The 56651-nt window shown below is 71.8% G+C and carries 51 protein-coding genes and 1 tRNA gene (1 of these 52 cut by a window edge); 17 read left to right on the forward strand and 35 right to left on the reverse strand.

Translation table 11 applies throughout. The features are described 5' to 3' along the window. Window positions 1-174: the start of an electron transfer flavoprotein subunit beta/FixA family protein gene (locus E9998_RS15595; protein WP_136530623.1), read on the reverse strand. Its footprint begins 597 nt before the window's first position; the window shows 174 of its 771 coding nt (coding positions 1-174); the start codon lies at window positions 172-174; its stop codon lies beyond the left edge, outside the window. Window positions 175-350: 176 nt separating this feature from the next. Here E9998_RS15595 and E9998_RS15600 point away from each other — a divergent pair, with 176 nt between their 5' ends. Further along, entirely contained in the window at window positions 351-671 is a 321-nt protein-coding gene (locus E9998_RS15600) for a PLD nuclease N-terminal domain-containing protein (RefSeq protein ID WP_136530624.1), read from the forward strand. Window positions 672-677: 6 nt separating this feature from the next. On the opposite strand, the gene clpX is transcribed toward E9998_RS15600, so the two are convergent. From clpX to tig, 4 genes are all read right to left on the reverse strand, one after another. Further along, a complete protein-coding gene (gene clpX, locus E9998_RS15605; protein ID WP_136530625.1) occupies window positions 678-1982 on the reverse strand; it encodes an ATP-dependent Clp protease ATP-binding subunit ClpX in 1305 nt (434 codons plus the stop codon). A 335-nt stretch (window positions 1983-2317) separates the two neighbouring features. After that, window positions 2318-2983 (reverse strand): ATP-dependent Clp protease proteolytic subunit, encoded by a 666-nt coding sequence (locus E9998_RS15610; RefSeq protein WP_136530626.1) that lies wholly within the window; start codon window positions 2981-2983, stop codon window positions 2318-2320. A gap of 24 nt (window positions 2984-3007) precedes the next feature. Then, complete coding sequence (locus E9998_RS15615) at window positions 3008-3661, reverse strand: ATP-dependent Clp protease proteolytic subunit (protein WP_136530627.1); 654 nt, start codon at window positions 3659-3661, stop codon at window positions 3008-3010. A 291-nt stretch (window positions 3662-3952) separates the two neighbouring features. After that, window positions 3953-5335: a trigger factor gene (gene tig, locus E9998_RS15620; protein WP_158299828.1), complete on the reverse strand. Its 1383-nt coding sequence runs from the start codon at window positions 5333-5335 to the stop codon at window positions 3953-3955. Window positions 5336-5700: 365 nt separating this feature from the next. On the opposite strand from tig, the gene E9998_RS15625 reads away from it, so the two are divergent. The 3 genes from E9998_RS15625 (at window position 5701) to E9998_RS15635 (ending at window position 7161) form a co-directional block, all read left to right on the forward strand. Then, entirely contained in the window at window positions 5701-6369 is a 669-nt protein-coding gene (locus tag E9998_RS15625; protein WP_136530629.1) for a ThuA domain-containing protein, read from the forward strand. A 61-nt stretch (window positions 6370-6430) separates the two neighbouring features. Beyond that, window positions 6431-7033 carry an HAD family hydrolase gene (locus E9998_RS15630; RefSeq protein WP_136530630.1) on the forward strand — a complete coding sequence of 201 codons (603 nt, stop codon included), beginning with the start codon at window positions 6431-6433 and terminating at the stop codon, window positions 7031-7033. A 57-nt stretch (window positions 7034-7090) separates the two neighbouring features. Continuing rightward, window positions 7091-7161: transfer RNA gene (locus E9998_RS15635), tRNA-Gly, on the forward strand. Between the two features lie 31 nt (window positions 7162-7192). Here the strand turns inward: E9998_RS15635 and E9998_RS15640 are convergent. Beyond that, window positions 7193-8074 carry a hypothetical protein gene (locus E9998_RS15640; protein ID WP_136530631.1) on the reverse strand — a complete coding sequence of 294 codons (882 nt, stop codon included), beginning with the start codon at window positions 8072-8074 and terminating at the stop codon, window positions 7193-7195. Window positions 8075-8161: 87 nt separating this feature from the next. Here E9998_RS15640 and E9998_RS15645 point away from each other — a divergent pair, with 87 nt between their 5' ends. After that, window positions 8162-9289: a hypothetical protein gene (locus E9998_RS15645; protein WP_136530632.1), complete on the forward strand. Its 1128-nt coding sequence runs from the start codon at window positions 8162-8164 to the stop codon at window positions 9287-9289. Window position 9290: 1 nt separating this feature from the next. Here the strand turns inward: E9998_RS15645 and E9998_RS15650 are convergent, their stop codons facing one another. The 16 genes from E9998_RS15650 to E9998_RS15725 form a co-directional block, all read right to left on the reverse strand. Continuing rightward, window positions 9291-10046, reverse strand: coding sequence for a DUF2470 domain-containing protein (locus E9998_RS15650; protein WP_136530633.1), 756 nt, complete (start codon window positions 10044-10046; stop codon window positions 9291-9293). A 173-nt stretch (window positions 10047-10219) separates the two neighbouring features. Beyond that, on the reverse strand, window positions 10220-10999 hold the full coding sequence (locus E9998_RS15655; RefSeq protein WP_136530634.1) for an HpcH/HpaI aldolase/citrate lyase family protein: 780 nt from the start codon (window positions 10997-10999) through the stop codon (window positions 10220-10222). Beyond that, window positions 10996-12183, reverse strand: coding sequence for a CaiB/BaiF CoA transferase family protein (locus E9998_RS15660; protein ID WP_136530635.1), 1188 nt, complete (start codon window positions 12181-12183; stop codon window positions 10996-10998). The genes E9998_RS15655 and E9998_RS15660 overlap by 4 nt, the downstream gene beginning before the upstream one ends. A 182-nt stretch (window positions 12184-12365) precedes the next feature. Then, window positions 12366-14345: an SUMF1/EgtB/PvdO family nonheme iron enzyme gene (locus E9998_RS15665; protein ID WP_136530636.1), complete on the reverse strand. Its 1980-nt coding sequence runs from the start codon at window positions 14343-14345 to the stop codon at window positions 12366-12368. Beyond that, a complete protein-coding gene (locus E9998_RS26365; RefSeq protein ID WP_136530637.1) occupies window positions 14332-15246 on the reverse strand; it encodes a ribokinase in 915 nt (304 codons plus the stop codon). Before E9998_RS26365 ends, E9998_RS15665 begins: the two co-directional genes overlap by 14 nt. Next, window positions 15243-16592 (reverse strand): ADP-ribosylglycohydrolase family protein, encoded by a 1350-nt coding sequence (locus tag E9998_RS26370; protein WP_136530638.1) that lies wholly within the window; start codon window positions 16590-16592, stop codon window positions 15243-15245. Before E9998_RS26370 ends, E9998_RS26365 begins: the two co-directional genes overlap by 4 nt. Then, a complete protein-coding gene (locus E9998_RS15680; RefSeq protein WP_136530639.1) occupies window positions 16589-17746 on the reverse strand; it encodes an ADP-ribosylglycohydrolase family protein in 1158 nt (385 codons plus the stop codon). Before E9998_RS15680 ends, E9998_RS26370 begins: the two co-directional genes overlap by 4 nt. A gap of 77 nt (window positions 17747-17823) precedes the next feature. Next, the gene (locus E9998_RS15685; protein WP_136530640.1) at window positions 17824-19107 is read right to left on the reverse strand and encodes an extracellular solute-binding protein; all 1284 of its coding nucleotides are present in this window, start codon (window positions 19105-19107) and stop codon (window positions 17824-17826) included. 38 nt (window positions 19108-19145) lie between these two features. Further along, window positions 19146-20006 carry a carbohydrate ABC transporter permease gene (locus E9998_RS15690; protein WP_136530641.1) on the reverse strand — a complete coding sequence of 287 codons (861 nt, stop codon included), beginning with the start codon at window positions 20004-20006 and terminating at the stop codon, window positions 19146-19148. After that, window positions 20003-20893, reverse strand: a complete 891-nt coding sequence (locus tag E9998_RS15695; protein ID WP_136530642.1) for a carbohydrate ABC transporter permease — start codon at window positions 20891-20893, stop codon at window positions 20003-20005. Before E9998_RS15695 ends, E9998_RS15690 begins: the two co-directional genes overlap by 4 nt. Continuing rightward, window positions 20890-21912 (reverse strand): LacI family DNA-binding transcriptional regulator, encoded by a 1023-nt coding sequence (locus E9998_RS15700; protein ID WP_136530643.1) that lies wholly within the window; start codon window positions 21910-21912, stop codon window positions 20890-20892. Before E9998_RS15700 ends, E9998_RS15695 begins: the two co-directional genes overlap by 4 nt. Window positions 21913-22115: 203 nt before the next feature. Next, window positions 22116-22907: a thioesterase family protein gene (locus tag E9998_RS15705; protein ID WP_136530644.1), complete on the reverse strand. Its 792-nt coding sequence runs from the start codon at window positions 22905-22907 to the stop codon at window positions 22116-22118. 46 nt (window positions 22908-22953) lie between these two features. Beyond that, entirely contained in the window at window positions 22954-23280 is a 327-nt protein-coding gene (locus E9998_RS15710; protein WP_158299829.1) for a DUF3817 domain-containing protein, read from the reverse strand. Between the two features lie 100 nt (window positions 23281-23380). After that, window positions 23381-24019 (reverse strand): hypothetical protein, encoded by a 639-nt coding sequence (locus E9998_RS15715; protein ID WP_136530646.1) that lies wholly within the window; start codon window positions 24017-24019, stop codon window positions 23381-23383. Window positions 24020-24077: 58 nt separating this feature from the next. Beyond that, window positions 24078-24872 (reverse strand): SDR family NAD(P)-dependent oxidoreductase, encoded by a 795-nt coding sequence (locus tag E9998_RS15720; protein WP_136530692.1) that lies wholly within the window; start codon window positions 24870-24872, stop codon window positions 24078-24080. 12 nt (window positions 24873-24884) lie between these two features. Then, window positions 24885-26330, reverse strand: a complete 1446-nt coding sequence (locus E9998_RS15725; protein WP_136530647.1) for a class II fumarate hydratase — start codon at window positions 26328-26330, stop codon at window positions 24885-24887. A gap of 272 nt (window positions 26331-26602) precedes the next feature. Between E9998_RS15725 and E9998_RS15730 the strand changes: the two genes are divergently transcribed. Together E9998_RS15730 and E9998_RS15735 are read left to right on the forward strand one after the other, a co-directional pair. Then, window positions 26603-28291 (forward strand): cellulose-binding domain-containing protein, encoded by a 1689-nt coding sequence (locus tag E9998_RS15730; RefSeq protein ID WP_136530648.1) that lies wholly within the window; start codon window positions 26603-26605, stop codon window positions 28289-28291. Between the two features lie 131 nt (window positions 28292-28422). Then, the gene (locus E9998_RS15735; protein WP_204745471.1) at window positions 28423-29661 is read left to right on the forward strand and encodes an MFS transporter; all 1239 of its coding nucleotides are present in this window, start codon (window positions 28423-28425) and stop codon (window positions 29659-29661) included. On the opposite strand, the gene E9998_RS15740 is transcribed toward E9998_RS15735, so the two are convergent. Next, a complete protein-coding gene (locus E9998_RS15740; protein ID WP_204745472.1) occupies window positions 29658-30848 on the reverse strand; it encodes an ROK family protein in 1191 nt (396 codons plus the stop codon). The two genes, E9998_RS15735 and E9998_RS15740, sit on opposite strands and share 4 nt — an antisense overlap. 186 nt (window positions 30849-31034) lie before the next feature. Here E9998_RS15740 and E9998_RS15745 point away from each other — a divergent pair, with 186 nt between their 5' ends. Beyond that, window positions 31035-32153, forward strand: a complete 1119-nt coding sequence (locus E9998_RS15745) for an MFS transporter (RefSeq protein WP_136530649.1) — start codon at window positions 31035-31037, stop codon at window positions 32151-32153. Window positions 32154-32197: 44 nt separating this feature from the next. On the opposite strand, the gene E9998_RS15750 is transcribed toward E9998_RS15745, so the two are convergent. The 4 genes from E9998_RS15750 to E9998_RS15765 form a co-directional block, all read right to left on the reverse strand. Next, on the reverse strand, window positions 32198-33202 hold the full coding sequence (locus E9998_RS15750; protein ID WP_136530650.1) for a TerC family protein: 1005 nt from the start codon (window positions 33200-33202) through the stop codon (window positions 32198-32200). Window positions 33203-33386: 184 nt separating this feature from the next. Then, entirely contained in the window at window positions 33387-33917 is a 531-nt protein-coding gene (locus E9998_RS15755) for a hypothetical protein (RefSeq protein ID WP_136530651.1), read from the reverse strand. A gap of 140 nt (window positions 33918-34057) precedes the next feature. Then, window positions 34058-34798, reverse strand: a complete 741-nt coding sequence (locus tag E9998_RS15760; protein WP_136530652.1) for an SDR family NAD(P)-dependent oxidoreductase — start codon at window positions 34796-34798, stop codon at window positions 34058-34060. A gap of 182 nt (window positions 34799-34980) precedes the next feature. Further along, a complete protein-coding gene (locus tag E9998_RS15765; protein ID WP_204745473.1) occupies window positions 34981-35553 on the reverse strand; it encodes a TetR/AcrR family transcriptional regulator in 573 nt (190 codons plus the stop codon). Between the two features lie 355 nt (window positions 35554-35908). On the opposite strand from E9998_RS15765, the gene E9998_RS15770 reads away from it, so the two are divergent. Then, complete coding sequence (locus tag E9998_RS15770; protein WP_136530653.1) at window positions 35909-36694, forward strand: TIGR02569 family protein; 786 nt, start codon at window positions 35909-35911, stop codon at window positions 36692-36694. 614 nt (window positions 36695-37308) lie between these two features. On the opposite strand, the gene E9998_RS15775 is transcribed toward E9998_RS15770, so the two are convergent. Further along, on the reverse strand, window positions 37309-37716 hold the full coding sequence (locus E9998_RS15775; protein WP_136530654.1) for a YchJ family protein: 408 nt from the start codon (window positions 37714-37716) through the stop codon (window positions 37309-37311). Window positions 37717-38502: 786 nt separating this feature from the next. After that, a complete protein-coding gene (locus E9998_RS15780; protein ID WP_158299830.1) occupies window positions 38503-39330 on the reverse strand; it encodes an SGNH/GDSL hydrolase family protein in 828 nt (275 codons plus the stop codon). A 337-nt stretch (window positions 39331-39667) separates the two neighbouring features. Here E9998_RS15780 and E9998_RS15785 point away from each other — a divergent pair, with 337 nt between their 5' ends. Then, window positions 39668-40495, forward strand: coding sequence for an alpha/beta fold hydrolase (locus E9998_RS15785; RefSeq protein WP_136530656.1), 828 nt, complete (start codon window positions 39668-39670; stop codon window positions 40493-40495). Between the two features lie 203 nt (window positions 40496-40698). Here the strand turns inward: E9998_RS15785 and E9998_RS15790 are convergent, their stop codons facing one another. Next, entirely contained in the window at window positions 40699-41517 is an 819-nt protein-coding gene (locus E9998_RS15790; protein WP_136530657.1) for an SGNH/GDSL hydrolase family protein, read from the reverse strand. Between the two features lie 302 nt (window positions 41518-41819). Here E9998_RS15790 and E9998_RS15795 point away from each other — a divergent pair, with 302 nt between their 5' ends. Continuing rightward, window positions 41820-42869 carry a LacI family DNA-binding transcriptional regulator gene (locus E9998_RS15795; RefSeq protein WP_136530658.1) on the forward strand — a complete coding sequence of 350 codons (1050 nt, stop codon included), beginning with the start codon at window positions 41820-41822 and terminating at the stop codon, window positions 42867-42869. Here E9998_RS15795 and E9998_RS15800 read toward each other — a convergent pair. Next, the gene (locus E9998_RS15800) at window positions 42863-43327 is read right to left on the reverse strand and encodes a MarR family winged helix-turn-helix transcriptional regulator (RefSeq protein ID WP_136530659.1); all 465 of its coding nucleotides are present in this window, start codon (window positions 43325-43327) and stop codon (window positions 42863-42865) included. The two genes, E9998_RS15795 and E9998_RS15800, sit on opposite strands and share 7 nt — an antisense overlap. A 128-nt stretch (window positions 43328-43455) precedes the next feature. Here E9998_RS15800 and E9998_RS15805 point away from each other — a divergent pair, with 128 nt between their 5' ends. From E9998_RS15805 to E9998_RS15820, 4 genes are all read left to right on the forward strand, one after another. Continuing rightward, entirely contained in the window at window positions 43456-44289 is an 834-nt protein-coding gene (locus E9998_RS15805) for an NAD(P)H-binding protein (protein WP_136530660.1), read from the forward strand. Between the two features lie 435 nt (window positions 44290-44724). Further along, window positions 44725-47013, forward strand: a complete 2289-nt coding sequence (locus tag E9998_RS15810; protein ID WP_136530661.1) for a rhamnogalacturonan lyase family protein — start codon at window positions 44725-44727, stop codon at window positions 47011-47013. A gap of 130 nt (window positions 47014-47143) precedes the next feature. Next, complete coding sequence (locus E9998_RS15815) at window positions 47144-47902, forward strand: MerR family transcriptional regulator (RefSeq protein WP_136530662.1); 759 nt, start codon at window positions 47144-47146, stop codon at window positions 47900-47902. A gap of 88 nt (window positions 47903-47990) precedes the next feature. Further along, window positions 47991-48578, forward strand: coding sequence for a TIGR03086 family metal-binding protein (locus tag E9998_RS15820; RefSeq protein WP_136530663.1), 588 nt, complete (start codon window positions 47991-47993; stop codon window positions 48576-48578). Between the two features lie 52 nt (window positions 48579-48630). Here the strand turns inward: E9998_RS15820 and E9998_RS15825 are convergent, their stop codons facing one another. Then, window positions 48631-49068, reverse strand: a complete 438-nt coding sequence (locus E9998_RS15825) for a DUF5980 family protein (protein WP_136530664.1) — start codon at window positions 49066-49068, stop codon at window positions 48631-48633. A gap of 224 nt (window positions 49069-49292) precedes the next feature. Between E9998_RS15825 and E9998_RS25405 the strand changes: the two genes are divergently transcribed. Then, a complete protein-coding gene (locus E9998_RS25405; protein WP_158299831.1) occupies window positions 49293-50027 on the forward strand; it encodes a hypothetical protein in 735 nt (244 codons plus the stop codon). A 205-nt stretch (window positions 50028-50232) separates the two neighbouring features. Further along, window positions 50233-52926 (forward strand): S8 family serine peptidase, encoded by a 2694-nt coding sequence (locus E9998_RS15835; RefSeq protein WP_158299832.1) that lies wholly within the window; start codon window positions 50233-50235, stop codon window positions 52924-52926. 151 nt (window positions 52927-53077) lie between these two features. Here the strand turns inward: E9998_RS15835 and E9998_RS15840 are convergent, their stop codons facing one another. The 3 genes from E9998_RS15840 to fdhD form a co-directional block, all read right to left on the reverse strand. Further along, a complete protein-coding gene (locus E9998_RS15840) occupies window positions 53078-54784 on the reverse strand; it encodes a DUF6055 domain-containing protein (RefSeq protein ID WP_158299833.1) in 1707 nt (568 codons plus the stop codon). A gap of 224 nt (window positions 54785-55008) precedes the next feature. Next, a complete protein-coding gene (locus tag E9998_RS15845) occupies window positions 55009-55449 on the reverse strand; it encodes a hypothetical protein (RefSeq protein WP_136530667.1) in 441 nt (146 codons plus the stop codon). A 149-nt stretch (window positions 55450-55598) separates the two neighbouring features. Continuing rightward, window positions 55599-56420: a formate dehydrogenase accessory sulfurtransferase FdhD gene (gene fdhD / locus E9998_RS15850; RefSeq protein ID WP_136530668.1), complete on the reverse strand. Its 822-nt coding sequence runs from the start codon at window positions 56418-56420 to the stop codon at window positions 55599-55601. Window positions 56421-56651 lie beyond the last annotated feature (231 nt).

Below are 56651 nucleotides of genomic sequence, written 5' to 3' on the forward strand. Positions count from 1 at the left end.
GACGGTGACCTCGCCGCCGTGGGCTTCCTTGAGCTGGAGGGCGGCTTCGACGGCGTATTCGTCGAGCTCCCCCATGACGTTGTTGGCGCCGTTGCGGTCCACCCGGTATTGGGCGTCCAGCCGTCTCGCGAGCCCCGAGTCGGGGACCTGCTTGACCAGAACCACGATGTTCATCGACAACCTCCGAGGTCGTATGCGGCGATCCGTGGCCCGCCGGTGTCGCCGAGTCCGCGAGCGGGCCTCGGATCCCTGCGGGCGTCTTGGGCTGAAACTATATCCTACGAAGTTACTTTCGAGTAACACCCCGAGGCGTTGTTGTACACGACGCCCGGGACAGGCATGATTGGACCATGGTCCGCGCGTTCCTGTTCCTGTTCCTCGCCCACTTGGCGTTGGTCATCGCCGCGCTCGCGGACTGCCTCGGCGGTGAACACGCCCCGAGGAAGCTCACGCGAGCCTGGTGGGTCGCGATCATCCTGCTGGTGCCGGTCGCGGGCGGCATCCTCTGGTTCGCCGTCGGCCGCGCCCGTCCGCGCCCGCAGCCGGGCCCGGGCAGCACCGGCAGCTCGGGCGGGCCGCGCAGCCCGCGGGGGCCGGTCGCCCCCGACGACGACCCCGACTTCCTGCGCGACATCGACCGCCGCCTGCGCGACGACAACAAAGAGGACTGAGCGGGTTCAGGCCGACTTCTCGCGGCGCGGGCGCACGGCCCGGCGCGGGGTGGCCTTCGTCCTGGGGATGAGCGTCGGGTTCACGTTGCGGCGCACCACGTCCGCGGTGATCTCCACTTGGGCGACCTCGTCGGCCCGCGAGGGGATCTCGAACATGACCGGCTGGAGGACCTCCTCCATGATGGCCCGCAGGCCGCGGGCGCCGGTGCCGCGCAGCAGCGCGGACTCCACGATCGGCTCCAGTGCGTCCTCGGCGAACACGAGTTCCACGCCGTCGAGTTCGAGCAGGCGCTGGTACTGCTTCACCAGGGCGTTCTTCGGCTCGGTGAGGATGCGCAACAGCGTCGGCTGGTCGAGGTGGTCGACGGTGGTGAGGATCGGCAGCCGCCCGACCATCTCCGGGATGAGCCCGTACTTCAGGAGGTCGTCGGGCATGACCTGGGAGACTATGGCGTCGTCGGCGGCGTCCTCGGCCGAGTGCAGCGGGGCGGTGAACCCGACGGTGCGCTTGCCGATGCGGCCCTTGATGATCTCCTCGATCCCGGCGAACGCGCCGCCGCAGATGAAGAGGATGTCGGTGGTGTCGATCTGGATGTGCTCCTGGTGCGGGTGCTTGCGCCCGCCCTGCGGCGGCACCGAGGCGACGGTGCCCTCCAGGATCTTCAGGAGCGCCTGCTGCACGCCCTCGCCGGAGACGTCGCGGGTGATCGAGGGGTTGTCGGCCTTGCGTCCGGCCTTGTCGATCTCGTCGATGTAGATGATGCCGGTCTCGGCGCGCTTGACGTCGAAGTCGGCGGCCTGGATGAGCTTGAGGAGGATGTTCTCGACGTCGTCGCCGACGTAGCCGGCCTCGGTGAGGGCCGTGGCGTCCGCTATCGCGAAGGGGACGTCGAGCATCCGCGCGAGGGTCTGGGCCAGGTGGGTCTTGCCCGAGCCGGTGGGCCCGACCATGAGGATGTTCGACTTCTGGAGCTCGACGTGGTCGGGGTTGTTGCGCCCGGACCCGAGTTCGTCGAGCTGCACCCGTTTGTAGTGGTTGTAGACCGCGACGGCGAGGGAGCGCTTGGCGGCGTCCTGGCCGATGACCCACTGATCGAGGAACTCGACGATCTCCTTGGGCTTGGGAAGGTCCTCCCAGGCGACCTCGGCGTCCTCGGCGAACTCCTCTTCGATGATCTCGTTGCACAGGTCGATGCACTCGTCGCAGATGTAGACGTTCGCAGGTCCGGCGATGAGCTTGCGCACCTGGCGCTGCGACTTCGAGCAGAACGAGCACTTCAGGATCTCGCCGTCACCCAGGCGTGGTGCCATAGCGGTACCTCCCTCTCTCGGCGTGACTCGCCGACCGTGCCCCGCCGGGCCGGGCGGTGCGTGCGGGCCGTGACTCTCCAGCGTGCTTGCGTGCTCCGTTGATTCAGGACGAACCGGTGTCTCGACTCAGTATTTCGCATTTGCGGCCGGGACGCCACCCTGACCGCGGACCGCCTGTGACCGACCGGCAGCGAGGTTCGGGACTCGGTGTCCGTTCCGACGCCAGCGCCACGGTATCGCGGCAGGGCGGGCCGCGTGGGCGATCGGGCGGAGGCGCGGCGGGACCGGCCCGCCGCGCTCCGTCGTACTAGACCGCGCCGTTCAAACCGAGCCTGTTAGACCGCGGCTTCGGCGGGCAGGGCGTTCTTCTTGCGGTAGGTGAGCACGTTGTCGACGATGCCGTAGGCGACGGCCTGGTCGGCGGTGAAGATCTTGTCGCGCTCGATGTCGCGGCGGACCTGGTCGACCGGCTGGCCGGTGTGCCGGGCGAGGATCTTCTCCAGCTGGTCCCTCATGCGCATGATCTCGCGGGCCTGGATCTCCATGTCGGAGGCCTGGCCGAAGGTGCCCTCGGTGGCGGGCTGGTGGATGATCACGCGGGAGTTCGGCAGCGCGGTGCGCTTGCCGGGGGTCCCGGCCGCGAGCAGCACCGCCGCGGCCGAGGCGGCCTGGCCCATGCACACCGTCTGGATGTCGGGGCGCACGTACTGCATCGTGTCGTAGATCGCCATCAGCGCGGTGAGCGAGCCGCCGGGCGAGTTGATGTACATGATGATGTCCCGGTCGGGGTCGTTGCCCTCCAGGACGATCAGCTGGCTCATGATGTCGTTCGCCGAGGTGTCGTCGACCGGCGAACCGAGGAAGACGATGCGGTCCTCGAACATCTTGTTGTACGGGTTCATCTCCTTGACCCCGTACGAGGTCTTCTCGGTGAACGAGGGCACGATGTACCGGGCCTGCGGGCCGAACTGTGCCGAGTGGGACTGCGCGTTGATGTCCATGCTCTGGGTTCCCCTGTTCCTTGCTTAGTTGGCCTCGGCGGGGACGTCGGCCACCCGCTTGACGACGTGGTCGATGAAGCCGTAGTCCTTCGCCTCGGCGGCGGTGAACCAGCGGTCGCGGTCGGAGTCGCGCTCGATCTCCTCGATCGTGCGGCCGGTGTGCTCGGCGACGCGCTCCTGGAACATCTGCTTGGTGTACAGCATCTGCTCGGCGAGGATTGCGACGTCGGAGGCGGTGCCGCCGATGCCGCCGGAGGGCTGGTGCATCATGATGCGCGCGTGCGGGAGCGCGTAGCGCTTGCCCGCGGTGCCGGCGCACAGGAGCAGCTGGCCCATGGAGGCGGCCATGCCCATGCCGACGGTCTGGACGTCGTTCTTGATGAACTGCATGGTGTCGTAGATGGCCATGCCGTCGTACACCGAGCCGCCGGGCGAGTTGATGTAGAGCTTGATGTCGCGCTGGTCGTCCTCGGCTTCGAGCAGGAGCAGCTGCGCGCAGAGACGGTTGGCGATCTCCGAGTTGACGTCGGAGCCCAGGAAGAGGATGTGCTCTTTGAGCAGGCGGTCGAAGACCATGCTGTCCAGGCCGACCGAGGCTTCGCCGCCACCGCCGCGCCGGGCCACCGCGTTGACGACGTCCTTCTCCAGCTGCGAGGAGAACGGAATCGAACGATCCATGTCTTGCACCTTCATTCTGTCTCGGCGATTTGCACTCAGCTTTGCGGTTACCAATCCAGACCTTAGCCCGTCCCGGCGACGATCGGACGCGCCTGGGCACCGTGTTCGCTGCGAGCGGAGCGGCGGCCGGGCCCCCGCCCATCATGGGGCGGCCGGGGCCCGCGCGACCCGCACAACCGGTCCGTCGGAGGCGCTCCGGCGTCGACGGGTCCTCAAGGGCCCGGCGGGCTCCGGGGGACGGCGAAGGGCCCGCCGCTGATGCGGCGGGCCCTTGCGCTTCGATCGGGAGGACTACTCCTCGGTGTCGTCTTCTTCGGTCTCGGCGTCGGCCTCGGCGGCCTTCGCGCGGCCCGGGAAGAGCTCCTCTTCGCCGAGCTCCTTGCCGTTGGCGTCCACGATCGAGGCCTCCTTGACGACCTCTTCGAGGGCCAGCTGCTGGCGCAGCGAGGCGGCGATCTGCTGGAGGCCGCCGTTGCCGCGCAGCTCGTCGACGAACTTCTGGAACTGGTCCTGCGGGACGCCGCGCTGCTGGGCCTGGCGCACGACCTCGGCGGTCATGAGCTCGCCGGAGACCTCCAGCTCGCGGTCGCGGGCGATCCGGCCGAGGATGATCGACTGGCTCATGTTCGACTCGATGTCGGCGCGCAGCTCCTCGTCGAACTCCTCGGCGGTCTTGCCGACCGCGGCGAGGTACTCGTCGAAGCCGCCCGCCATCTGCACGACCTGCTCCTGGAGGTGGCCGCGGGTGTGCTCGATCTCGTCGTTGACGGTCTTCTCGGGCAGCGGCAGCTCGACGGCCTCGATGAGGGCCTCGAGGGTCTTGGCGCGGGCCTCGTTTGCCTTGCCGGTGCGGCCCTGGTTCTCGAGGCGCTCGCGGGTGGCGTCGCGCAGCTCCTGGAGGGTGTCGAACTGGCTCGCCATCTCGGCGAAGTCGTCGTCCAGCTCGGGGAGCTCGCGCTCCTTGACCTGGGTGACCTTGACCTCGACGTCGGCGCTCTCGCCGTCCTGCTCGCCCGCGAGGGTCGACTGGATTGTCTTCTCGTCGCCGGAGGCCATGCCGACGAGAGCCTCGTCCAGGCCTTCGAGGAGGTTGCCGGAGCCGACCTCGTGGCTCATGCCGGAGACGGAGCCGCCCTCGACCTCTTCGCCGTTCTGGGTGGCGCGCAGGTCGATCACGACGAAGTCGCCCTCGGCGGCGGCGCGCTCGACGGTCTTCAGGGAGGAGAAGCGCAGGCGCTGGGATTCCAGGTCCGCGTCCACGTCCTCCTCGGTCACGTCGCCGGACTCGACGGTCACCTTCAGGGAGGCGAAGTCGGGCAGCTCGAACGCGGGGGTCACGTCGGTCTCGACGACGAACTCGAAGGGCTTGCCCTCCTCGATCGGCTTGACCTCGGTGAGCTCGGGGCGGCCCAGCGCGTTCACGTCGTTCTCGGTGACGGCCTTGTTCAGGTTCGCCTGCACGGCCGGGTCCATCGCCTGGGCGAAGACCGACTCGCGGCCGACGCGCTGGTCGATCACCTGGCGGGGCGCCTTGCCCGGGCGGAAGCCGGGGACGCGGATCTGCTGACCGACGGACTTGTACGCCTCGTTGATGTACGGGGCCAGCTCCTCGAACGGCACCTCGACCGACAGCCGCACCCTGGTCGGGCTCAGGGTCTCGACAGTGCTCTTCACAGACGTACTCCTAGATCGTTTTCGCTGATTGCCTTGCGACGGTGCTCTAAAAAAACAGTGCTTTGGAAGACGGTGCCTTGCACGGCAGCGTCCTGCGTCAGCGCGGAGGCCGCTCGATGCGAATCGGGCCCGCCGGCAGCGCAGCATCGACCCCCGCTCCGACCGAGTCTAGGCCGCCGCGCCGTCAGGGCCCCGGCGGGTGTGGTCGATATCGCCGCTCGTCACCCGTGGAGGGGAGCCGGACCGTGGGCGGTCAGACGAGACGATATCGCCTAGACTTCGCCGTGCAATCGTTCTCCGGAGGCGCCCGACGCGGACTGTGACCGCAGCTCCGGGCGCCGCACCCCCGACCAGAAGGAGACACCGTGGCCGCTCCCGCCATCCTGGTGTTCACCAGGACGACCGGTTTCCGGCACGACTCGATCCCCGCCGGGGTCGAGGCCGTCACCCGCATCGCCGCCGAACTCGGCCATGAGACCGAGCACACCGAGGACCCCGAGGTGTTCAACCCCCTCGACCTCGCCCGCTTCGCCGCCGTCGTGTGGCTCTCCACCTCCGGCGACGTCCTCGGCGAGCTCGAACGCGCCGCGCTGGCCGACTTCGTGACCGGCGGGGGCGGCTGGTGCGGCGTCCACGGCGCCTCCACCGCCGAGGCCTCCTGGCCGTTCTACCGCGAGCTCGTGGGCGCCCGCTTCATCGGGCACCCGCCGGGGTGCACCCCCGGCGAGATCGACGTGGTCGAGGGCGACCACCCCGCGACCGCGCACCTGCCGAAGCGGTGGGTGTGGACCGACGAGTGGTACAGCTTCGACGAGGCGCCCCGGGACGTCGAGGTGCTGCTCGAAGCCGACGAGAGCACCTACGAGGCGGGCGACCTCGCGATGGGCGCCCCGCACCCGCTCGCGTGGCACCGGCGCCTGGAGATGGGCCGGTGCTTCTACACCGCGCTCGGCCACGACGCGGCCGCCTACGCCGACGAGGACTTCCTGGCCCACCTCAAGGGCGGACTCGAGAGCGTCCTGCCGAAGCGGTGACCTGGGACACGTAGGATGGGTCGCACCCCCGACCCTCCACCACCGACCCTTGAGGTGGCCCATGAACGTCCGCGTCCTGGTAGTCGACATCGGCTCGGTGCTGTTCGCCTTCGACCCGGACCGGCGCCTCGCGCTCCTGGCGCGCCGCACCGGGATGCCCGCCGCGTTCCTCCACCGGCGCCTGTTCGCCTCGGGCTTCGAGACGCGCTGCGAGGCGGGCGAGTTCACCGCCGACGAGATCGCGGCCGAGGTCCGGGACCGGACCGGCTTCGACGGCGGGGCGGAGGAGTTGAGCGCCCTGTGGACCTCGGCGTTCACACTCGATGCGGCCGTGCTCGACGCGCTGACGGCGACCGAACTGCCGCTCGCGATCTTCTCCAACAACGGCCCGCTGTTCGCCGACTACTTCGACGCGCGGTTCCCTGAGGCGGCACAGTGGTTCCGCCACCGGTGCTTCGCGAGCGGCCTCAAGGCCCGCAAGCCCGAGGCGGCGGCGTTCGCGCTGGTGGAGCGGCGGCTGGAAGCGTCCTTCGGTTCGGCGCCGGGCGACCTGACCCTCATCGACGACAACGGGGACAACACCGCGGCGGCCTCGGCCCGGGGTTGGCGGGCCCACACCTTCGCGGGAGTCGCGGGCCTGCGCGAGGCCCTTGCCGGAACCTGATGGCACCGCGCGCCGATCGCACGTTAGACTCGTCCCGGTTCCCTTCCGGGGACCAGTGCGGGCGTAGCTTAATGGTAAAGCTCCGGTCTTCCAAACCGACGACGCGAGTTCGATTCTCGTCGCCCGCTCCGTTCGATCACCGGGCCGGTCCGGTACCGCTCAGCAGGAATCCCAGCCGAACTCGACCGGCGTGAACCGCGTCTTCGCCAGGTCGACGCCGGACGGGACGTCGTTTACCCACAGCCCGAGGACGATGGTCGAGTCGCCGGGCGGCAGTTCCCGGCCCCCCTTGAGGTGTTGGGCGCAGAAGCCGCCGACCAGCCCGCCGTCCTCGTCGTAGAAGACCGCCGCGATGCCCTGTTCGTACGGAGTGCCGAGCGCGTTGCCGACCTCGATCTGGAAGTACTGGTAATCTCCGATCCCGTCGGTCTCGGGGCCGACGGACTCGAACGTCACCGGCGTGGCCACGGCTTCGGGCCCGGGCGTGTACCAGACCGGGTCGAGGATCTCCACTTTCGGTTCGGCCGAGGCGTCGATCTGCTCGTCAAGGCCGGCGTCGATGTACGGATTGCCCCCGAAGACCCTGCTCTCACCGGGCGCGAGCACTGTGGCCGCCGTATGCCCGACCGGTTCCTCCCGGCTCAGCTCCTCACCCGACTCGGAGTAGAAGGTCAACCGCAGGGTGAAGCCGACGTGGCGGTCGGCGTCGGTGTTGGTGAAGACGGCGGCCCAGTACGGCAGGTACTCCTGGCCCTCCGGGTAGCCGAATACGAACTCGTCCAACGTGATCGATTCGGGTCCGGGCAGTTCGGCGCCTTCGGCGAGGGTGTAGCCCTGGGGCACGGCGCCGGGAACGGGCTCGGCCGTGGCGTCCTCGGCCACGAAGGCGGGAAGCTCGCCCAGGTCCTCGGCGAAGTCGTTCGGGTCGGCCGACCACGCGACCGAGCCGAGGAGGAAAACGATGCCTAGGAGGAGCACGCCCGCGGTGATGTACTCGGGGACGGCGGGAGCGGCATTCCTGGTGGCCTTGGGGGTGTCCATCCGCGGAGTGTATTTCGGCCCGGCCACCTTGTGGCGGCACGGCAATAGGGTGTGCAGGACCTCCACTCCCCCTATCAGAGGAACGCCATGGCGAATCCCGAGAAGGCCTCCCGCCTCGCCGCGGTGAAGCGCCGCCTGCGGCACCCGAGTTCGCGCGATCGATTCGCGGCGCTGGTCGCACTGGCGGTACTGCTGCCGGGTTCGATCGCGGGATACAAATGGCAGTCGGCGCGCGCAGAGGCGGGGGAGCCGGTCGCGGTGGTCCGCGATTTCCTTGAGGCCTCCCGAAGCGGAGCGGTGGAGGACGCATTGGCACTGGCCGACGCCGTGCCCGAAGGCAGCACCGATTTCCTGACTTCGGAGGCGATCGACGGCGGCTGGTCGGTCGACTCGGTGAAGCTGCGGTGGATCAGGCCCTCCTCGCAGACCGCGTCGATACGGGCTACCGTCACCGGTCCCGAAGGCGCGCAGGCGGCGTGGGACTTCGACCTCACCGAGGGCGACGACGGCTGGAAGCTGGACGACCCGTTCTCCCGAGTCTGGGTCGGCACCACGCCGTTCTCGTTCGTCAACCTCAACGGGCATCGCGTCGACCTCGGACGGGAACCCTACGCCGAGGAGAGGGCCGAGCTGATCCTGCTGCCGGGCCTGTACGAGTTCCACCCCGAGTCCGCGGATGTCTTCGAATCCACGAGCGGCACACGCCTGGTGATCGGCGAGCAGGTCGCACCGGTCGGCGACGCTCCGGCCGGGGACTGGCAGGCCGGACCGTTCGCCGTCGCCGAGGGCGCCGACGCGGTGGTCCAGTCCGCGCTGGAGGCGTACCTGGACGAGTGCGTCGCCGAGGAGGAGGGCATCTGGCGGTACGGCTGCCCCTTCGCCCCGAACTGGTCGGAGTCGCAGGAGCTCGAACGCGACGGCGTTGAGGAGCGGGTATGGGAGATCGTGCGGTACCCCGAGATCACCGTGACGATCGACGAGTGGAACGAGCCGGCGATCCTCGCCCACGATGCGGGCCTGGCCAGGCTGTCGTACCTCGACGCCTCCGGAGAGGAGCTGTCGCGCATCGAATGCCCGATCGAGCTCGAGCGCCTGTATATCGGTGCCGCGACCGACGGCGCGATGTGGATCGGGCCCCGCGACGACCCGGACGCCTCCGAAGAGGACGGGATGTGGCACCACGATGGCTTCGGGAGCCTCTGCCAGTCCTGGTGAGTCAATCGTGCTCGCAGCCGTGGTGGTCGTGGAAGAGGATCGGGTGCAGCAGGTGCGCGAGGTCGTGCTGGTCGCGGACGGCGCGGGCGAACTCCAGGCGCAGGCTTCCGCGCCGACCCTCCTCCGGTCCGATGTCGACGGTGAAGCCGTAGCGGTCGAGGCGGACCGCCCTCGGGTCGGGGCCGCAGGGGGCGCCGCGCCGGTCCAGGAGCCGCCGGACGAGGCCGCCGAGCTGGGTGCCGTGGTGGTCGGCGAGGTCTTCGAGGAGGGCCTGCTCGCACTCGTGGAGCGGATCGGGCTCGGCGGCGCTGTACGCGGCGGGCGCGATCGGCTCGGTCGAGCCGGAGCGGTCGAGGGTGACGCGCTGGATCTCGAGGACGTGCAGGGCGACGGTGGTGCCGACGTCGAAGAGGTCGGCCAGGGGGTTCGACTCGGCGAATTCGAGGACGGCGTTGCGCCTCGCCCGCTGCGGGACCTGCCAGAGGGAGCCCGAGACGCGGAGGCGCCCGAGGCTCGGCGCGCCGGGCACCGGCGGCACGTCGTCCACGGTGAGCCGCGCCCGCCGGTCCCCCGAGCCCGCGCGGGCGTGCAGGGCCTTCGCGAGGTCGCCGCCGCCTCGGGCCAGGAGCAGCGGTCGTCCGCTGCGGTCGGTGGCGTGGCCGAACCCGCCGACCTCGCTGCCGTCGGCGAACTTCAGCGTTCCCTCCAGGCGGCCGCGGGCCAGCGTGCGGGCGACTTCGGCAGCGGTCGGACGCATCGGGCCCACCCCGTTCCTCGATAGAAGTTAGCCATCGCTAAGCATAATTAGGCTAACCTAACATCGACTCGGAGCGGGGTACGGGTCGGCGTGACCGCAAATCGAGGCGCTCGCAGACGCTCCTTGTCGCCGCCGACCTCCAAGGGTCCGAACGGGAACGATGCCCGCGTCGTTCAGCGGCGCAGGATGCCCAGGGCCCGGCCGCGCATGGCCGGGTCGACCATGTCGCCGTTCGGCAGGGTCGCGACGCCGCCGCCTTCGAGCGCGGCGAGGACGGCCTCGGCCCAGGCGCGGTCGGCGTCGGTCGGCGCGAAGACCGCTTCGATGACCGGGATCTGCTTGGGGTGCACGGCGACCCGGCCGCTGAAGCCGAGGGCGCGTCCGCGTTCGGTGTCGGCCCGCAGGCCGTCGAGGTCGCCGATCGCGGGGTAGACCGAGAGCATCGGGGCGGGCAGGCCCGCCGCGCGGGCGGCGACGAGGAGGCGCAGCCGGGCGTGGTCGAGGACGCGCGGGTCGGCGCTGCCGAGGTCGCTGGCGAGGTCGGCCTCGCCGAGCGCGAGGTCCCGCACGGCGGGGTGCGCGGCGATCGCGGCGGCGGCTTCGAGGCCGCGGGCGGACTCGATCAGCGCGGTGAGCGGGAGTTCCCCTGCGAGCGCGGCGATCCGGTCGAGGTCGGCTGGAGACTCCACTTTGGGTATGCGGAGCCCGACGCGCGCGCCGGTGGCGCGGATCGCGGTGATCTCCTGCGGCGCATCGGTGTTGACGCGGACCTGGATCGGGACGGCGGGCGGGTCGGCGAGCCGGGCGGTGACGGCGGCGAGCGCGTCGGCCTTGGCGGCGGGGGCGACGGCGTCCTCCAGGTCGAGGATCACCAGGCCCGCGCCGGAGGCGGCGGCCTTGGCGAAGCGGTCGGGGCGATCGCCGGGCACGTAGAGGGCGCTGGCGGGGTTCATACGATTCCCTTGGCGCGCAGCAGGTCGAGCTGTTCGCGGGTGACGCCGGCCTCGGCGAGGACGGCGTCGGTGTCCTGGCCGTGGCGGCGGCCGGTCCAGCGGACGGCGCCGGGGGTCTCGGAGAGGCGGAAGAGCACGTTCTGCATCTTCATCGGCCCGAGTTCGTCGTCCTCGACCTCGAGGACGGTGCCGATGGCGCGGTACTGGGGGTCGGCGAGGACGCCGCGCACGTCGTAGACGGGGGCGACGGCGGCTTGGGCGTCTTCGAAGGCGGCGACGACGTCGGCGGCGGGGCGCTCGGCGATCCAGGCGGCGACGGCGGCGTCGAGTTCGTCGGCGTGCTGGGCGCGGGTGTGGCCGGTGGCGAACCAGGGTTCGGCGACGAGGTCGGGCCGCCCGACGAGGCGGATGACGCGTTCGGCGATGGACTGGGAGCTGGTGGAGACGGCGACCCAGGCGTCGTCGGCGGTGCGGTAGACGTTGCGGGGCGCGTTGTTGACCGAGCGGTTCCCGCTGCGGGGCTGGAGGAGTCCGAGCTGGTCGTAGGCGGTGATCTGGCCGCCGAGGAGGGAGAGGATCGGTTCGATGATGGCGAGGTCGACGACCTGGCCGCGTTCGGTGCGGTCGGCGCCGCGCAGGGCGACGAGGACGGCGTAGGCGGTGGCGAGGGCGGCGACGCCGTCGGCGAGGCCGAAGGGCGGGAGGGTGGGCGGTCCGTCGGGCTGGCCGGTGAGGGCCGCGAAGCCGCTCATGGCCTCGGCGAGGCTGCCGAAGCCGGGGCGGGAGGCGTAGGGGCCGGTCTGCCCGAAGGCGGTGACGCGGGCGACGACGAGGCGCGGGTTGGCGGCGTGGAGGACGTCGGGGCCGAGGCCCCAGCGTTCGAGGGTGCCGGGGCGGAAGTTCTCGATGAGGACGTCGGCGTCGGCGGCGAGGCGCAGGAGGAGGTCGGCGCCCTCGGGTGCGCCGAGGTCGATGGTGGCGGTGCGCTTGTTGCGGCCCAGGGTCTTCCACCAGAGGTTGATGCCGTCCTTGGAGGGGCCGTGACCGCGCGCGGCGTCGGGCTTCCTGGGGTGCTCCACTTTGATCACGTCGGCGCCGAAGTCGCCGAGGAGGGTCGCGGCGATCGGGCCGGCGAAGAGGGTGGAGACGTCGAGGACGCGGAGTCCTTCGAGCGGTGCGGTCATGGGTCCTCCTTCTGGGGTCGGGCGACGGGCGGGGCGTCGGGCCGCCCGGCTTGAACGGTGACGAGATCAGTGCGGGCGGCGGGCGGGGTCCGTCCCGCGGCCGACCGTGCGCCCGCGGTTCGCGTCGACGGTTCTCGAACGTCGCCGGGGCCGGGGTCCGGTCGAGGCGGCGCGGGCGGGCGTCACCGGCCGTCCTCCAGGTCCCAGGCGATGCGGAAGCCGATGCTCGGGGAGCGTTCGAGGCCGAGGCCGGGGAGCAGGTACTTGAGGCTGAACGAGGGGTCCTTGGGGCCGCCGTCGGCGTACCAGTCGGAGCCTTCGGAGCGGTGGTCGGCGCCGCCTTTGAGCATGGTGAAGCGGGTGGCGCCGTCGGTGTGCTCGCTCTCGGTCCAGTTCCAGACGGCGGGGGTGCGCCGCCGGAAGCCCGGGAGCGCGGCGGCGAGCTGCCATTCGAACTCGTCGGGCAGGCGGGCCCCGGCCCAGGCGGCGTAGGCGCGAGCGTCGGCGAGGGCGACGCCGGTGACGGGGGCGTCGTCGTCTTCCGTCGGGCCGCAGAGGAATCGCGAGCCGACCGGCGGCGTGTAGCCGGTGTCGTCGAGGAAGGCGCAGTACTCGCCGACCGAGACCTCGGCGGCGGCCACAGCGGTGCTCGCGACGGTGACGTCGAGGGTCTCGGCGCGGTCGTCGTGGAGGCGCGGCGGGAGCGGCTTCCACTCCTCGACGTAGGGCGCGCCCTGGTAGAAGCCGGTCTCGCGGCGGCGGTAGGTGACGGTGAGGCGGTGGGGCCCGGGAGGGACGGCGAGGGCGTCGACGGGCGGCGCGACGGTGGACGGCGCGGGGCGGACGCGGATCGCCTCGCGGGCGGGGAAGGTCGCGTCGGCGGAGCCGGGGTCGGCGGCGGCGGCCTTGAGGAGGTCGGGGAGCCAGTCGGGTTCGGGGGCGCCGGGGGCGAGTTCGAGGACGCCCGCAACGCCGCGGGCGGGCACGGTGACCTCGGTCGGGTCGGCGAGCCCGGCGGTGACGTCGAAGCGCTTGGCGCCGTTCGGGAGCGGAGCGTCGAGGGGGTCGCCGGTCCAGTCGGCGTCGCCGCGGTTGACGATGGTCCACAGTGTGGCGTCGGGTGTGGACCAGCGGGAGACGTACACGCGCGCTTCGAGTGCCGCGGCGCTCGCGCCTTCGAGCGGCGACCACTCCCCCGCGGTGAGGAGGTCGTGGGCGGCGCGCTGGACGCGGAGCATCCGCCGCAGGGTCGCCTCGTCGCGGGCGTTCCAGCCGACCCAGACGCCGAACACGGCGTCCCACACCAGGATGCCGGTGCCGTTCATCCACGCGGACTGGAGTTCGCCCGAGTGGTCGCGGTTCCAGCGGCGGATCGAGTGGAGCATGTGGCGGCGCTCGTACCAGTGCGCGCGCTGCACGCCGGGCGCCTCGGAGTCGGCGAACCACTGGGCCCAGGACAGGAGGTGGTCCTCGATCCGCTGGTTGGGGACACGCGACTCCCCTTCGAGCACTTGGGGTCTGGGCCCTTCGGTGAGGGCGCGGGTGAGGTCGGCGTCGCCTTCCTTGAGGGTGTCGAGGAAGACGCCGTCGGCGTCGAGTTCGGCCACGAGCGCGGCGAATTCGGCGGCGTCGCCGCGCTCGGCCCGCCGCGTCCCGGTGTCCCAGGGGTTGTAGTCCACGAAGACCCGCAGGCCGCGTTCGTGGAAGGCGTCCACGAGGCCGCGCAGGCCGGGCACGTCGCGGTAGTAGTCGAACTGGTTGCGGTCGTCGATGCCGATGACCGGGTAGGCGTGCCAGAGCACGAGCCCGTCGAGGCCGCCTTGGCCGGCGAGGGAGGCCAGGAACGCGTCGGGGGTGAACCGCTGCTCGCGGTGGTCGAAGAGCCGCTCGTCCCAGAGCCACACCTGGGCGACGGCGTAGGCGCTCGCCGCCCACCGGGTCGCGGGGACTTCGTAGGCGGCTCCGCTGTAGCGGAGCCGCCTACGCGCCTCGTCGCGCCAGGTGGTGAGGTCGGCGCGCCACGCGGGCCACTCGGCGGGGTCGCCGGGGGCCGCGAAGATCTTGGCGGTGTCGGCGTCGGTCAGGCCGCCGGGCGGCAGGACCGTCGGCCGGTCGATCGGCCGGGGCACGAGCGGGTCGAACGCGGGTTCAGTGCCTGCCACGGAAGTCGAGCACCTCTTCGAGAGTGGGGATGGACGGGACGGCGCCCTTGCGCCGCACGGCGATCGCGGCGGCGGCCGTCGCGAAGGCGGCGGCGTCCACAAGGGAAGCGGGAGTGCGGTCACCCGAGCGGTCGAGCGCGGCGGCGAGCGCGCCCACGAACGTGTCGCCCGCGCCGGTCGTGTCGACCGCCTCCACCCGGTGGCCGGGGACGAGGACCGGTGCGGCGCCGGGGACGCCCACGAGCGCGCCCGCGGCGCCGAGGGTGATGATCGCGGCGGCGCCGCGGTCGGTGAGCACGGCCAGGAGCGACCGCTCGTCGGCCCCGGCGGGCAGGCCCGCGAGGGCCGCGGCCTCGTGCTCGTTGACCACGAGCACGTCGGCGTCGCCGAGGAGGCCGGGCGGGAGGTCGGCGCTGGGCGCGGCGTTGAGAACGACGCGGGTGGCGCCGGCGCGGGCGGTGCGCACCGCTTCGGCCACGGTGTCCAGCGGCGTCTCCAGTTGCAGGACCAGGACGTCGGCGTCGGCGATGTCGTCGCGTTCGGCGGCGGTGAGGTCGGTGAGGAGGGCGTTGGCGCCGGAGTCCACGACGATCGAGTTCTCGGCGCCGCGGTCGACGTAGATGACGGCGGTGCCGGTGGGGGCGTCGCAGCGGCGGTCGCGCAGGTCGATCCCGGCGCGGCGGGCCTCCTCGGCGAGGCGGTCGCCGGAGGCGTCGCGGCCGAGGGCGACGACGAAGCGCACGTCGGCGCCGCAGCGGGCGGCCGCGATCGCCTGGTTGTTGCCCTTGCCGCCGGGGAAGGACGCGAAACCGCGGGCGAGGACGGTCTCACCGGGAGCGGGGATGCGGTCGACGTCGTAGACGAGGTCGAGGTTGGCCGAGCCGAGGACGAGGACGCTCACCGCGTCACCGCCAGGGTGCGGGCGGCGAGGTCGGTGAAGCGGGCGCCCGCGAAACCGGGCACGGAGGTCGCGAGGCGGTCGTCCAGCGGGTCGATCCACTTGGGCGGCAGGGCGTTCGCGCCGGTCATGGCGCCGGTGAGGGCGCCAGCAGTGGCGCCGACCGAGTCGGTGTCCCAGCCGCCGGAGACGGCGAGGGTGATCGTGCGCTCGAAGTCGCCTTCGCCGCGGGCGAGCGCGAAGGCGAGGAGCGCGGTGTTGGGGAGGACGTGGACCCAGTGGTGCGCGCCGTACTCGCGGTGCAGGGTGTCCACTGCGGACTCGTCCGGGGCGGCGCTGTGGGCGAGGTCGACGCCGCGGGCGACGGCCTCGGCGTAGCGGCTGCGAGGCGGGACGGCGAACAGGCCGGTCTCCAGGACCTCCTTGACGGAGGCGCCCGCGACGGCGGCGGCGCTGGCGGCGGCGACGAACACGGCACCGTAAATGCCGTTGCGGCCGTGGGAGAGCCGGGCGTCGGTCCAGGCGAGCCGGGCGGCGCCGCGGGGGTCGCCGGGGCGGGTCCAGCCGTAGAGGTCGGCGCGGATCTGGGCGCCGATCCAGTCGCGGAAGGGGTTGGCGACCTTCCCGGCGGCCTCGGGTTCGACGCCGTCGAGGAGGTTGCGGTAGGCGATGCGCTCGGCGGTGAAGACGCGGCCGCCGGGGAGGAGGTCGAGCCAGGCCTGGGCGACGTCGTCGGTGGTGAACTCGTCGCCGTGGCGTTCGAGGAGGTGGAGGGCGATGAGGGGGAAGTTGAGGTCGTCGTCCTCGGGCATCCCGTCGATGTTCTCGGCGAGGCTGGTGGGGCGGCTGCGGCGGTTCCAGGGGTGGGCGGCGGCGACGGCCGGGTCGAGGCCTTGTGCGGTGAAGTAGCCGTGCAGGGGCCAGTTGCCGGTGGACCGCGCGACGGCGCGGATGCCGTGGAGCGGGAGCTTCTCGACGGGTTTGCCGAGGAGGCATCCGGCGGCGCGGCCGAGCCACGCGCCGAGGACCCGGTCGGCGAGGTCGCCGGGGCGTTCGGGGCTGTCGACGGGTGCGATGTCCGCCAGTATGGCGTCGAGCGCCTCCGGTTCGTCGGCGTTCAGCGTTTCGGGATCGGGCAGGCCGTCGAGTTCGGCGAGGAGCCAGCGGGCGAGGGCCCTCAGCGGCGCGGGCGCGGGTTCGGGGCTGGCGCCGCCGACGGCGGGTTCGGCCGCGCCTCCGGCGGCGATCCAGCGTTCGCGGAGGTGCTCGGCGTCGCGGCCGTCGAGGGCGGCGGCGGCGAACGCGTGCGGGACGAGGTCTTCGGGCTGGGTCCAGGACAGGCGGATCACGGTCGGCCTCCGTAGTCGTTGCGGGCCTTGGCGGTGCGGGCGGCGCGAGCCTCGTCGGCGGCCCAGACGGTGCGGGCGGCGGCGGCGATGAGGGGGCCGGTCGCGGTGACGTCGATGCGGCTGGCCTCGCTGACGTCGGCGATCCAGTCGGCGGGGACGGCGGCGGTGCCGCCGAGGGCCCCGGCGAGGGCCCCGGCCATGACGGCGATGGAGTCGGAGTCGCGGCCGTAGTTGACGGCGCCGAGGACGGCTTCGCGATGGTCGCCGCGGGCGGCCACGAGCATCCCGAGCGCGACGGGGAGCTCTTCGATGGACTTGGTGCGGCTGGGGATGCGCGCGTCCAGGGCGGGGGCGCGGTAGTCGGGGCCGACGGTGTCGAAGGGGGCGACGGCGCGGCGCAGCTCGGCGAGGCCGCCGCGCCAGTCGGTGACGCGTGCGGCGGCCTCGGCGACGGCTTCGACGGCGTCCCGGGTGCCGTCCTTGGCGAGGCGCAGGGCGCAGGCGAGGACCGAGTCCACGTCGGCGCCGGGGCGCATGGCCTCGGCGACGGCGGCGGCGAAGACCCCGGCGGCCTCGCGCCCGTAGGAGGACTGGTGGGCGCCGGCGATGTCGATCGCCTCGGCGTAGGCGGCGTCGGGGTCGGCGGCGTTGACGATGCCGACGGGGGCTGCGTACATGGTGGCGCCGCAGTTGACGATGTTGCCGACGCCCGCCTCGCGGGGGTCGACGTGTCCGTAGTGGAGCCTGGCGACGAGCCACTTCTCGGCGAGGAAGATCCGGTGGAGCAGGAGCGCCTCGGCTTCGAGCTCGGGAATCCAGCGCTTGTCGCCGATGAGGAGCGGCACCAGGTGCGCGGCGATCGCGTGGGCGTCGAGGTGGTCGCGGACGGTGTCGTACACGTCGACGAGGGCCGCGGTCATGAGCGTGTCGTCGGTGATGTGGCCGTCGCCCTTGTGGTAGGGGGCGATGGGGCGGGCGTTGCGCCAGTCGGCGTTGAAGGGGGGCACGATCCCCTCGATGAACCCGCCGTAGCGGGCCTGGATGGCCTCGGGGGTGTTCCCTTCGGCCGCGCCGCCGAGGGCGTCGCCGACCGCGGCGCCGGCGAGCGCGCCGGTGGCCTTGTCCGCGAACGGGTCGTGCAGCGGCAGGGTCATCGTGTCTCCCTTGGGTCGTGGTTCGGCGTCCGCCGGGGGCCGGGGCCCCCGGCGGACGGGGTGTCCGGGTGTGCGGTCTATCCGAGCTCGGACCAGCCGTCGGTCAGCTGGTCGCGCAGCTGGTCGAGGGTGATCTCGTCGGCGAGGTACTGCTGGAGTGCTGGGGTGGCGTACTGGTCCTTCCACTGCGGGTAGTCGACGGCGGACTGGAAGGGCGCGGCCGAGAGCCCTTCGCCGGAGGCGAGGATGGCCTCCCAGCCGTTCTCGCCCGCGGTCTGCTCGGCGACGGCGGCGCGGGCCTCGCCGGAGGCGGGGATGAGCCAGTCGCCCTGGGCGAGCGCGGCCTGGTGGTCGGCCTGCATGAAGAAGTCGATGAACGCGGCGGCCTCTTCGACGTGCTCGCTCTCGGCGGCCACGGACATGGTCTGCGGGTTCGCGGCCTGGACGGCCCCGGCGGTCCCGGCGAGCGGGGGCAGGACGGCCCACTCGAAGCCCTCGGGCGCGGACTCGGTGATCTGCTGGGCGATGTAGTTGCCCGCGACGTACATGGCGTACTTGCCGTCGAAGAAGCCGGGCAGGACGTCCGAGCCGCTCTGGGTGAGCGAGACGGGGTCGAGGGAGGCGTCGTCGTAGGCCATCGCGTGGATGCGCTCGGGGACGGCGAGCTCCGCGTCCCCGACCTCGATGGCGGCGTCGGCCCCGGTGCCGGTGAAGTAGGTGCCGTCGAAGCCGAGGGAGAGGTTCATGACGGTGGCGGTGGGCTGCTGGAGGCCCCAGCCGACGCCGTAGGTCTCGCCCGCGGTGAGTTGGGCGGCGAGGGACTGGAAGTCGTCCCAGGGGAGGGTGTCGCCGGTCGGGAGGGCCGCGCCGGCGTCGGCGAACGCGGCGGTGTTCGCGAAGACCACGTAGGACTGGAGGAGGGTGGGGGCGGCGACCACCGCGCCGTCGCCGGTGGTGACCGACTTCCAGACGTCCTCGGAGACCGCGGCGGTGACCTCGTCGCTCAGGTGCGGGGCGAGGTCGGCGAGGTAGCCCTGCTCGGCGAAGCCCATGATGTCGGCCGACTCGTCGTGGATGACGTCGGGGGCGGTGCCGCCCTGGAACTGGGTGACGAGCTGGTCGTGCACGTTGTCCCAGCTGCCTTGGACGAGTTCGACCTGGACGTCGGGGTTGGCCTCGTTCCAGGCGTCCACGATCTCCTGGGTGGCGGCGATCGTGGTGTCCTGGAAGGCGAGCGACTGGAAGGTCAGCGTCACGGCGCCGCCCTCGTCGTCGCCGCCGCCGACCCCGAAGGCCGAACAGCCGGTGAGCGCCAGGGGGAGCGCCAGGACGCCCGCGACGACGCTGTTGCGAGTGCGCATGGTTTCTCTCTTTCGGTAGTGAACGGCGGGTGCGGGGTTCAGCCTTTGACCGCGCCGCTGAGGAGTCCGGCGGTGAGCCGTTTCTGGATGAGGAGGAAGAAGACGAGGCTCGGGAGGCAGGCGAGCAGCGCCGCCGCCGCGAGCTGGCCGAGCTGGACCTGGCCCTCGGCGCCGACGAAGCGCGCGAGCGCGAGCGGGAGGGTCTGCATGTCGGGGTCCTGGATGAGCACGAGCGCGAAGAAGAACTCGTTCCAGGAGTTGATGAACGTGAAGAGGCTGGTGGCGACGAGCCCGGGGGCCAGGAGCGGCAGGACGATCCGGGCGAGGGTCTTGAGGCGCCCGGCGCCGTCGACGGCGCTGGCCTCTTCGAGTTCGACCGGGATGGCGGCGACGTAGCCCTGGAGCATCCACAGCGAGAACGGGAGCGACCAGACCGCGTACACGAGCACGAGGCCCAGGAGCGTGTTCACCAGTCCGATGTCCTTGAGCAGCAGGAACAGCGGGATGATGATGAGGATGAAGGGGAAGACCTGGCTGAGGAGGATCCAGCCGGTCGCGAAGGCGCGCAGCCGGGTCCGGAAGCGCACCAGGGCGTAGGCGGCGGGCAGGGCGACGGCGGTGACGATCGCGGTGGTGGTGACCGCGACGAGGAGGCTGTTGCCCGCGGCGGTGAAGAGATCGGCCTTGTCGATCGCGGCGGTGAAGTTCGTCCAGTCGAGGCGCTCGGGCAGGATGCCGGCGTCCGGGGACTGGAGTTCGCGCGGGGTCTTGAACGCGGTGGTGAGCAGGAACAGCAGCGGGAACGCCAGGAAGCACATGTACGCCAGGAGCGCCAGGTACTGGAGGGGCCGGGCGATGCGGCTGCGGCCGACGGCCGAGGTCCGGGCGAGGGTCGTCATTGGAACCGCCTCCGCGACTGGGCTCGCAGGTACAGGATGAGGAACGCGCCGATGAGGACGACCATGACGTTGCCCATGGCGGCGGCGTATCCGAAGTGGCCGTAGCGGAACGCCTCGTTGTAGGCGAAGAGGCTCGGCAGCATGGTGGTGCCGCCGGGGCCTCCCGCGGTGAGCACGAAGACGAGCGCAAACGAGTTGAAGTTCCAGATCAGGTCGAGCGTGGTGATCGCGGTGATGATCGGCCGCAGCGCGGGGAGCGTGACGTGCCAGAAGCGGCGCCAGGTGCTCGCGCCGTCGATCGCGGCGGCCTCGTTGAGTTCGGCGGGCACGGACTGGAGTCCTGCCAGGAGCGTCACGGTGGTCTGCGGCATCCCCGCCCACACGCCGACGACGATGACGACCGGGAGCGCGACGGCGGCTTCGCCGAGCCAGTTCACGCCGCCGGGCAGGCCGATGGCGTCCAGGGCCCGGTTGACGGGGCCGTAGCTCGGGTTGAGCATGAGCTGCCACATGATCGCGATGATCACCGGCGGCATCGCCCACGGGATGAGCGCGAGGGTGCGCGCGAGCCAGCGCAGCCGCAGGTCGAGGTTGAGCAGGAGCGCGAGCCCGAGCGAGGCGAGGAACTGGAGGATCGTGACGCTGAAGGCCCAGACGAGGCCGATCTTGAAGGACTTCCAGAACAGTTCGTTCCCGGCGAGTTCGACGTAGTTGTCGAGGCCGTTGAAGTGGGTCTCGACGCCGAGTCCCGCCGCGGCGTCGGTGAAGCCGAGGAGGACGCCGTACACGAGCGGGTAGACGCTGAAGAGCATCACCGGCAGGAGCGCGGGGAGGACGAGGAGCCAGGCGTCGCGGCCTTCGCGGCGACGGCTTCGGACGGCGCTCATGCGCGGGGCGCTTCGGGGACGGTGGACTCGCGCACCGACAGGGCGGGAGCGATGACCTGGCGGACCACGGGCGCATCGGGGTCCTCGATGCGGCGGATGAGGAGTTTCGCGGCGGCCTTGGCGCGCTTGGCGGAGCCGAGGTCGACGCTGGTGAGCGAGGGCGTGGCGAGTTCGGCGGCGTCGGTGTCGTCCATGCCGACGACGGCGACGTCCTCGGGGACGCGCCGTCCGGCGGCGGCGAGTTCCTTGAGGGCGCCGACGGCGAGGAGGTCGTTGGCGCCGATGATCGCGTCCGGTTCGGCCTGCGCGAGGAGGCGGGCGGTGGCGCGGTGTCCGGCCCGGTAGGTGAAGCCGGTGGCGGTGACCTCGAGCTCGTCGCTCGCGGCGAGGCCGAAACGTTCGAGCGCGGCGCGGTGCCCGGCGAGGCGGGCGGAGCCGGGGACGGTGTCGACGGGGCCGTTGACGAGTGCGATGCGCCTGCGGCCCTGGGCGATGAGGTGCTCGACGGCGAGGCCGATGCCGGTGGCGGAGTCGGCGCGCACGTTGTCGAGCTCCACTTCGGGCGGCAGGGTGCCGATGACGACGATGGGGAGCCTGCTGGCGCTCAGGGCCTCGACGAGGTCGGGGGTGATGCGCAGGGGGCTGATGAGGAGGCCGTCGGCGTAGCCGCGGTTGAGGCTGCGGACGAGGTCGATCTGGTCCTTGGGGTCGGCGCCCGTGGAGGAGACGACGAGGCGGTAGCCGGCCTTGGCGACGATGCCGGTGACGGTGCGCATCATCTGGACGTAGACGGGGTTGCCGACGTCGGCGACGGCGAGGGTGATCTGGTCGGTGCGGCCGGTGCGCATGGTGCGGGCGCTGGCGTCGGGGACGTAGCCGAGTTCGTCGGCGGCCTCGCGGACGCGTTTGGCGAGCTGCTCGGATGCGGAGCCGCCGTTGAGGACCCGGGACACGGAGGCCACGGACACTCCGGCGCGCGCGGCGACCAGTGCGAGGTTCGACTTCTTCGTCTCCGCCATCCGCGGTCCCTGTCCTCGTCGTTGAAGTGGGGGGTCTTGAGAACGTTCTTAGGAACGTTCTCAAGAACGATATCAGAGGGGTTTTCGCGTTGCATCCGGGTGAATCCGTCTACAGGGGATGATGCATCGATACAGGTCGAAGGCGTGGATGCGAAAAAGGCGCCCCTTGCGGGACGCCTTGAGCGCGAAGGGCTCCGGCCGGGTCAGGCCCGGCGCGGGCGGATGGTGAGCGCCTGGTGGGCGTGGCCGAAGTGGCCCTCGGCGTCGTGGAGGGCGGTGGCGGTGACGCCGAGGCCGCCGGGGCCGAACACGACGGTGGTGTCGAGGCCGAGCCAGGGCCCGGAGGGGGTGCGGAAGAGGTGGATGGTCAAGTCCACGTTGGGGAACAGCCATTCCTCGGGCGGGCGGCGGACGGCGAGGCCGTTGGCGGTGTCGACCAGGCCGATGAGCCGGGCGAGGTCGCTGACGTGTTCGCCGTCGACGAGGGTCGCGGCGGTGGAGCCCCAGGCGCGGGCGCGGCCGGGTTCGGCGGCGCCGATCTGGCGCACGTCGAGCGAGGCGACGTAGGCGCCGGGCCACACGCCGGTCATCGGCCAGACCTTGAGGCCTTCGGGTCCGGGCAGCGGCTCGGCCGCTCCCCCTGCGACGGCGGCGGTGTCCTGGACGGTGGTGCGCCAGACGCGGGCGCGCACGGCGGGCCGCCCGCCGGAGACCACGGTGGCTTCGAGGAGCTCGATGGTGCGGCCGGGCCGCACGACCTCGACGGTGAGGTCGAAGGGTTCGAGGTCGAGGACGCCGAGGATGTCGACGCTGATGCGCCCGATCGCGAGGGCGTCCCCGCCGCGTTCGGCGACGAAGCGTTCGACGGCGTGCACGATCAGGCCGTTCATGGGGCTGATGTGCTGTTCGGCGGTCGACCAGGCGCCCCCGGTGAGGGGCGTCGGGCGGAACCGGTGCTCGTCTTCGCGGACGAAGTAGCTGCCCTCGTGGGACATGGCGCCTCCTGCGGTGCTCGGTGTGTTCGGTGGTCGGGCCGCCCGGCTACTCGGCGGGGGCGGGTCGCCCGGCGCGTTCGGCGGCGAGCAGCTCGTCGCGCTTGTACCGGTGGAACAGGAACGGCGCCAAGGGGACCACGGCGGCGGCCAGCGCGATGAGCGTGGTGCCGAAGCCCCAGCCGAGGCGGCCGCGGATGACGAGGGTGGCGAGGACGAGGAGGCCGAAGAGCGCGCCGTGGAGGGAGCCGAGCGGCATGACCAGGTCGAGGTCGGAGACTCGGCTGAGGAGTGAGCCAAAGACGAGCAGGAGCACGAAGGACCAGCCTTCGGCGAGGGTGAGCATGCGGTACAGGAAGACCGGGTTGGCGTTCACGAAGCGTCCTCTCGACGGCGTTCCGGGGGCGTCGCGGGCGACCATAACACCGGCCCGCGCCGGTGCCGGGTGGCTCGGGTTCGGGAGTGACGGGGACGGGCTATTCGATCTTGCCGTCGCGTCTGAGCTGGGTCATCATCGCGTCGATCTCGCGGAGTTCCTCGTCGCGTTCGGCGGCGGCCTGCGGGTCGGCGAGGCGCCAGAGGCGTTCGAGCTCCTCGGCGGCGCGGACGCGGTTCGCCTCGCCGACGCCGGCGGCGCGCCAGGCGAGCTCGCGGATCTGTTCGGCGGCGGCGGGGTCCTTGTCGAGGAGGCCTTCGACCTCTTCGAGGACGCTTCCGGCGTGGCGGACGAGGTGGGAGAGTTCGGCGGCGAGCGCGTCGGGCTTCGTCGCGCCGGGGCGGGCCTGGAGTCGGGCGGCGGCCCAGAGGAGTCCGGCGAAGGCGCCGGTGACGAGGGGTGTCGCGGCGAGGCCGTACCAGAGGTTCATCCAGGGGCCTTCGCCGTTGGGGGCGAAGAGGATGAACCAGGCGGCGGTGGGGGCGGCGAGGATCGCGAACCACCAGTAGGCGAGGCGTTCGGCGGCGGCGTACCAGCGGGGCTTGGCGCCGCCGAAGCCGTCCTTGGCGCCTTCGAGGCGGTCGATCGCGGCGTCGGCTACGGCTTCGGAGACGCCCGGCGCGATGAGGTAGTGCGCTTCGTCGGGCCTGCGCTGCCGCAGCCAGTAGGCCTGCGTCACGGGGTGCTCCTCTCGCGGGGTCTCCGTGACACGGTATGCCAGGGGGTCCGCGCGGAGATCAGGGGAGGATCGAGTCGACGTAGCCGCCGTCGACGCGGACGGCCGCGCCGGTGGTCGCCGTGGCGAGCGGGGAGCTGAGGTAGGCGACGAGGTTGGCGATCTCCTCGGGCTCGATGAGGCGGTGGAGCAGCGACTGCGGGCGGTGCTCGCGCATGAAGCGACGTTGCGCCTCGTCCCAGGGCAGGTCGGGGTCGACGAGCTGGTAGACGAAGTCCTCGACGCCGCCGGTGTGGGTGGGCCCGGCGATCACGGAGTTGACGGTGACGCCGGTCCCGGCGGCGTGCTTGGCGTAGCCGCGGGTGACGGCGAGGAGCGCGGTCTTGGTGGTGCCGTAGTGGATCATCTCCTCGGGCGTGACGACCGCGGAGTCGCTGGCGATGTTGAGGACCCGGCCCCAGCCGCGCCCGATCATGCCGGTGAGGTGGCGGCGGATGAGGCGCACCGCGGCGAGGACGTTGACCTCCCAGTACCGGCGCCATTCGTCGTCGGTGATCGCCATCGCGGGCACCGCGCCGAAGATCCCGAGGTTGTTGACGAGGATGTCGACGTGCGGGAGGGCCTCGGCCAGTTCGGCCTCGCCGTCCTCGGTGGCGAGGTCGGCGGGGGCCGGGAAGAACCGGTCGGCGCCGGTCTCGGCGGCCAGGCGCGCCACGGCGGCGTCCACTTTGGCCCGGTCGCGGCCGTTGACGCCGACGTGCGCCCCGGCGAGCGCGAGGGTGCGGGCGATCGCCTCGCCGATCCCCTGCGTGGAGCCGGTGACGAGCGCGGTCCTGTCGGTGAGGTCGATCGCGATCATGGGCCCACGCTACCCCGGGAGGCCGAGGTCGCGGCGCGGGTCGCCGACCATGGTCGCGGGGTCGACGACGCGGTCGAAGTCGGCGGGGTCGACGCCGAGGGCGAGGGCGGCCTCGCGGAGGGTGGTGCCCTCGTGGTCGGCGCGGTGGGCGATGGCGGCGGCCCGGTCGTAGCCGACGTGGGGGCTGAGCGCGGTCACGAGCATGAGGGAGCGGTCGACGTGGGCGGCGATGCGCTCGCGGTCGAGTTCGGTGCCCTCGACGCTGTGGACGCGCAGGGACTCGGCGGCGTCGCCGAGGAGGCGCGCGGAGTGCAGGACGTTGCCGATGACGAGGGGGCGCATGGTGTTGAGCTCGAAGGTGCCCTGCGATCCGGCGGCGGCGACGATGGCGTCCTCGCCGATGACCTGTAGGCACACCATGACGGCGGCCTCCTGCTGGGTCGGGTTGACCTTGCCGGGCATGATCGAGGAGCCCGGCTCGTTCTCGGGCAGGCGCAGCTCGTGCAGGCCCGCGCGGGGCCCGGAGGCGAGCCAGCGCATGTCGTTGGCGGCCTTCATGAGCGCGACGGCGACGCCGCGGAGCCCGGCGCTGGCGGCGACCAGGGCGTCGAGGGAGCCGAGGGCGGCGAACTTGTTGGGCGCGGTGGTCAGCGGCAGGCCGGTGAGGTCGGCGAGCCGGTCGGCGAGGGCCTCGCCGAAGCCGTCGGGGGCGTTGATGCCGGTGCCGACGGCGGTGCCGCCTGCGGCGAGTTCGGTGACGGGCGCGAGGGCCTCGCGGAGGCGGCCGGCGGCGGCTTCGAGCTGGGCCGCCCAGCCCGACCACTCCTGGCCGACGGTGAGCGGGGTGGCGTCCTGGAGGTGTGTGCGGCCGATCTTGACCACGTCGACCCAGGCCTCCGCCTTGGCCCGGATGGCGGCGGCGAGCGCTTCGACGCGCGGGAGCGTGCGGTCGCGCACGGCCAGGAGCACGGCGAGGTGCATGGCGGTGGGGAAGCCGTCGTTGGTGGACTGGCCGAGGTTGACGTGGTCGTTGGGGTGGACGAGGCGGCCGGTGCCCAGGCCCCCGCCGAGGAGCTGGCTGGCGCGGTTGGCGATGACCTCGTTGACGTTCATGTTGGTCTGGGTGCCCGAGCCGGACTGCCACAGGCGCAGGGGGAACTCGGCGTCGAGGTCGCCGTCGGCGACCTCCTTGGCGGCGGCGGCGATGGCGGCGGCCGGTTCGGGGGCGAGGCGCCCGGCCTCGCCGTTGACGAGGGCGGCGGCGAGTTTGACCAGGCCGTAGGCGCGGCACAGCTCGGCGGGCATCCGGTCCTCGCCGATGTCGAAGTGGAGGAGGGAGCGCTGGGTCTGGGCGCCCCAGTAGTGCTCGGCGGGGACCTCGACGGCGCCGAGGGCGTCGCGCTCCTCGCGGGCGCCGGTGGCGCCCGTGCCGATCGGCGGCTGGTCGGAAGCCATGTGGTCACCTCGATCCGCGCGGTGTGCGCACGCGGACCGATGCTACTCGGGGAGTCGGGTCGCCGTCCGGCCCTTCGGCGCGGCCGGACCGGAGCAAGCGCTTGCGCATCGATGACAGTCAATGTATTCTGGCGATACCCTCACGGAAGTTTCACTGGAAGTTTCGGCTTGAGTGGTCTCACCGTTGACGCCGGCCCGCTCGTACTTCCGGGACGCGCCGCCCCACACCGTCGATGATGGACTGTCGCCTCCGGTCAGACAAGGAATCTGCCATGGCATCATCGAACGGCCCACGACTCACCCCGGTCGCGGACGGACCCCCGGCACCCGCCCGCACGAGGCCCGGACTCCGGTTCGCGCTCGTCCTGCTGGCCTCGATCGCGGTCGTCGCCGCGATGGCCCTCGCACCCCGGATGCAGAACGCGGAGGCGGCCGACCTGAGCGCCCTCTCCGAGTTCGACGGAGAGGACTGCAACGTGACCGTACCGGGCAGCTGGGCCTCGAATACGCTGCTCCCCGACCCCTTCACCAAGATCGACGGCACCCGCATCACCTCCAAGGCGCAGTGGGAATGCCGCCGCGCCGAGATCAAGGAGCTCGCCGAGCGCACGATCTACGGCGACAAGCCCGCGCCGCCCGACAGCGTCACGGGCACGGTGACCTCCTCGCGGATCACCGTCAACGTCAGCGACAACGGCCGCAGCGCGAGCTTCTCGGCCACCGTCCAGCTGCCGAGCGGCTCCGGGCCCTTCCCGGCAGTGATCGTCTACGGCGGCTTCGGCGCCGACACCGCCACGATCCTCGCCACCGGCACCGCGATCATCAACTTCGACCCCAGTTCGGTGGGGGCCGAGGGAACCTCGCGCAATAACAAGCAGGGCGCGTTCTACAGCATCTACGGCGCCACGAGCTCGACCGGCATCCTCATGGCGCAGGCCTGGGGCGTCAGCCGCCTCATCGACGTCATCGAGCAGTCCGGCGGCTCGGTCCTCAACGACCGCACCGGCGTCACCGGGTGCTCCCGGTACGGCAAGGGCGCGTTCGTGGCCGGCGCCTTCGACCAGCGTGTGGACCTCACGATGCCGATCGAGTCCGGCACCGGCGGTGCCCCCGCGCTCCGCTCGATCGCGCAGGAGAGCGGCTCCCAGCCGCTGAGCAGCGCCTACGGCGAGCAGCCGTGGCTGGGCGACGCGTTCAGCGCCTACACCTCCAACCCCGCCGGCCTGCCCGTGGACACCCACGAGATGGTCGGCATGGTCGCCCCGCGCGGCCTGTTCCTCATGGAGAACCCGCACGTCGACTGGCTCGGCGCCCGTTCGGGCAGCGTCGCGGCGCTGGCCGGGGCCGAGATCTACAAGGCGCTCGGGGTCGAGGACAACATCTCGTACCACTCCAACACCTCGAACGGGACGCACTGCGCGACCCGCTCGGAGTGGCAGGGCCCGCTGCGCCAGAGCATCCAGGCGTTCCTGCACGACAGCGGCAACCCGCCCGGGATCATGAACATCCACCCGAACAAGGCCGGGAACCTCGCCCAGTGGCGCAACTGGACCACCCCGACCCTGAGCGACGACCCGGGCCAGACCACGCCGCCGGAGGAGACCACCACGCCGGGCGAGGAGCCGACGACGCCGGACGACGAGACCACCCCGCCGCCGACCGGTTCGGGCTGCACGGCCGTGGTCGACGTCGTCAACGAGTGGAACGGCGGCTGGCAGGGCAACGTGCTCGTCACCGCCGGGAGCGGCGCCGTCAGCGGCTGGACGGTCTCGTGGACCTGGCCCGCGGGCCAGCGGATCACGAGTTCGTGGAACGCGTCGGTGACCAGTTCGGGCTCGACGGTGACCGCGACGGACGTGGGCTGGAACGGGACGGTCCAGGCCGGCCAGACCAGCAACGTCTTCGGGTTCGTGGGCAGCGGCGCGGCCGTGTCGCCGACGGTGACCTGCACGGCGGATTAAGGAAAGCGGCGGCGGCCCGCCGGCCGGGCCGCCGCCGTTCCGCCTCTACTGACCGGTCGGCCGGTCGAATCCGTCACAATCGACTCCCGCGATGTGAGCGATCATCGCCACTCCTTGGTACGTTCCGAGCCGTGCCCCACGCCGACCGCGGCGCCCCCGCCGACCAGCCCAGCTCCGTCAGGCTGCGCCGCCTCGCCCTGCCGATCTACGGCCCCACCGTCCTCATCTCCATCGGCATGGGCGCGGTCGTCCCGCTCATCGCGCTCTCGGCGCTCGACCTCGGAGCCACCGTCACCCAGGCCGCGATCGTCGTGGGCCTCATCGGCTTCGGGCAGCTGTGCGGCGACCTGCCCGCCGGGGCCCTGGCACAGCGCTTCGGCGAGAAGCGCGTGCTCCTGGCCGCGTGCGTCGTCGAGGCGACCGCGCTCGTCGTCGCCTCCCGCACCGGCTCGCTCGCGGTGCTCGCCGCCTGCGTCTTCGCGATCGGCCTGTCCTCGGCCGTGTTCGGACTGGCGCGGCACGCCTACCTCTCGGAGGCCGTCGCGATCGGCTTCCGCGCCAGGGCGCTGTCGACCCTCGGCGGGACGTTCCGGATCGGCTCGTTCATCGGCCCGTTCGTCGGCGCGCTCCTCATCGAGCAGCACTCCTTCGGCGCCACCTACGCGTTCGCCGCCGCCACGAGCCTGGCGGGCGGCCTGCTGAGCCTCGCCCTGCCCGACCTGCCGACCGCGCGCCGACCCGAAGCGCCCGCCCCTGCGCGCCAGAGCATGTGGCGGGTGCTGGCCGAGCACCGGAAGGTCTTCGCGACCGCCGGCACGGGGGTCTTCCTCATCATGATCGCCCGCGCCTCGCGTCAGGCGATCATCCCGCTGTGGGCGGCCCTCCAGGGGCTCGACGCGACCACCACGAGCATCATCTTCGGGCTCGCGGCCGGGGTCGACATGCTGCTGTTCTACCCGGGCGGGGCGATCATGGACCGCTTCGGGCGCATGTGGGTGGCCCTCCCGGCGATGATCGTCATGGGCGCGGGGTTCCTCCTGCTGCCGCTCTCGGGCACGGCCGTGGCGATCGGCCTGGTCGCGTGCTTCATGGGCCTGGGCAACGGGATCTCCTCGGGCATCGTGCTCACCATCGGCTCCGACGTGGCCCCTGACGAGGGCCGCCGCCAGTTCCTCGGCGGCTGGCGCCTGTGCGCCGACCTCGGCAACGTCGCGGGGCCGGGGCTCATCAGCCTCGTGTCCCTGGCGTTCCCGCTCGCGGCCGCCGCGGTCGCGCTCGGCCTCATCACCTGGTTCGGCGCGGGCTGGCTCGCGAAATGGGTCCCGGTCTACGACCCGGCGAGGAAGCCGCTGGAGTCGGCGAAGGTCTAGGGGGCGCGCTCCTCGGTCCAGGCGGCGATGCCGTGCTCGGTGAGAATCGCGTCGAACGCGGCCTCGGCGGCGCCCAGCAGCGGCGCGTCCGGGCCTAGCACCGAGGGCAGCAGGCGCGGCGGGTCGTCGCGGCGGAAGCCCATGAGCCCGGCCTCGTAGGCCTCGGTGAAGGCCGGCTCGGCCGCGCGCCGCAGCTCGGGGGCGAGCCCGCCGAGGCTCACCACCTCGGGGTCGAGGACGTTGACGAGCCCGGCCGCGCCGCGCCCGAGGACCGCCGCGCATTCGGCCACGGCCGCGCGGGCGGCGGGGTCCACGAGCGCCTCGATGAGGTAGGAGCGCGGGTCGTCGGGCTCGGCCTCGCCGCGCAGTCGTGCCACCGCCCGGCCGTCGACCGCCACGTCCCAGCACCCGCGCGCCCCGCACGGGCACGGCACGTCCGGGTCGCCGAAGGGCGCGTGCCCGAACTCGCCGCCCGCGCCCGAGGCGCCGGTGACGGCCCGGCCGCCGTCGACGAAGATCCCGCCGATGCCGGTCTCGATGGTGAGGAACAGGACGCTGCGGCCGGGGTGGGCGAGGCGGGCCTCGGCGAGCCCGGCCAGCGTCGCGTCGTTCCCGAGCGCCTGCGACACACCGGGAAGCAGCGGCGGGACCTCCACGTCGCGCCAGTTCAGGACGCTCGCCTGCTCGATCCGGCCGCGCCGCACGGTCCCGGCGGTGGAGACCGAGACGGCCCGCACGCGCCCGCCGTGGCGCCGCGCCAGCTCCCCCACGGCCTCGCCGACCGCGGCGAACACCCGCTCGGGGCGCTTGGAAGCGTGGCGGCCCGCGGTCGTGTCGGCAAGGGCCCCTTCGAGGTCGCAGACGGCGACGCGCCAGTCGGACTGGCGGATGTCGACCACCGCCGCGAGCGGCCCGTCCGGGTGGGCGTGCAGCGTCGAGGTGGGGCGCCCGCGGCCCGAGGGCGGCGCCGGGCGCTCGGCGATGAGGTCGAGCGCGCGCAGGCGGGAGCTGATCTCGGTGGCGGTCCCGCTGCCGACCCTGAGGGCGCGGGCCGCCTCCGCACGCGTCACGCCGGGCCGGGCGCGCACGAGTTTCAGCAGGTCGAGCGCGCCGCTCCAGCGGGCGGCCTCGGCCCGGCCGACCCTCGCGGGCGGCTCGTCCCCCGCATTGGGGCCCGTCGCTTGCACCGTGTCACCACCACCATTTATCCTCGTCTTACGAGTTTATTTCAACCCCGGAGGGCTTCATGCGAAGCTACAGCAACCGCGGAGCCGCCCTGCCCCACACGGGCGGCGAACCGGCCTCAGTCGACGGACATACACGGCACCAGTGCACCCCCGCCACGGCCGCCGCGCACCGCGAAGCGGTGCCCCGTGGCGATTGACGAACGCACCCGGCCCGCGCCGCCCGCCGACGACCGCGAGGTCGACCGCGCCGTCGGCCTCGCGCAGACCGCCATGGGCTACCTCGTGGCCTGCTTCGGCCCCTACCTCGCCGGCATCGCCGCCGAACTCGACCGCTCCCCCGCCGGCCTCGTCTGGCTCACCTCCACGTTCGGCGCCGGGCTCGTCCTCGCCGCGGTGACGGGCCCGTTCGTGCTCCGCGCCGGCGCGGGCCTGGTCCTGCGCCTCGCGTGCGCCGCGATCGCCCTCGGCGCCTTCGGGATGGCGCTGAGCCCGCACCTTGTCGCGGCCGGCGCCGGGTCGGTCCTCGTCGGACTCGGCTGCGCCGCCATCGCGCTCGTGACGCCCTCGCTGCTGCGCGGCCCCCGCGCCGCGCGCCGGATAGCGCTGGCCGTGGGCGTCGCCAGCGCCGCCGGGGTCTGCGGGCCGCTCGCGTTCGGGGCCTTGGAGTCGGCGGGCCTGCCGGGCCGGTGGGCGATCCTCGCGGCGGTGCCGGTGCTGGCCGTGGTGCTGACACGGCGCACGGTGCCCGCGCCGGTGGAGGCGCCGGTCGCCTCGGCGCGGGCGCCGGTGGGTCCGGCGGCGCTGGCCTGGCTGCGGATCGTCCTCGGCGTCGGGTGCGAGTTCTGCTTCGTGGTGTGGGCGGTCGCGCGGCTGGCGGAGACGGGCGTGTCGCTCGGGGCGGCTTCGGCGCTGGGTGCGAGCTTCGGCGTGGGGATGGCGCTGGGGCGCCTGGTCGGGCCGCGGTTCGTCGACCGGTCCTGGGCGGTGACGGCCGCGGCGGCGACCACGGCGGCGGGGACGCTGCTGGTGTACGCGGGCGAGGGTCCGTTCGCGGTGACCGCGGGCATCGCGGTCGCGAGCCTGGGCATCTCGCCGCTGTACCCGATCATGCTGGCGCGGCTGGTGGCGGTGCCGGGGCTGACGGTGGGGCACGCGGCGTCGATCGGGTCGCTGGCCTCGGGCACGGCGATCCTGGCGGCCCCGGCGGCGCTCGGGTGGCTCGACGGGCTGGTGGGGATGCGGGAGGCGTTCCTGCTGCCGATCCCGCTGCTGGCGCTGCTGCTGGTGCTGAGCCGCCGCCGCTGATTGCGACGAGGGCCCCGAGACTGAGTCTCGGGGCCCTCGGTCGTTCAGTTCGCCTCGTCGTCCTTCTTCTTGGTGGCCCGGAGCGAACCGGCGTGGGCCCGTTCGGTCGGGTCGGCGCGGGTCTTGATGAGGCTCGCGATCGTGACGATGACGAGGATGCCGATGACCACGCCGAGGCTGAGCGGGGTCGGGATCTCGGGGATCGAGGTGTTGATGTCGACGTGGGCCCAGTGCATCATCAGCTTGAAGCCGATGAAGAGCAGGATGAGCGACAGGCCGGTGGAGAGGTAGACGAGGCGGTCGAGCAGGCCCTTCACGAGGAAGAACAGGGCGCGCAGACCCAGGAGCGCGAAGGCGTTGGCGGTGAAGACGATGTACGCCTCTTGCGTGACGCCGAAGACCGCGGGGATGGAGTCGAGCGCGAAGAGGAGGTCGACGCTGCCGATCGCGATGAGGACGATGAACAGCGGGGTGACGACGCGGCGGCCGCCCTCCTTCGCGAAGAGGCGTCCGCCGATGTAGTCGGCGCTGACCGGCAGGAACCGCCGCGCGCCGCGGACCATGAGGTTGGTCTCGATGTCGGGGTCCTCGTCGCGGTGCCGGAACAGCTGGATCGCGGTGTAGACGAGGAGCAGGCCGAACAGCAGGAACATGAACGAGAACGAGTTGATGAGCGCGGCGCCGAGCGCGATGAAGATCGCGCGCATGACGAGCGCGAGCACGATGCCGAAGGTGAGCACCTTGTGCTGGTGGTGGTCGGGGACGGCGAACGTGGTCATGATGATGACGAACACGAACAGGTTGTCGACCGAGAGGCTCTTCTCGATGATGTAGCCGGCGAAGTACTCGGTGCCGGCGCCGTTGCCGTACTGCGACCCGAACCAGATGCCGAAGGCGATGGCCACGGCGATGTAGAACACCGACCAGGCCGTGGCCTCCTTGAACCCGACGTGATGCGGCCGAACCGCCGCCAAGATCAGATCCACCGCCAGCAGTGCCACGATGAAGCCGATGGTGACCGCCCAAGTGAGTGGGCTGATATCGAGCACGTTGCCTCCGTCAGATTGCCATCATTGCGACTGCGGGCTGACATCACCCGCAGTGCCCCGAATCCTAACGGCATGTGCGGGGCCCGACCACGACTACCCCGGCGTCCGCGACCCGAATCGGGCGGTTGCGGCGCTGGTGGGCGGCTGAATCGGATGGGGGGTCGCAAACCACGCGGGGCGGCGTTCAGCGGTCGTCGGCGGCCCGGAACGCGTCGAGGGCGGCCGTCTGCATCGGGCCGAGCGCCAGCGCGGGCCGGGCGGGGTTGGGGTGGACCTCGGCGGCCCGCCAGTACTCGGGGCGCACGCTGGTGGCGACGCCGATGCGGCGCAGCTGCTCGCTGAGGTCGTCGTAGAGGGCCTGGGCGTCGAAGAGGTAGACGCGGTCGATGGACCAGGCGCCCGCGACGGGGACGCGCGGGCCGGTCATGACGAGGTAGTAGTCGAGTTCCTCGGAGTCGGTCATGTCGAGCAGGCCGTGGTTGCGGGTGTAGTGCTTGACGTTGACGGTGCGCCCGGCGAGGGCGCCGCTGCGGAAGCGGCCGTCGACGGGGCTGCCGGGGACCGGGTCGAGTTCGATGTCGAAGACCTGCGCGGCGATCCAGTCGGAGAGGTGCCCGGAGACGACGGGCCGCCCGACGATGTCGGTGATGCGGGCGTCGATCCGGTTGCGCTCGTGGATCAGCATGGCGATCGACGTGAGTCCTGCGGTGTCCATCTGCGCTCCTCGGGATCAGCCCCCTCGGCACATGGTACCGAGCCGCGGGAGGAGGGCGGCGTTCCCGATTCGCGGTGCGCGCCGTTCAGGCACGGAGAAGCCCACCGCCCCGGAGGGCGGCGGGCGGTGATCGGGTTGCGCTAGACGGCGTTCCAGCCGCCGTCGCTGGCGAGGACGACGCCGTTGGTGTTGCTCGCGTCGTCGCTGAGGAGCCAGGTGATGGCGGCGGCCAGCTGCTCGGGCTGGGCCGTGCCCGCGGCGTTGCCGAAGTACGGGCTCAGGCGCTCGTAGCCGAACTGGGACTTCGGGACGGCCTCGATGTTGGTGGCGACACCGCCGGGGGCGACCGCGTTGGAGCGGACGCCGTCCTTGCCGTAGACGACCGCGACACTGCGGGTGAGGCCGATGACGGCGTGCTTCGAGGTGGTGTACGCGGCGCCGGCGGCGGAGCCGCGCAGGCCGGCCTCGGAGGAGACGTTGACGATCGCGCCGCCGCCTCCGGCGGTCATGACGGGGAGCACGGCGCGGACAAGGCGCATCGGGGCGGTCACGTTGACGCCCATGACGCGGTCCCAGGTGGCGTCGTCGACTTCGCCGGCGGGCAGGAAGCCGTCCATGATGCCCGCGACGTTCGCGAGGCCGTCGATCCGGCCGTCCGCTGCGGCCACGACCCGGGCGATGACGTCGCCGTCGGTGAGGTCGCCCGCGACGGTGCGGACGTCGATCTCGGCGGCGAGCTTGTCGAGGCTCTCCTGGTTGACGTCGGCGGCGATCACCGTGGCGCCCTCGGAGGCGAGGCGGAGCGCGGTCGCGCGTCCGATGCCCGATCCGGCGCCGGTGACGATGACGGTCTTGCCGCTGAAGCGGTCTGCGTTTGCCATTGGTTTCCCCCCTGGGTCCGGGGCCGTCCGCCCGGTCGGCGCGCGGCCCGTGTCGCAGTATTCCCCCGGGTCGGGCCCGGGGCGGTGATTCGACCGATCTCGTGAATCAAGTCAATCACCTGCCTTAACAGTAACGCCGTCCAGAACATTCCGCCTGCTCCGCGGGGGTATGACCTCCGTCATCACCCGCAGTCGGGGCCGGACCGCACGAGCTCGCCGACAGCGGCCGTCGCGACCCGTCCGACCGCCAGGAGCCGGTCGGCCAGGACTTCGGGGTCGAGCGCCTCGCCGTCTTCGGCGACCCAGGCGGAGACCAGCGCGGTGGTGCCGCTCGCGACGAACAGCGCGAAGTCCTCGGCGAGGCGGCCCGGCAGCGCCTCGCCGTACCTCGCCTCGATGGAGGCGCGCGGCAGCGGGGTGAGGACGCGGCTGACCGCCTTGGTGAACGCGAAGGCGCTCGCGGAGGAGAAGACGGCCCGGTAGAAGTCCCGGTGCTCGGCGAAGTGCCGGGCGACCGCCAGCGCCCGCTCGCGCCCCGCCTCCGCGGTCGCCTCCCCGAGCCCGGCGAGGTCGCCGCGGGCGAGGTCGAGCGCCGCTTCGAGCAGCAGCCGGTCGCGGTCGCCGAAGTGGAGGTACACGAGCTGGCGGCTCACCCCCGCGGCGTCGGCGATGTCGGAGACGGGGACGTTCGCGGTCCCGCGCTCGCTCACGAGTGACACCGCGGCGCCCATGAGGGCGGCGCGGGTTCGTCGCACCCGGCGGTCTTTGGCGGGTGACGGGGGGTTGAAACTCACCTAGCGAGGTTAGACAGTTGTCAACGTATCGACAAGTATTCGATGAATTGACCAGGTTGTCGCAGGTGGGTGAAGGCATGGTTCCCCAAGAGCCGGAAAGCGTTTGACGCCTGGGCGAGGGAGCGGTGCGCGTGAAGGTGCGCCGCCGAGCCCGCGGGCGGGTTCGACGCCACGGCGCCGGAGCAATGCACGCGAAACTGCGCCTCCGAGACCACAGGCGGGTTCGACGCCACGGCGCCGCGACAATGACCGCGAGTTCGCTCTCCGAGCCCACGGCGGGTTCGACGCCACGGCGGGTTTGCACTACGGTCGCCGGATGCGAACGCCCCCGCCTCCGGAAGTCGTCGCCGCTTTCGGCGGCGACGCGCCCGTCCCGCTCCAAGGCGGGCAGGGCGAGACCTGGCTAGCCGGGACCGTGGTCCTCAAACCGGCCTGGTTCGCGGCCGAATCGCGCTGGCGCGCTTCGATACTCGCGGCCCTGCCGGAGACCGGGGGCTTCGGGGTCGCCCGTCCGGTCCGCGCCGCCTCCGGCGACTGGCTGCATTCGGGCTGGGAGGCCTGGCGGCACGTGCCGGGCCGGACCGACCCGACGCGCTGGGACGAAGCTGTGGCGGCTGGCGGCGCCTTCCACGAGGCGATCGCGGGAACCGCCCGCCCGGACTTCCTCGACGAACGCGACAACCGGTGGACCCGCGCCGACCGCGCCTCCTGGGACCTGGCCCACACCGAGGCCGAGCCGCTGACCGCACGGCTCCTGGCGGCCCGGCGGCCGGTCTCGGCGCGCCCGCAGCTCGTCCACGGCGACCTGCTCGGGAACCTCGTCTACGCACCGGGATCGCCGCCCACGGTCATCGACTGGGCACCATACTGGCGCCCCGCCTCGTGGGCCGCTGCGGTGACGGTGGTCGACGCGCTCTGCTGGCACGGCGCGGGCGGGTCGCTCGTCGAGCGCTGGTCCGCGATGGAGGAGTGGACCCAGATGCTGTTGCGCGCCATGCTGTTCCGGATGCTCACCGACGCCGAGCTCGAACGCGGATCGTGGCGGCCGCATCCGGCCTACGCCCCGGTGGCGGCGCTGCTCCTGGCCCGAGCCGACCCTTAGCCGAGAACCGGCCGTGCCTTGCGCCGGTCAGCGACCTTCGACCCGTCTTCCCACGTGCGCGTCGCTGGTCGGCTCAGTGGCCGCGCTGACATCGGCCCGAGCGGACCACCGGCCGGGCCGACCGGCCGACCCTGCGCCGACCGGCACCGGATCGTTCTGAGTACACGGCACCCACCGGCCCAGCGGCGGCGCAGATCCCGATCCGACCACCGGCCCAGCGGCGGCGCTGAACCCGATCCGACCACCGGCCGCACTTCCGGTCGTCCCCGGCCCCTCTCACCGACCGGCACTCGGCCTTCCCACCCACAAGTCGCTGGTCTGCACCCACGTGCACCGACTTCTCACCTGGTGCAAGTCCCCCACGGTGCCAGGCGCCGACCATCGCCGAGCCCTCACCGGCTCGGCGGTGTCTCGCCGCGCGGGAGGCTGAGAAACTCCTGCGCACCCGGTTCCCAACCCTCGCAAGCGTTGCCGCCTGACGGCTCGCACCCACTTCAGCCGCCCTCGCAACCGGCGAGATGCAGGCGTCTCAGTCACCCCGCGCATGCGCGTGCCGCAGTCGCCGGGCTCGAATTCGAGTGCCTCGGTCCCCCGCGCGATTGCGGGCGCCGCAGTCACTCTACGTCGACGGCGTCCACGTAGAGCCAGTCGCCGCCGACGCGCTCGAACGCGCTGTGCTCGCTCTGCACGCCGGGCCCTTCGGCGTCCTCGAAGTGGGCGCGGAATTTCACCGTGCCCTGTGTGTGGAGCGGGGAGCCGCCGGTGGTCGCCAGGATCTCCAGGCCGGTCCACCGCCGGTCGTCGTCGAGTCCGATCCGGTCCGGGCGGGTTCGCGGGTGCCAACTGCGCAGGAGGTAGGCCTCGTCGCCGACCGCGAAGGCGCTGTAGCGCGAGCGCATGAGCGCTTCAGCGGTCGGCGCGGTCGCGGTTCCGGCATGGAAGCGCCCGCAACAGGCGGCGTAGGTCTCCCCGGACCCGCAAGGGCACGAGGACGGTCGGGGCTTGCGGGAACGTCTGGGCATCCTGGGATTGTGCCCTAGGCGAGCGGCGCTGGTTTCCAACGCCCGCCATCAGTTGCTCAGCCGCTCGCCCGGCTGCGTCTCAGCCGCGCAATCCGGCCACGCACTCGACTGTGCAGCTCAACCGTACGACTCAACCGTGCGACCCGACTGTACGACTCGGCGGCCGACCCGACCGACCGCGGTTCGTCCGACGCCGAGCCCGGGCCCGACCCGAGACGCCACTCCCGCCGAGTTCCGGGTCGAAGCGATCGGCCGTCGGCGGGCCTCGACTCCCTCGCATGTGCAGTCCGGCGCCTGAGTAGAAGGTTCGACCGGGCTTCCGCGGCTCGAATCCACGCGGAGGGTTCCCGGGCCGACCCGCTCGGTACCGCATCGGACCGGCACCGACCACGTCACGGCAATCGACCGATCCCCGGCGAACCCCGCCACCGCAACCGACACGACCGCCTCGCCGCCCCCACCTGCCTCGCCGAGCCCCGGTCGCCACTCGGCACCCGGACTTCAGGAATTCGCCTTGGTCTGGAGAATTCCTGCCGTCGCTCCCCGCGCGGAGCCGTTTGCCGTCCCGCAATCCTCGCGAACCGCCATCGGCGACCAGTCCATACGGGTCGGAAGGGCCGCCGTGAGCGGGGCCGCCCAGGCTTCCCCGGTCGGGCCGTCGCTCAGCACGCGGCAGGCGCCGGGTGCACCGGGGACCCGACACGAGGTTCGGGCCCGGCCCGCGGAAAACCCCCGCAGGCCGAGCCCGAGCGCCGTGTCAAAGTCGCCGATCATGAAGCCACTTCGTCAGCAGCCCTTCAGGTATGGAGTCACGACCTCGGCGTATGCCGCGTGTCCGGCGGCGTTGGCGTGGAAGGACTCCAAGGTCCCGACGTAGCCGAGAATCCAGGGGTCGGCCGAGCAGATCTCGTGCCCGGTGAAGGCGTCGCGCACGTCGGCGAACTCGAAGCCGTGGTCGGCGGCGACTGCAGCGGTGGTCTCGGCGAGGAGGTCAGCCGCGTCGTTGAGGAGCGCCTGCTCGTCGGGCGTGATCGCCAGCGAGCCGGTGCAGGTGGTGCCGTTGAACAGGCGGGGGTTGCCGACCACGGTGACGTCGGCGCGCGGTGCGAGGTCGGCGACCTGGGTGTAGAGGTCGTCGAGTTCGGCCGGGAGCGAGTCGGTGATGAACGTCGTCGCGCCCAGGATCGCGCCTTCGCACAGGGCGGTGTCGGTGCCCGCGCAGGCGCCGAGGACCGTCGAGAACCCGGCGTCGTTGCCGCCCACGCCGATCGTGACGTCCTTGGTTCGGCGGTCGAGATTGCCGAGCTGGCCGGCCACTACGTCCTCGACGCGTGCGCCCGAGCAGGCGTCGAAGGAGAGTTCGGCGCGGATCTCGTCGGCGGCGAGGACCGGGTAGGAGTTGGCCGAGCGGTAGCAGCCGTCGTCGGCGAGGTAGTCCCCCGCGCCGGCGCCGGAGACGTAGGAGTCGCCGAGGGCGACGTACTCGGACTGGTGGTGCCTTCCGGCCGAGGCGGAGCCGCTCAGCGCAGCGCCGCAGAGGGCGGCGGCGAGGGCGACTGCGGCGACACGGCCCCAGCGGCCGCGTCGGGAGTGCGCTTGGGTGTTGGCTGACATGGACTGCTCCTTGTCGAGTCGGGGGCCGCGAGGCCCCGGGGAGTGCGGACATTCTATGCGGCGGACGCCGTTGCGGCGGTCCGGCTTTCGCCGGGAGGGTTGAGACGGAATGCGGCGAAGGCCGGCGGGCCCGCTGCCGTGCGAGGCCCGCGAGCGGTCGGCCCGGGCAGTGGTGAGCCGTTTCGGCCGAGCGCGCCAGACCTGCCGTCCGCTGCGAGGCCGCCGTCCACGTCCCGAACGTCCTCGACACGCTTGGGCCCGGGACCGATGCGTTTCGGCTCCGCGTCTCGTCTGCACGGGTGCGGCCGCCGGGCCGCCCGACCAGAAGGAGCGGCACATGCCGGAGAACGTCGAACTCGGAGTCGAGCACTTCGGAGACCCCGCCGCGCCGCTGGTGCTGCTCGCGGGCGGCACGACCATGCTCTCCTGGCCCGATCCGCTGTGCGAGGCGCTGGCGCGCGGGGGGCGCCACGTCGTGCGCTACGACCTGCGCGACTCCGGCGAGTCGACGACCGTGGACCCCGAGTCGCCCGCGTACACGTTGCGCGACCTCGCCGCCGACGCCGCCGCGCTCGCCCGTGAACTCGACGACCGGCCCGCGCATCTGGCCGGCATCGGCGTCGGCGGCATGGTCGCCCAGGTCGCCGCGCTCGACCACCCGGAGGCGTTCGCGGCCCTCACCTTGGTCGGGACGCGGTCGGTCGCGCCGGGTCCGGTCGACGGCGACCTGCCCGACCATGACCCCGCGATCATGAAGCGGCGGTTCGCACTCCCGAAGCCCGACTGGTCCGACCGCGCGTCAGTGGCCCGGTTCGCCGCCGCCGGAGCGGAGGTCCTCGGCGACGACCCCGCCGCCGCGTACGCCAGGGCCGAACGCGTCTTCGACCGCGCCCCGAGCACGGATCCGGCGATCCAGAGTGCCAACCACCTGGGCATGGTCTTCGCCCGACTCGACTGCGCGCCCCGATGGAGGGAGCGCCTGCCCGAACTCGCGGTGCCGACCCTCGTCGTGCACGGCCGCCTCGATCCGTTCTTCCCGGTCGGCAACGGCGAGGCGCTCGCACGCGAGATCCCCGGCGCCCGGCTGCTCGTCCTCGAACATGCCGCGACCGCACTTCCCGACGCGACCGCCGACGAGGTCGCCGCGGCCATGCTCGCGCTGTAGGACGCTCCCGGCCGGGTTCAACCGAGTTCGCGCGCCGCCATCTCCTTCGCCAACTCCGCGGCTCCGGATCGGGGATCGGCACTCGCCAAGGCTCCGTTGACGAGCAGGAAGAGCTGCGCGGCGGCGCGTTCGGGCCGGGCGTGCCCGTTCGCAGCGACGGGAACGGCCCGCGGCGGTGGCCGCGGGCCGTTCCGTTCGGTTCGCTACCAGTTGAGGTAGGGGGTCACGACGTCGGCGTAGGCGTCCTGGCCGGCGGCGTTGGGGTGGAAGGACTCCAGGGTCCCGACATAGCCGAGGAGCCACGGGTCGGCAGAGCAGACGGCGTGGCCGGTGAAGGCGTCGCGCACGTCGGCGAACTCGAACCCGTGGTCGGCGGCGACGGCCGCGGTGGTCTCGGCGAGGAGGTCCGCGGTCTCGTTGAGCAGCGCCTGCTCGTCCGGCGTGATCGCCAGCGAGCCGGTGCAGGTGGAGCCGTCGAAGAGGCGGGGGTTGCCCACGACCACGACGTCGGCGTCGGGCGCCTTGGTCTCGACCCGGGTGTAGAGGTCGTCGAGCTCGGCCGGGAGCGAGTTGGCGATGACGTTCTGCGCGTTGGCGATCGCCGCCTCGCACAGGGCGGTGTCGGTGCCCGCGCAGGCGCCGAGGACCGTCGAGAACCCGGCGTCGTTGCCGCCCACACCGATCGTGACGTGCTCGGTGTTACCGGGGCGCAGGTGGCCCAGCTGCTCGGCCACCACGTCCTCGATCCGGGCGCCCGAACAGGCCTCGAACCACAGGCGCTCGCCGATCTCCTGCGCGGCCTGCTTCGGGTACGCGTTCGCCGAGCGGTAGCAGCCGTCGTCGGCGAGGTAGTCCCCCGCGCCGACGCCGGAGGCGAACGAGTCGCCGAGCGCGACGTACTGCTGGATGGTGATGTCCGCCGAGGCGGGAGCGGCCAGACCGGCGACGCCGAGTCCGGCGGCCGCGGCGACCGCCGCGACGCGGCCGATGACGCGTCGCGACTTGCCTTCTTTGAAGGACACTTGGTCTCCTTGCTGTCGTCAGGGCCGGCGGCCCGGCCCGGTGGGGCTGGCCGCCGGAGGACCGCGCCATTGTACTCGGCCTAATCCCTTGTGGCGCACTGGAAACAGTGAGTGAATGCGGTCCCGGGAGTTGCGGCGCGGCAGAACCGCCGAGTCGAAAGAGTTTCCGGCGCTTGGCGATCGGTTCGCGTCGGCCTCGCGGCCTCGAGGGAGGGAATCGGCGGCGGCGCATCGCCGTCCGCGCCTCGGGACGGTGCGCCGACGATTTGGAAACAGTTTCCGCACCCGGCTATCCTGGAGCGGTGCAGCAGACGAGCGAGCCGGGCCGACCCCGTGCGACCCTGACCGAGGTGGCCGAGCGCGCCGGGGTCTCCAAGGCCACCGCCTCCAAGGTGCTCAACGGCCGCCCCGGCGTCGCCGAGGCGACGCGGCGGCTCGTGCGCGAGGCCATCGCCGAACTCGACTACGTGCCGAGCACGGGCCCGCGTGAATCGCCTGCGCCCCAGTCGATCCACGTCGTGTTCGACACCATCTTGAACATGTACGCCGTGTACGTCCTCGATGGACTCATCGGCGGCGGCAGGGAACTCGGCGTCGAGATGGTCACCGATTCGCTCGAATCCGAGGCCACTGCGCAGGACCGGCCGTTCGGCGTGGGCCGCGTCAAGGAGATCGCCGCGAGCGGCGCGGCCGGGCTGGTCGTGGTGACCGCCCAGCTCACCGGCGAGGAGATGGACGCGTGCGAGCAGGCGGGCCTGCCGCTGGTGGTCATCGACCCGGCGAACCCGCTCGACGAGCGCGTGACGAGCATCGGTGCGACCAACTGGGCGGGCGGCGTCCAGGCCACCCGGCACCTGCTCGACCTGGGACACGAGCGGATCGGCTTCGCGGGCGGGCCCGCGCAGTCGGTTCCCGGGCGCGAGCGCCTGCACGGGTACCGGGAGGCCCTGGAGTCGGCGGGGATCGACCCGGACCCGGCGCTCATGGGCTCGGGCCGGTTCGAGGCCGAGTCGGGCGCGGCGCAGACCGACGCGATGCTGGACCTCGAAAACCCGCCCACGGCGATCTTCGCCGCCAGCGACTCGATCGCGGTGGGCGTCCTGCGGGCCGCCCGCAGGCGGGGCCTCGACGTCCCGGCCGACCTCAGCGTGATCGGCTTCGACGACACCTACAACGCGATGTGGGTCGAACCGCCCCTCACGACCGTGAAGCAGCCGTTGCGCCAGATGGGCCGCGTCGCCGCCCGCACCATCGTCGACCTCGCCGCGGGCAAGGTCCCCGACTCCCACCACGTGCAGCTCGCGACGACCCTCGTCGTCCGGGAGTCGACCTCACGCCCCCGGGCTCACTGAGCCTCGGTGCCGGACCCGTCGAGCGCCCGCTCGTAGGCGAGGAGGGTGTCCACGAAGGTCCGCCGCTCGGCGGCGGTCAAGGGGGCCAGGGCTTTTCGCCAGGCCGCGGCGCCGCCCGCGAGCCACGCCTCGATCTCGGGGCGCATTTCGTCGGTGAGCGAGACGATCCGGCGGCGGCGGTCGGACTCGTCCTCGCGGCGTTCGAGGACGCCCTTGCGGCTGAGGTCCCCGACCATGAGGCTCACGGTCGTCGGCGCCACTTCGAGCCGGGCGGCGAGGTCGTTGACCGTGGCCGGGCCGTCGAAGAGCAGCAGCGCGAGCAGCGAGAGGTGACGCGGGCTCAGCTCCAGGGAGCGCACCCGCTCGGGCACGGGCAGCCGCTTGGCGCGGCCGACCATGCGCGGCATGAGCAGCAGGAGTTCGCGAATCGAGTCGTCGACGCCGCCTCGGCTTGACACTGCTCCGCCCTCCGGTTATCTTTGCAATCAAATACTCTTTGCACACAAAGCAAAGAGACGCCTACGCCATGCTACCCGAGGGCGCGCCCCGCGCCCCTCGTTCGCATGCGCTGAACCGGGAGAACACCATGACCGTCCTCGTCACCGGCGCCCGCGGCAACCTCGGCTCGCGCCTCATCGCACACCTCCACTCCGGCGGCCACCGCGTGCTCGCCACGGCCCGCGACACCGCCGGGCTCGACGTCCCCACCGGCGTCGCCACCACGGCACTCGACCTCACCGCCGCAGAACCGGCCGTACTCGACGGCGCACGGACCGCCTTCCTCTATCCGACCTTCGGCGACATCAGCCCGTTCCTCAAGGCCGCCCGATCAGCGGGCGTCGAGCACCTGGTCCTGCTCTCCTCCCCCGCCGCGTACGACCCGATCGAACACGCCGGACCGATCGGCTTGGCCCACAAGGCGATCGAAGCGGCGGTGCGTGACTCGGGGATCGAGCACACGGTGCTGTACCCGTCTTGGCTCGCCACCAACGTCACCCGCGACTGGGGCGACCAGATCCGCGCGGGCAAGGTCGCCGTCGCCCACCCCGAATGGCGCGTCAACCCGATCCACCTCGGCGACTACGCCGAGGTCGCCGCCGACCTCCTCACCCGCGAGCAGTTCAGAGGCCGCAGCCTCGTGCTCACCGGCCCCGAGTCGCTGAGCCAGCGCGAGGTCGTCGCACAGGTCGCGGCGACGCTCGGCCGGCCGATCGAGGTGGAGGAGCTGACGCGCGCCGCCGCGCTGGCGTCGCGCCCGGCGTGGTTCCCCGAGGCAATGTTCGCCTCGCTGCTGGACGTGGCGGCGAACCTCGGCGACCGCCCCGCGACGGTGAACAACAACGTGGAGCGCGTGCTCGGCCGCCCGGCCCGCACGTTCGCGCAGTGGACGCAGGACGAGCGGGAGTCGTTCGGCGCGTAGGCGTCGCGGTCGGGGACGCTTCGACGGGTCTCGATTGAAACGATGGGCGGATGATCGTCGTCGAACGCGAGATCGATGCGCCCCCGGCCCGCAGCCTGAAGGCGGAGGCGGCCGCGTTCGCGGCGCTCGCAGAGTCGTGATGAGGCACGGTCGTCCCGAATCGGGGTCGTTCTGAATCGGAGCCGGGCCGAGGCGGGCTGAGACGCCGGCCGGACCGGCGGCCTCGGAGGGCGTTGTGGACGGTCATTGCGATGAGAGCGGTCACATGTTATGCTCGGCCGGTCGTTATATCGATTCAATTCGATGTTTCGATGTAGATGAGTTGCAGTCCCCCGTTGCAGTACCCGGTTCGACGATCCCGGCCCCCGGCATGCCCGCCTCGCCGACCCCGACCGACGTCCGGCCTCGCGCGCCCTCACCACCGTGGAGTTCGACATGCGCCTTCCCTCACTGAGACCCTCCCCCCGGAGGCGGACCCGCTGGTTCGCCGTCTTCGCGGCCGCCCTCGCGGGCATCGCCTTCCTCACCGCGCTCCCCCAGTCCGCCAACGCCGCGATCGACACCAGCGCCTGGTACAACATCGAGTCGCGCCATTCCGGGCTCGTGCTCGGCATCCGCGCGGCCTCGACCGAAGGCGGCGCCGAACTCGTCCAGTGGAGCAGCAACGGCTCCCAGGACCAGCAGTTCCGCTTCGTCGACGTCGGCAGCGGCTACTACAAGATCCAGGTCCGCCATTCGAACCTCGTCCTCGACGTGTGGGAGTGGAACGCCGAGGACGGCGCCACCATCGCCCAGTACACCGACCTGGGCGGCACCAACCAGCAGTGGCAGATCACCGAAAGCGGCGGCTACTACAGCTTCGTGAACCGCTTCTCGGGCAAGGCGCTCGACGTCTGGGAGTGGTCGACCGCCAACGGGGGCAGGATCTCCCAGTACACCGCGACCGGCGGCACCAACCAGCAGTTCCAGCTCGTCGAGGTCGGCGGGTCGCAGACCGGCTACGAGATGGAGGACCTGGGCCGCGGCGTCACCGTGGTGCCCGCCAGCGGCGGCAACCTCGTCTCCTGGCGGCTCCTGGGCACTGACGAGTCGAACACGGCGTTCAACGTGTACCGCAACGGGACTCTGCTGAACTCCTCGCCGATCACCGGCGCCACCAACTACCTCGACACCGGCGGTTCGGGGACCTACACGGTCGCGGCGGTGAACGGCGGCAGCGTCGGCTCCCAATCGAGCGCCGAGGCGGTGTTCAACTCCAGCGGGTACAAGGACATTCCGATCCAGCGGCCCGCGGGCGGCACCACGCCCTCGGGCGAGTCGTACACGTACTCGGCCAACGACATGAGCGTGGGCGACCTCGACGGCGACGGCCAGTACGAGTACATCGTCAAGTGGGACCCCTCGAACGCGAAGGACAACTCGCAGTCGGGCTACACCGGGAACGTCTTCATCGACGCGTACGAGCTCAACGGCACGCGTCTGTGGCGGATCGACCTGGGCCGCAACATCAGGGCGGGCGCGCACTACACCCAGTTCCAGGTGTACGACTACGACGGGGACGGCGACGCCGAGATCGCGATGAAGACCTCCGACGCGACGGTCTCCGGCACCGGCCAGGTCATCGGCAGCTCGGGCGCGGACTACCGCAACTCCTCGGGCTACATCCTCACCGGCGCCGAGTACCTGACGATCTTCAACGGCGCCAACGGCGCGATCCTCGACACGATCAACTACCAACCGGCCCGCGGCACGGTCTCCTCGTGGGGCGACAGCTACGGCAACCGCGTGGACCGCTTCCTCGCCGGAACGGCCTATCTGGACGGTGCGACGCCGTCGATGATCTTCGCTCGCGGCTACTACACGCGCTCGGTGATCTGGGCCGTCGACTTCAACGGCACCGATTTGGTGTCGCGGTGGGTCTTCGACTCGAACTCGGCGGGCAGCCAGTACACCGGGCAGGGCGCGCACAGCCTCTCGATCGCCGACCTCAACGGCGACGGTCGCCAGGACGTGGTCTACGGCGCGATGGCGGTCGGCTCGAACGGCGCCGCGCTGTGGAACACCGGCTTCGGGCACGGCGACGCACTGCACGTCTCGGACTTCGTGCCGAGCCGCGCCGGGCAGGAGGTGTTCATGCCGCATGAGAACAGCTCCGCGCCGTCCTCGCACCTGAACGGCTCCAACGGTTCCGTGCTCTTCCAGACGAGCCCGAGCGGCGACAACGGGCGCGGCGTGGCCGCGAACGTCCTCGCCTCCAACCCCGGCGCCGAATACTGGTCCTCGAACGTCTCGGGTCTGCTCAACGCCTCGGGGTCGAACATCGGCTCGAAGCCCGCGTCCACGAACTTCGTGTCCTGGTGGGACGGCGACGGCGAGCGCGAGCTCCTCGACGGCACCCAGATCACCAACTACCCGTCCGGGACGCTGCTCTCCGGTTCGGGTGTGGCCTCGAACAACGGCACCAAGTCCACGCCGGGCCTGTCGGCCGACCTGTTCGGCGACTGGCGCGAAGAGGTGATCTGGAAGACCAGCGACAGCTCGGCGCTGCGGATCTACGCCACGCCGTACACGACGAACCTGCGCATCGCCACGCTCATGCACGACCCGCAGTACCGCGTCGCGATCGCATGGCAGAACACGGCCTACAACCAGCCGCCGCACCCGAGCTTCTACATCGGCTCGGACGTCACCTCCTACCCGTTCCCGAACATCACGACTCCGTAGCCCTCCTCCCCAGAAGACCGGGGCCCGCGACTCACCTCGCGGGCCCCGGTAGCGTGTCCGTCGTCTCCACGAAAGCGACTTGCGGTTGACGTAGCGTCAGGCCCTACCGTCGAGTCGGAAGGAGGGCGACATGCGAACCTGGACGACCACCGAGGTCACCCGCATCACCGGCGTGACCTCGCGGACCCTGCGCCACTACGACGCGATCGGCCTCCTCCAGCCGGTGGCGACCGGCCACGGCGGCCTGCGCCGGTACGGGCGGGGCGAACTCCTTCGCCTCCAGCGCATCCTGCTGCTCAAGCGCCTCGGGCTGCGCCTCGACGTGATCGCCGAGATCGTCGATGGGGCCCTGCCCGAGGTCGACGCGCTCAAGCGCCACGCCGAGCAGCTCGACGAGGAGCGCGGGCGCCTCGACCGCCTGGCCGCCACGGTCGCCGCCACCATCCGCCAACTCGAAGGAGACCAGACCATGACACCCGAGACCTGGTTCGACGGCCTCGACGCCGGCAGGCAGGCCGAGTACGAGGCCGAGGCCCGCCGCCGCTGGGGCGACGCGGTGGTCGACGCCGGGGACGCCGCCGTGCGCGCGATGTCCCCGGAGGAGCGCCGCGCCATCCCGGACGTGTTCGAGGGCTTCCACCGGCGCCTCGCCGAGCTGCGGGGCTCGGGCGAGACCGCCGCCTCCGGACCCGTCCAAGCCGTCGTCGCCGAGCACTACGCCTTCATCGCGAAGGTGTGGGGCTCGACCCCGACCGCCGAGGCGTACCGGGGCCTGGGCGCCCTGTACACCGACGACCCGGCCTTCACCGCGACCTACGACGCCGTGGCCGAAGGCCTCGCCGCCTTCCTGCGCGAAGGCATGGACGCGTACGCCGACGCGAACCTCTGACGGACGGGCGCGGGCCGATGAATCCGGGCGGCCCGCCTCGTCCAAATCGAGTACCCCGAACTGACCGAGGAATGAGGACCGCACCATCATGGCCGACGACGCCCTTGAATTCGAGACGACCATTACGCAGGTGACGCGCCTGCTCGACGGCCTCGACGACGCGGCCCTGGCGGGCCCGACACCGTGCGCGGAGTACACGCTCGCCCAGCTGCTCAACCACTTCCTCGGCCTCGCCACCGCCTTCACCGGCGCGGCCAAGGGCGAACGCGGACCGCACACCGACACCCCGCCCGGCACGCCGCCGACGGCCCTCGGCGCCGACTGGCAGCGCGAGCTCGCCGACCGCCTGCGCCTTCTGGCGGAGGCCTGGTCAGCGCCCGAGGCGTGGCAGGGCGAGGCGACCGCCGGGGGCGTCACGCTGCCCGCCCGGATCATGGGTCTGGTGGCGCTCAACGAGGTCGCCGTGCACGGTTGGGACCTCGCGAAGGCGACCGGGCGGTCTTACACGCTCGACCCGGCCGTCCTCGCCGCCTTGACGGCCTTCGTGTCGCACGACGCCGACGACCAGGCGGCCCGCGAGGGCGTCTACGGTCCGGTCGTCCAGGCGCCCGAGGACGCCGACCCGCTGGAGCGCTTCATCGCCCTGACGGGCCGCGACCCGCGCTGGAAGCGTTGAACGCCGGAGGGCGCCAGGCGCTCTCCGGCGATCCACCGTCGGCTTGCGCCGGTCAGCAGCCCCAGGCGTCCTGGGCCCTGATGAGGATCGGCATGGTCTGCGTCGAGGTCCCGTCGGTGACGGTGAGGAGGGCGGGGTAGTCGCCGTAGTCGAGCGGCGGCAGGTCGACTGCGATCCAAATCGTTCCGACGGAGCTGTCGCCGTTGTCCCCCGGGGGCACCGACGTCGTCATGCTGGTGACGGTGCCTTCGGGCAGGCCGGTCACCTCGGCTTCGAGGGTCGAGGACCAGGAGCCGGAGATGAAGCCGACGAAATAGGACCAGTAGGGGTGGCCGGCGGGGATGCAGAGGCGCTGTTCGCCGTCTGCCAGCTCCCAGGTCGCCTCGGCCTGGTCGGCCGCGGCCGGGGCGGCCGCGACGCTGAACGCCATCAGCAGCCCTGCGGCGAGGGCGAGGATGAATTTGAAGGGGCGAGAAACCGATCGCTTCACGAAGGACCTCCGTGTCCCGGTACCGGGTGGCCTCCCCGCCCAGGGCCGGTAGCCGGTAGCCCTGAGACCTCGTGCAGATCACGGTACAAGAGTCGCACTTCGGGCGCAATTACTTGAGCATTCAAATATTCGGATTCTTCATCGTGTGCCGCACCGTGCCGGACCGTGGCCGCCGGGCACTAGCCTTGGCGTGTCCCCGCCCGTCCCCCCAGGCGCCCACCGCCATGACGCAACCGCCCTTCGACCCCCGGTACCAGCAGGCGAGCCACCCCGTGCCGCCCGGCCGGAACGCCGAGCACGCCTTCGAGGACCGCATCCGGCTCGGCCGCGACCTCCTCGTCGGCGCCGTCCTCGTCATCGCCGCCACCGGATTCACGGCCGGCTCGGCCTGGTACTCGATGTTCGTCGCCGAGGCCTTCTGGACCCCCGTCCCGGTCGCCCTGCTCGGCGTCGCGGTCCTGCTCCTGCTCGTCCAGGTCTGGTACTTCGTCCTCCGCGAGGGCCGCTCCCCCATGATCGCGGCGGCGATCGGCGTCCACCTCGTGCTCTTCGCCATGCCGATCCTCGTCTTCATCGGCGTCAACGAACAGGTCCTCACCGAGCGCGGCGTCACCGAGTCCTGCTCGGTGACCTCCCAGGAGAAGACCTATGTGGGCAGCGGCGACAACCGCAAACCCAAGTACGACCACATCCTCGACTGCCCCACCGGCGGCGAACTCACCCAACGCACCTCGCCGCACAACCGCTTCGACGTCGGCGGGTCCGTCACCATCACCTACGACCCCGAAGGCCGCGCCGCCCACCGCACCGGCGAACCCGCCGCCGCCCCCCTCGTCCTCTTCGGCGCCATCGCCATCGGCGCCTTCCTCCTCGGCACCACCATCCGCGCCCTCTACCTCAACTTCCGCCTCCGCCGAGGAACCAAGCGCCGCAACGCCTTCGGAGCCCCCGGCCTCTGACCGGCGGCCGTTCGTTGTGAATTGGCACACTTCATTGAGAGTTTCCGATATTTATCGATGATTTCTACCTTAAGTCCATTTCAGCCTCAGTCTGTGGCATGTCATGTTGGGGTGCAACGGAACCGCGACGATCGGCATGGAGTCGCGGCCGGCGCCGGCCTCGGTCGGCGCCGTTACCCCCGAGCAAGGAGCCGTTTTGACACGCATGCGACAAGGACGGCGAGTACTCGCCGTCTCACTAGTGGGAGCGCTATCATCAGCGCTCGCCGTGGCCGCGCCCGCCTGGGCGGAAACCGACGCCGCCACCGCGGCGCTGCTGGAGCAGAAGGTCGAACCAGCCCTTCTCGCCGAAGTACGCGCTGAGGGCGAGGCCGAACTCTGGGTCCAGTTCCACGGCGGCCCCGACTACTCGGCCGCGTTCAACGCCGAGACCAAGGAGGAGAAGGGCGCCGCCGCCGTCGAGGCGGCGAAGGCCTTCGCCGAGTCCTCCCAGGCCGACCTCACCGCCGAACTCGAAGACGAGGGGGTCGAGTACGAGACCTATTGGGCCTCATCGACCGTCAAGGTCACCGGCGGGATCGACCTCCTCGAAACCGTGGCCGCCTTCGACGAGGTCGCCGAAGTGGTCGACGCACCTGAGGTCGCCCCCGTCGAACCGGTCGAGGAGGAGTCCTCCTTCGCGCCGGCCGCCACCGGCTGGGGCATCGACGACATCAACGCCCCCGAGGTCTGGGACCAGCTCGGCGTCACCGGTGAAGGCGTCGTGATCGCCAGCATCGACTCCGGCGTCCAATACGACCACCCCGCGCTCGTGGAGCAGTACCGCGGCAACAACCACGACGGCACCTTCACCCACGACTACAACTTCTACGACGTCGAAGGCAGCTGTGGCTCAGCGCCGTGCGACCTCAGCAACCACGGCACGCACACCGTGGGCACGATGGTCGGCGACGACGGCGCGGGCAACCAGATCGGCGTCGCCCCGGGCGCCGAATGGATCGCCGTCAACTACTACGGATCCAGTATGGACTCCGTCCTGCTGGCCGGCCAGTGGATCGTGGCGCCCACCGACTGGGCGGGCGACAACCCCGACCCGTCGAAGGCGCCCGACATCGTCAACAACTCCTGGGGCCGCGAGTCGCCGAACGACCCGTACTACCAGGACATCGTCGAACTCTGGTACGCCGCCGGAATCGTCCCGGTGTTCGCCGCGGGCAACAGCGGGCCCGTGTGCGGCTCCATCAACTCCCCCGGCTCCTACGAGCACGTGATCGCCGTGGGCGCCTACCAGTCCAGCGGCACCATCGCCGACTTCTCCTCCCGCGGCCCCGGCGTCGACGGGCGCCTGAAGCCCGACGTGTCCGCACCCGGCCTGGGCATCCTCTCCTCGGTGCCCGGCGACGCCTACGGCTCCCAGAGCGGAACCTCGATGGCCGCACCGCACGTCGCGGGCGCCATCGCGCTCATGATGGAGGCCGAACCGGCCCTGCGCGGCGACTTCGACCTGGTCTACGAGATGCTCACCGGCTCGGCCCGCTACGCCGGCGACGACCGCTGCGGCGTGACCGCCGACGCCGACTACATCCACGGCCACGGGCGCATCGACGCGCTCGCGGCCGCCCAGGCGCTCCCCGACGGCGCGTCCGGCGCCATCACCGGGACCGTCACCGACCCCGACGGCGAACCGCTCGAAGACGTGAAGCTCGCCTTCGACGGCGCGTTCGACCGCAAGGCCACCACCGGACCCGACGGCGCCTACACCGTCTCGTTCGCCCTCACCGGCCAGCACGCGGTGACCGTCGAGAAGTTCGGCTACCAGGTCGCCACCGGCACCGTGACCGTCACGGCCGACCAGACCGCCGTCTTCAACGCGGTCCTCACCCCGTTGAACACCACCGTGGTCACCGGCACCGTCGTGGACGGCTCGGGACACGGCTGGCCGCTGGCGGCCACCGTGTCCTCGACGGGCGGCGAAGTCTCCACCACGACCGACCCGATCACCGGCGAGTTCGAGCTGACGGTGCCGGTCGGCGGCGTGGAGCTCGTGGTCGAGGCCGAGTACGGCGGCTACCAGACCGTCCACGTCACCGCCGACGCCCCCGACCTCCTCGTGGAGGTCCCGGTCGCGACCGGCTGCACCGCACCGGGTTACACGTTCGACCCGCTGGGCAACGGCTTCGAGTCGACGCTCGCACCGGCGGGCTGGACCGTCGTCGACAACGGCTCCGCCGAGGTGCCGTGGACCTTCGACGACCCGTTCCACTACGGGAACCAGACGCCGGGATCGGGCGGCTTCGCCTTCGCGCGGCCCACCGGCGGCGGAGTCGTGGACACCGACCTCGTCTCGCCGGTGTTCGACCTGTCGAGCGCACCGGAGCCGGTGCTCACGTTCGCCTCCGACTTCTACGGGCTGGCGCCGTACTCGCAGGCCGACGTGTCGGTCAGCGTCGACGGCGGCACGACCTGGCAGCAGGCCTGGATGACGCAGGACGCGTCGCGCGACACCACTGTCACGGTGGATCTGTCCACGTGGGCCGCCGCGGACGAGGCGCAGATCAAGTTCCACTACTACCACGCCTACCGCTCGGGCTACTGGTGGCAGATCGACGACGTCCTGGTCGGCGGCACCCCCACCTGCGCGCCGCTCGCCGGCGGGCTGGTGCACGGCACGGTCACCGACCAGACCGGCGCGCCCGTCGCCGGGGCAGTGGTCACCCACACCGCCTCGGGCCACCACGCCTTTTCGGACGCCGAAGGCCGCTACTGGGTCTTCGCGCCCGGCACGGGCTCCACGCAACTGAACGCAGTCGACACGGAGTCCGGCTCCGCAACCACGACAGTGAACGTCGTCCCCGACGCCGTCACCGAAGCCGACATCGTGCTCACCCCGACTCCATAGCCGCCATCACGTACAACTGAACGCGGGCCCGGTGACGATGTCACCGGGCCCGCCTCACGCCACCCGTCTCGCATGGCGATCCGGTCTTTGGACGGACTGATGTCGGTGGCCGGCGGGTCCGTGTTCGCGGTCGCGTCGGCCGGGGGTCGTGTTAGGAGGGTGTGGCGCCGGTGATGGTGAGTTCGTAAGGGAACGGGTCGCCTACGCCGACTTCCCACATCGTGTAGTTGCGGTGGACGGAGGGGGTGGCCGCGACGACGAGCATCATGTGGGTCTCGCCGCTCTGGAGGCTGAAGTTCGCGGTTTCGCCCGGTGCGTAGAGGGGGCTGTACCGGGCGGTGAAGTTGCCGGACACCGCCACGAGGCGGAAGCGCCAGTCGGCGCCGGAGAGGCTGGAGGCCCCGGCGAGTTGGACGCTGACCTGGCCGCCGCTCGGGTTGAGGCGGACGACGTTGTGGCCGTACTGGTGCGGCGCGTCCGAGGAGGCGATGCGGTAGCGGTTGGAGCCGAGGCTCGTCATCGGGTCGGTGTGCAGCGGGCTGTAGGTGCTCGACCGCCACAGGTCGCTGCGGATCGCGTCGCCCTCGTCGAAGTCGTAGGTGACCTGCCGGGAGGCGTAGTCGCCGATGAGGTCGGCGAACTCGTCCTGGTCGAGGCCGAGGACGCGTTTGATGGTGTCGATGGGGTGCTCGCCCTGCTCGGCTTCATACCAGAGCTGGTTGACGGCGTCCGCGCCGTAGTTCTCGCGGATCGTGTTGAAGAGCATCCAGTCGCCGTAGTAGGTCTCCTGCGAGAGCCAGCGGCGGTGCTGACGGTCGACATAGTACCCGGAACCCACGGTCACCTCGGGCCTGAGCATGCGCGCCATGTAGTTGGCGTGGGCCTCCCAGACGGGGCCGGCGATCGGGTTGCCCGCGCCCCAGCCGCCGCCGTGTCCGTTGTCGAAGTTGATGTCGACCGAATAGGACTGGAGGATGTGGTTGAACTCGTGGGACTCGACCCAGTCGTCCCAGATCTTGTCGTAGGGCAGGCAGATGTGGCCGACGCCGATCTCGTCGGGCCCGGCCCAGTTCGCAGGCGGCAGGAAGCCGTTGGACCAGGTGCCGCACAGGTAGAGGTTGATGCGGTACTGCGATCCGGTGTCGTGGTCGGCGGGGTCGACGAAGCCGACCTCGTTCACGTAGTAGTCGTAGATCTCCTCCATGTGGTCGGCGACCCACTGCGGGTAGTTGCTGTAGCCGCGCTGCTGGCCCCAGGCCACGGCGTCGACGGCGTCGCCCCAGCGGACGGTGAAGTTCGCCGACTCGACGTAGTTGTCCGTCTCAGCGCCGGCTTCGACGAGGAAGGCGGGGGTGCGGGTCTGCTTCTGCTGGGTCGGCTCGCCGGTGGGGTCGTCAGTGGGCTCGTCGGTGGTGGACGGGTCGGTGGGGGTGGTGGTGCCGCCGCAGTTGACGCCGTTGACCTCGAACGCGGTCGGCGTGGTGCCGTTGCCGTTCACGGTCATGCCGAAGACCTCTTTGGTCTGTCCGGCGTTGATCTGGGCGTTCCAGCCGACGTCCTCGCCGGTGAAGTGCGCGCCCGACTGCGTGTAGTCCACGTTCCAGGCGTTCTGCACGGTCGAGCCGGAGGGCAGGTCGAACTCGACCGTCCAGCCGTTCAGCGGTTCGGAACCGGCCTTGATGGACACCGAGGCGTTGTGCCCGGTGCCCCACTGGGAGGTGATCGAGTACTGGACGGCGTCGCAGGCGGCGGCAGATGCCGGGTTTGCCGCCACGACGGCGACGGACGCGGCGATGATCGCCCCCGCCGCCACTCCTACCGTCCCGAGCCGCCGTCTACGGCTGCGCGTGACTTGCATGAGGGTTGCTCCTTCTATGGGGCGCACCCGTTCCGGCGCGCCGGCGGCCCCGGCCGCGAGGGCCCGCCCCGCCGCCGGCACCGCAATTAACATTTACGGACATAAATATTAGAGCGTGCCGGTCAGCGATAACACAAGCGAAAAGGTTTTCCGAAACCGCTCGCCGAAGCAGGCGGTCCCGGCGCGAAACGCTCGCGCGCCGGGACCGCCGCACCGCTCACGCATCAAGTCGCACGGCGCCTTCGGGCGTTGATCGCCGCATCCGCGGCCGTTGCCCGCCGAAGGAACGCGGGGTCGCGCGAAGCGGCCAGCTCCCGCAGCGTCACGCCCCTGCGGGTCAGGGACGCCTCCAGGCGGCGCCGCCAGGCGTCGGTGGACTCGGCCCGCGCGACCGTGTCGGCGCTCCAGAGCCGCATTCGACTGCGGCCCTTGACGTGCGGGTTGGAGTAGCTGTGCTCCGACCCGGGCAGGAAGTCGCGGATCGCGGCGTCGGTCCAGCCGCGGGAGTGGAGGATCGGCCTGGTGATCCACACCGTCGCCGGCGGGCGCCGTGCGGCGGGCGGCTCGGTGCGCGCGGTGGTGTCGTTGCGGGACAGGCGTTCTCGTTCGGCCGGGCCTGCGTCGGCGTAGCGTTCGGCGAGCGACGGCCGCTTCGGGCGGGTCATGCGCCTTCGGATCTCGGCTTCGTCGAGTAGCACTCGGGTTCGGTGGTGCGGTGCGCACATGGGATGCCCCCGTTCAGGTGTCGTCCTGACGGAGAGATTAGTTACCGATCGGTAATATTTGTGGCGACGCGCCGCGGCCCCGGAGGGTTTCAGGCGATCCGGTCGGGGTGGGTGTAAAGGTTCGAGGCGCCGCCGCGGACGAATCCGGCGAGGGTGAGGCCCTGCTCGTCGGCGAGGTCGGCGGCGAGGGAGGACGGCGCGGAGACCGCGGCGAGGGCGGGGACGCCGGCCATCACGGCCTTCTGGACGAGTTCGAACGAGGCCCGTCCGGAGACGGCAAGGACGGTGCCGCGCAACGGGACCAGGCCTTCGCGCAGCGCCCAGCCCAGGACTTTGTCGACCGCGTTGTGGCGGCCCACGTCCTCCTTGGCGACGAGGAGTTCGCCCTCGGCGGTGAACAGGCCTGCGGCGTGGAGGCCGCCGGTCTTGTCGAAGACCTTCTGGGTCTCGCGGAGTCGTTCGGGGAGTGCGGTGAGGACGTCGGCGGCGATGGTCGTGGCGTCCTCGGCGAGGTTCCAGGCGGCCTTGGTGCGCACGTCGGCGAGGCTGTCCTTGCCGCAGACGCCGCAGGCCGAGGTGACGGTGAAGTTGCGCTTGGCCGCCTTCGTGGGCGGCTCGACCCCGGGGGCCAGGACGAGGTCGAGGAGGTTGTAGGTCTGCTCGCCCTGCTCGTCCACGCCCGCACAGTAGCGCATGTTCAGGAGGTCGCCGGGCTTGGTGATGACGCCTTCGGCGAGGAGGAACCCGGCGGCCAGGTCGAAGTCGTCGCCGGGCGTGCGCATCGTGACCTGGAGGGATTCGCCGCCGACGCGCAGTTCGAGCGGCTCCTCGACGGCGAGCGTGTCGACGCGCTCGGTGCGGTTCCCGGCGTTGAGGCGGGTGGTCTTGCGACGGACGGTGACACGGCCCATGTCGTTCCTTAAGTGCTCTTCAGGCGGCTTCAGGCTGGCTTCAGTTTCACGGTGCTTCACTTGCCTGGATAGCTCGGAAGGAGGCGGAAGGCAAGGGATGCGGTCGCAGGTCACGGCCGCGGACGGCCGGTCGGTGGCGCTCAGGGCGCCGAGGCGGAGGCCGGGTCACGGTGCCGGATCACCACGCCAGGCCACGGTGTCGGGTCACTGCGGCGGGTCGCGGTGTCAGGT

Source organism: Glycomyces paridis (genome assembly GCF_004912155.1).
GTDB lineage: Bacteria > Actinomycetota > Actinomycetes > Mycobacteriales > Micromonosporaceae > Glycomyces > Glycomyces paridis.

Excerpts from the sequence above, each read along its gene's own strand:
- E9998_RS15650 (WP_136530633.1), bottom strand. The coding sequence starts at position 10,046 with ATGCGTCCGACCGCTGCCGAAGTCGCCCGCACGCTGGCCCGCGGCCGC.
- E9998_RS15730 (WP_136530648.1), top strand. The coding sequence starts at position 26,603 with ATGGCATCATCGAACGGCCCACGACTCACCCCGGTCGCGGACGGACCC.
- E9998_RS25405 (WP_158299831.1), top strand. The coding sequence starts at position 49,293 with ATGACGCAACCGCCCTTCGACCCCCGGTACCAGCAGGCGAGCCACCCC.
- E9998_RS15680 (WP_136530639.1), bottom strand. The coding sequence starts at position 17,746 with ATGACCCTGCCGCTGCACGACCCGTTCGCGGACAAGGCCACCGGCGCG.
- E9998_RS15695 (WP_136530642.1), bottom strand. The coding sequence starts at position 20,893 with ATGAGCGCCGTCCGAAGCCGTCGCCGCGAAGGCCGCGACGCCTGGCTC.
- clpX (WP_136530625.1), bottom strand. The coding sequence starts at position 1,982 with ATGGCACCACGCCTGGGTGACGGCGAGATCCTGAAGTGCTCGTTCTGC.
- E9998_RS15640 (WP_136530631.1), bottom strand. The coding sequence starts at position 8,074 with ATGGACACCCCCAAGGCCACCAGGAATGCCGCTCCCGCCGTCCCCGAG.
- E9998_RS15725 (WP_136530647.1), bottom strand. The coding sequence starts at position 26,330 with ATGGCTTCCGACCAGCCGCCGATCGGCACGGGCGCCACCGGCGCCCGC.
- E9998_RS15630 (WP_136530630.1), top strand. The coding sequence starts at position 6,431 with ATGAACGTCCGCGTCCTGGTAGTCGACATCGGCTCGGTGCTGTTCGCC.
- E9998_RS15805 (WP_136530660.1), top strand. The coding sequence starts at position 43,456 with ATGACCGTCCTCGTCACCGGCGCCCGCGGCAACCTCGGCTCGCGCCTC.
- E9998_RS15820 (WP_136530663.1), top strand. The coding sequence starts at position 47,991 with ATGGCCGACGACGCCCTTGAATTCGAGACGACCATTACGCAGGTGACG.
- E9998_RS15685 (WP_136530640.1), bottom strand. The coding sequence starts at position 19,107 with ATGCGCACTCGCAACAGCGTCGTCGCGGGCGTCCTGGCGCTCCCCCTG.
- E9998_RS15840 (WP_158299833.1), bottom strand. The coding sequence starts at position 54,784 with ATGCAAGTCACGCGCAGCCGTAGACGGCGGCTCGGGACGGTAGGAGTG.
- E9998_RS15770 (WP_136530653.1), top strand. The coding sequence starts at position 35,909 with ATGCGAACGCCCCCGCCTCCGGAAGTCGTCGCCGCTTTCGGCGGCGAC.
- E9998_RS15660 (WP_136530635.1), bottom strand. The coding sequence starts at position 12,183 with ATGACCGCACCGCTCGAAGGACTCCGCGTCCTCGACGTCTCCACCCTC.
- E9998_RS15785 (WP_136530656.1), top strand. The coding sequence starts at position 39,668 with ATGCCGGAGAACGTCGAACTCGGAGTCGAGCACTTCGGAGACCCCGCC.
- E9998_RS15610 (WP_136530626.1), bottom strand. The coding sequence starts at position 2,983 with ATGGACATCAACGCGCAGTCCCACTCGGCACAGTTCGGCCCGCAGGCC.
- E9998_RS15600 (WP_136530624.1), top strand. The coding sequence starts at position 351 with ATGGTCCGCGCGTTCCTGTTCCTGTTCCTCGCCCACTTGGCGTTGGTC.
- E9998_RS15780 (WP_158299830.1), bottom strand. The coding sequence starts at position 39,330 with ATGTCAGCCAACACCCAAGCGCACTCCCGACGCGGCCGCTGGGGCCGT.
- E9998_RS15700 (WP_136530643.1), bottom strand. The coding sequence starts at position 21,912 with ATGGCGGAGACGAAGAAGTCGAACCTCGCACTGGTCGCCGCGCGCGCC.
- E9998_RS15815 (WP_136530662.1), top strand. The coding sequence starts at position 47,144 with ATGCGAACCTGGACGACCACCGAGGTCACCCGCATCACCGGCGTGACC.
- E9998_RS15760 (WP_136530652.1), bottom strand. The coding sequence starts at position 34,798 with ATGGCAAACGCAGACCGCTTCAGCGGCAAGACCGTCATCGTCACCGGC.
- E9998_RS15705 (WP_136530644.1), bottom strand. The coding sequence starts at position 22,907 with ATGTCCCACGAGGGCAGCTACTTCGTCCGCGAAGACGAGCACCGGTTC.
- E9998_RS15755 (WP_136530651.1), bottom strand. The coding sequence starts at position 33,917 with ATGGACACCGCAGGACTCACGTCGATCGCCATGCTGATCCACGAGCGC.
- E9998_RS15810 (WP_136530661.1), top strand. The coding sequence starts at position 44,725 with ATGCGCCTTCCCTCACTGAGACCCTCCCCCCGGAGGCGGACCCGCTGG.
- E9998_RS15845 (WP_136530667.1), bottom strand. The coding sequence starts at position 55,449 with ATGACCCGCCCGAAGCGGCCGTCGCTCGCCGAACGCTACGCCGACGCA.
- E9998_RS15645 (WP_136530632.1), top strand. The coding sequence starts at position 8,162 with ATGGCGAATCCCGAGAAGGCCTCCCGCCTCGCCGCGGTGAAGCGCCGC.
- E9998_RS15615 (WP_136530627.1), bottom strand. The coding sequence starts at position 3,661 with ATGGATCGTTCGATTCCGTTCTCCTCGCAGCTGGAGAAGGACGTCGTC.
- E9998_RS15655 (WP_136530634.1), bottom strand. The coding sequence starts at position 10,999 with ATGAACCCCGCCAGCGCCCTCTACGTGCCCGGCGATCGCCCCGACCGC.
- fdhD (WP_136530668.1), bottom strand. The coding sequence starts at position 56,420 with ATGGGCCGTGTCACCGTCCGTCGCAAGACCACCCGCCTCAACGCCGGG.
- E9998_RS15835 (WP_158299832.1), top strand. The coding sequence starts at position 50,233 with ATGCGACAAGGACGGCGAGTACTCGCCGTCTCACTAGTGGGAGCGCTA.
- E9998_RS15690 (WP_136530641.1), bottom strand. The coding sequence starts at position 20,006 with ATGACGACCCTCGCCCGGACCTCGGCCGTCGGCCGCAGCCGCATCGCC.
- E9998_RS15775 (WP_136530654.1), bottom strand. The coding sequence starts at position 37,716 with ATGCCCAGACGTTCCCGCAAGCCCCGACCGTCCTCGTGCCCTTGCGGG.